Raw genomic sequence first — 54,516 nt, 5'->3', positions numbered from 1 at the left:
GGCAAGGCCAAGGCCTACGAGGAGCGCGAGCGGGCCGAGCAGCAGTAAACGGTCAGCTAGTCGAGCGGGCCCGGTCACTGACCGGGCCCGCTTCGCTGCGTAAACCCTGCTACCGCAACGCGGTTTCCAGCAGGCCCAACCGCTGGTAGGCGTTTTCGATCTGGGCTTTCGCCTCGGCGGGCAGCTCGGCCTGCGGGGGGCGGGAGTGCGGATACGCGCCGATGGGCAGGCCCAGCAGCGATGCGGCGTACTTGAATGCGCCGCCCCAGTGGGTGAAGTAATCCGCGCGGCCGGGGTAGCAGGTCCACCAGGATCCGACGTCGAGGTCGAACTGGTCCAAGCCCGACTCACGGCCGTAGTCCATGGCCTCGACGAGTTTGTCGCTCTGGATGAGATCCCAGTATTCGGAGAACAGTCGCCGGGTGGGCGTCTCGAAAAGGTAGCCGGCGGTACCCAATTGCGCCGGACAGACGATCCCGTCGCGCAGCCAGCCGGCCCGGTAGACGGTCTTGTCGCATTCCCACACCGCGAGGCCGGGCGCCAGCTCGTGCAGCATCCGGCTGCTCGCCGGCCGGAAGGCGCCTTCCTTGCTCGCGCACACCGCGGGAACTTCGTCGTAGATCCGGGCGCTCTCGGCGGGCGTCAAGACGTAACCCGAGGACGGCGAGTTGAACATGCCCAGGGCGATATCCGTCCGCGCCGCCACGTATTTGAAAAAGCGCAGCACGCCGTCACCCCCGTGCGCCTCCATCATCGGCGTTTGGATGTAGGCGATGTCGGCCCCCGCCTCCTGCGCGTGCAGCGTCAGGTCCAGGCAGTCCTTCGCCGACATCGCCGCCGTGCACGCCTGCACCACCACGTCGGGATTGATGCCGCGCGCTTCCTCGACGGCCACCTCCAGCAGGCGTTTGCGTTCCTCGAGGGTCAGCGACCAGAACTCCGCGATCCCGCTGGTACACCACAACATCGGATGCCCCAGATCACCGACGCAATAGCGCACCAGCGTCCGATAGGCCTCCCAGTCGATGTCATCGCCGTCGGTGCCGCAGAACGGCGTGTAAAGGGAGTCACCGATCCCCCGCAATGCGCCCGACGCCCACGCCCGCGCCTCCGCTGCCGTAGCCACAATCGACTCCTTTTGTCTGCCAATCGATTTCTTCGACCCGTCGTCAGGTGAAGTCCGAACCGCCGTCGACGTTGATGTTGGCGCCGGTCATGTAGGAGTTGCGCCGCGAGGCGAGGAACGCGGCGACCGGGCCGATTTCCTCCGGCAAGCCCGCACGCGGCATGTGCGCCGGATGACCGAAATGCTTGCCGATGGCTTCCATCAGGGCGTAAGGGTCATTGCCGTCGACCCCCACCGAATTCGCCCAGCCGATCAGCGATTCCGATGCGATGCTGCCCGGCGACACCACGTTGACCATGATCTCGTCCTTGGCCAGCAGCAGAGACAGGTTTTTCGACACGCTGGTCAGCATCGACTTCGCCGCCGTGTAGGCGGGCAGCATGACGCTTTGCCGCTGCGTCGAGTGTGCGGAGAAGTTCACGATCCGGGCCCATTGCGCCTTGCGCAACAGCGGAAGCGCCGCGCGGACGCAGCGCACCATTCCCAGCACGCCGTCTTCGACGGATTGCCGCCACTGGTCGTCGGTCAGCTGCTCGAACGTGCCGGCCGCGCCCGGTCCCACCGTGATAACCAGCGCGTTGAGTTCGCCGTCCCATCGCCGGGCGAGGTCGCCGAACACCTCGCTCACCGCACCGTCGTCCCCGATGTCCGCCGTCAATCCGATCGCGTCCGGGCTACCGCGCTGCGTGAGATCGGTCACCGCGGCGTCCAGGGCGTCGCGGCTGCGGCCTATCACCGCGACCCGGGCGCCTTCGTCGGCGAAGCAGCGCGCCGTTGCCAATCCCATGCCGCGGCTACCGCCGACTACCACCGCCGTGGCATTCGCCAGCCCTAGATCCATTGCGTAATCCGTAGCCCTAGTCTGGTCATTTTCGCCTGTCCAGCCGCTTTACCAAAAAGCCTACGATAGGTATTACAGTAGCAGAGGGATAATGTGACACGAAGGCGTATACGCAGGTCAAAAGAGAAGTGCCGGTAAATTCAATCGTACCGGCAGCACGGCTGCCAGACCGCATACCCGGAACGGATTTTGATGGAGGTGCCCGTAGTGGCAAAACAGGCAACCGCCGATAAGCGTCAACGACGCGAACGCGGGTCCATCAATCCCGACGACATCATCAGCGGCGCATTCGAACTCGCGGAGCAGGTGTCGATCGACAACCTGAGCATGCCGCTGCTCGGCAAACATCTCGGCGTGGGTGTGACGAGCATCTACTGGTACTTCCGCAAGAAGGACGACCTGCTCAACGCGATGACCGACCGCGCGCTGAGCAAGTACGTGTTCGCCACGCCCTATGTCGAGGCCAGCGACTGGCGTGAGACCTTGGCCAACCACGCGCGCTTGATGCGTAAGACGTTCATGGGCAACCCAATTCTGTGCGACCTGATTTTGATTCGAGCCGCGCTTTCGCCGAAGGCGGCGCGGATGGGCGCTCAGGAGATGGAAAAGGCGGTCGCCAATCTGGTGCAGGCCGGGCTGTCACCGGAGGATGCCTTCGACACCTATTCGGCGATTTCGGTGCACGTGCGCGGTTCAGTGGTGCTGCAACGGCTCTACGAAAAGAACCAGTCCTCGGACGTCGGTCCCCGGGCCATCGAGGACGCGGTTGCGATCGACCCGGAGAAGACGCCGCTGCTCGCTCAGGTGACCGGGATAGGCCACCGCATCGGCGCCCCCGACGAAACGAATTTCGAATACGGACTCACCTGCATCCTCGATCACGCCAGCCGGCTGATCGACGAGAGCAACGGATCCAAGGGCAGCAAGGCGGCGCCGTCGCGGCAGCGCAAGCCGGCCAAGTCGGCGCCGGCCCGGGGCCGGACCAAGGCGACAGCGGCTCGCTAGCGCCCCGAAAAGGCTTGTCAGCCCTCGGGTTCCGGGACGTGGAAGTGCTCGTCGCGTAACCGGAACGCCTCCCTGGCGCCGTGCTGCGCGCGGGTCTTGACGAAGTTGAATTCGCCCGGCCCGAATTGCAGGTTGGTGCCGAGCGCGTGGAACAGATAGCTGGCGACCTCTTCGCCCTGATACGCCTGGCTCTGCTCGACCAGCCGGAATGCCTCCTTGGCGATGACGACCCCGTCGGCGGGCATCTTCGCCGCCTTCTCGGCCCAGTAGCGCGCGCGGGCCGTCACCGCGCCGGGTGCGCAGGTGTCGGTGAAGATTCCCAGGTGCTCGATCTCGCCCGCCTCGATGATGTCGCCGGTCAACAGCAGGCGCCGGGCCAGCACCGGGCCGAGCCGGTGAAAGAACATGTGCAGGCTGCCGAGGGCGGGGCCCAGGAACCGTGTCGCGGGCATGCCGATCTTGGTGTCACGCGCGATGACCGAGATGTCGGTCATCAACGCCATCTCGAAACCGCCGCCGAGCGCGTAACCGGCGATCTCCCCGACCGTCACCTTCGGGAATCCCATGAAATTGTGGTAGAAGCCAAAAGACTTGCGGTCCACCGTAAGTCGTCGCCGCTGGCTGGGGCGACGTTTGGCGGCCCGGTCGGCACCGGCCGCCTGGTCCGGTGGCGCGGACGAGCCGTACCATCCGTAGGCGTTGTTCATGTCCGCACCGGTGGAGAACACCCCCTCCGCCCCGCGCAGTAGCACCACCGTCAGGTCGTCGTCCTCGGCCACCTGATCAAGGCATCGGGCGACGGCCTCACGCATTGCCGCGTCATAGGAGTTGCGTTGTTGGGGATTGTTCAACGTGATGGTCGCGATGCGCCGATCGGGATCGATGTCGAAGAGCACGCGATCGTCAGAGGTGCTCGAGGCGGTCATGTATCGGACTCCTTTCGGCGCCTGCCGAACCGCGATCCGGCAAGCTTTTCCGGCCGTGACGCCAACGTGTTGACCTCGCCGGTACAGAGGACTTCGTCGTGAAGCGACAGCCGCCCGGTCGACGTGATGCCGCGTTCACCCTCCGTGCGGGCTATGTCGAAGCGCAGCTCGGTCAACACCGGGGTCGGCCGGCGGAAGGTTACGACCAGGGATCGTGTCTTGCCGGACAGGCCGGTGACGCAATTGTGGTGCTGGATGACGCAGTCGAAGAAGACGCCCAGGAAGCCGCCGTGCACCAGGCCCGGCGGCCCTTCGTACACCAGGGGGAATTCGACAGTGCCCGTAGCGTTCTCGGCGTCGAGTCCGTCGAACCGGTACTCCGGAAAGCACGGGTTGTATGCACCGATGTCGGTCGCGTGGTTGAGGTAGACGCGGCGCGGATCGTCGGGCAATTCGCCGATGCGCGGTGCGTTGTCCGCGGGCGCCGCGGCGACCAGCTCGCCTTCCCACTCGGCGAATTTCTCCAGCATGGCGTCCACCGCGGGGTGTGGGTGCTCGAGGGACACCAGCAGCGAACTCAGGCGCCGCATGGCGGCAGCGGCGGCCACGGTCTGGGCAAGCGGCGCCTCGCCGAATCTGGCGTCGCCGTTGCCCGTCGACGCGCGCGCGGCATGCCCCTCCGACAAAGTCATCGCGCCACTCCTCCTCATCGCTGTGCTCTGCATCGTCGCCGGCGCGGTCATCGCGCCACTCCTCCTCATCGCGGCGTCCCCCGCAAGCGGGCGGGGTACCTCCCACTTGTGGGGGCGTGCCCCGCCGCATCGTCGCCGGCGCGGCCATGGTTCCCTCTTTCACCCCGGGTTGTTTCGCAGGCAGCGTATCCTTGCTAACTTATACAGCGTATCAATCGTATTGCCTACTGTATGGGTAACCGTATCGGCGGAGAAAGGCCGGATTCGACGGTGAGTCAGGGGGCCGACACGGCCGGTGCCGAGGGTTCGGTGACAGTGCACCGCGAGGGTGCGGTGTTACTGGTGACGCTCGATCGCCCATCGCGGCGTAACTCGTTGACGCAGTTGATGATCGGGGCTTTGGTCGAAGCCCTGACCGATGCCGCTTCCGACGATTCGCTGCGGGCCGTGCACATCCGGGGAGCCGGCGGTGACTTCTGCGCCGGCGCCGACTGGGTCGCCGCCAACGACCCCGGCGCCCCGCGTCCCCGCACCGGTGATCTGGTGCGGCGGATTCCCCACGCCGCTCACCGCGTGATCGAGCTCGTCGCGTCCATCCAGCTGCCGGTGGTGTGCAGCGTGCGGGGCTGGGCGGTGGGATTCGGCTGCAACCTCGCGCTGGCCGCCGACTTCACCGTGGCCGCCGACGACGCCGTGTTCTGGGAGCCCTTCATCGACCGGGGGTTCAGCCCGGATTCGGGCTCCACCTGGCTGGTGCCGCGGCTGATCGGCCTGGCGCGGGCCCGGCGAATGCTGCTGCTGGGCGAGAAGGTGGGCGCGCCGGATGCGGCCGATTGGGGATTGATTCACCAAGCCGTCAGCGGCCCCGAGCTCGACCGCGCCGCCGAAGAGTTGGTGGGCCGACTGGCCGCCGGGCCGACGGCCGCGCTCGGACTGGCCAAACAGGCCCTCAACTTCGGCCAGCAGGCAACGCTGAGCCAGTCGCTGACCCAGGAGTTGTTCAACCTGGAATTATCTTGCCGAACAAGCGATTTCAAGGAGGGCCTGGAGGCCTTCCGGCAGCGACGGGATCCGGATTTTCGTGGACGCTAGTTCGGGGGCGTCGAGTGTGGGCCGTACGCGCGGGAACTGCCTCGAATTCGTCCATATGCCCCACGCTCGACGTGCAAAACAACACGAAGGGATGACCCATGCCCACTGATTCGTTCGACACCATCAAATACGAAGTCGATGGGCACACCGCGACGATCACCCTGAACCGCCCGGACGCCCTCAATGCGCTCAGCCCGCACATGATCACCGAGCTGCGGGCCGCCTACGACGAGGCCGAAAACGACGACGCTGTCTGGTTGACCATCGTCACCGGCACCGGCCGCGCGTTCTGCACCGGTGCTGACGTCAAGGAGATTCCCGAAGACGGCAAGGTGATCTACGAGCGGCCCTACCTGTCGACATACGACCAGTGGGAGGCGCCGCAGGAGGGCACCCCGCCGTTTCGCACCATGGCCAAGCCGGTGCTCACCGCCGTGAACGGGATCTGCTGTGGCGCCGGCATGGATTGGGTCACCACGACCGACATCGTCATCGCGTCCGAGCAGGCCACCTTCTTCGATCCGCACGTCAGCATCGGGTTGGTGGCCGGCCGGGAATTGGTGCGGGTGTCTCGGGTGTTGCCTCGCTCGATCGCGCTGCGAATGGCCCTGATGGGCAAGCACGAGCGGATGAGCGCGCAACGCGCCTACGAGCTTGGGTTGATCAGCGAGATCGTGGAACATGACCGCCTGCTGGAGCGCGCCCACGAGATCGCCGACATCGTCAATTCCAATGCACCGCTGGCCGTCCGGGGCACCCGGCTCGCGATTCTCAAGGGACTCAACGTGCCCCTGCACGAGGCGGAGATACTCGCCGAGACCTTCCGCGAGCGGGTGCTGCGCACCGAGGACGCGGCCGAAGGACCCCGGGCCTTCGTCGAGAAGCGCAAGCCGAATTGGCAGTGCCGATGACGTTCGAAACCATTCTGTTCGAGGTCGACACGCGCGACCACGTCGCCACCATCACACTGAATCGCCCCGAACAGCTCAACGCGTTCAACCGCACCATGTGCGAGGAGATGGCCCGCGCGTGGCGCACCGTCAAACTCGACGATTCGGTGCATGCGGTCGTGTTGCGCGCCGCCGGCGACCGGGCGTTCAGCGCCGGGCTGGACATCAAGACGCCATACGGTCAGCCCGAAAACATCTGGAACCACGAGGATCCCGGCGAAGCGCTGAGTCCCAAGTGGCAGAAGATGTGGAAGCCCGTGGTATGTGCGGTCCAGGGCATATGCACCGCGGGCGCGTTCTACTTCGTCAACGAATCCGACGTGGTGATCTGCTCCGAGAACGCCACCTTCTTCGACTCTCACGTGTCGGCGGGCCTGGTGTGCGCTTTGGAGCCGATCGGCCTGATGCGCCGCATCGGCCTGGGTGAAACGTTGCGAATAGCATTGATGGGCAACGACGAACGGGTCGGCGCCGAGACCGCGCTGCGGATCGGGCTGGTCTCCGAGGTCGTCGCCGCCGACCAGCTTTGGGACCGCGCCCACCAGATCGCGGCGACCATCGCCGCCAAGCCGCCGACCGCGACAGCCGGCACGGTGAAGGCGATCTGGGAATCGCTGGACAAGCCGTACCGCGCGGCGATGGAGCAGAACCTGATCTATACCCGGCTGGGAAACCCGTTGGGCACCGCGGAGCTGGCCGCTGGAAACGATTCCGGGGCGCCAAGCGCGGCCCGAACCCCGAAGATTCGCTGATGTCGCCTCACCCGCTGGCTCAACGCATCGCCGACGTGCTCGACCTGCAGCCGGACTCGCGCGCCATCGAGTATGGCGGCCAATGGATCTCCTGGGCACGAGTCGGGGCGCTGGCGCGGCGTATCGCCGCGATTACCGGCGGGGCCGAAGTCGGGATGCTGTTGCGCAACCGCCCGGGGCACGTGGCCGCCTTTCTGGGCGTGCTGCTGGGCGGCGGAACGGTCGTGGTCATCAACCCTGCCCGAGGTGACGAACGCACCAGGGCCGACATCGCGGGCCTGCGGCTTCCCGTGATCGTCGGCGAGGCAAACGATCTGAGGGCCCTGGTGCCCGCGGGCACGCCGACGGTCGCGATTTCGGGCGGGTTGGACGACGCCGACGTCACCGCGCCGCGCGTCGACCGCCCCGGCCGGCGGTCCGGCACCGCCGTGCGCATGCTGACCAGCGGCACTACCGGGCCGCCCAAGCGTATCGACCTGGGCTACGACATGCTGGCGCGCAGCGTGATCGGTCCGGATCCCGAACATGCGGTCTCGCCCGCAGAGCTGCGCCGCGGCGTCGCGATCGTGAACTCGCCGCTGGTGCACATCGGCGGGGTGTTCCGGGTGCTGCAATGCATCGCCGAGGCGCGGCCGTTCGTGCTGCTGGAACGATTCGAGCTGAACGCCTGGGCCGAGGCGGTGCGCAAGCACCGGCCCCGCGCGGCGTCCCTGGTGCCGGCGGCGCTGCGCACGGTCTTGCACTCCGATATCCCGCGTGCCGACCTGGCGAGTCTGCGGGCCGTTACCTGCGGCACGGCCCCGTTGTCGGCCGAGGACGCCGATGCCTTCACCGAGAAGTATGGCGTTCCGGTGTTGACCTCTTATGCGGCAACCGAATTCGGTGGCGGGGCGGCGGGCTGGACCCTGCCCGACCATCAGCGGTACTGGAAGACCAAACGGGGCAGCGTCGGCCGGGCCAACCCCGGTGCCCGGCTGCGGGTGGTCACCGAGGACGGAACACCGCTGGGCCCGGACGAGGTCGGCCTGCTGGAGGTCAAACCGGGCCAGCTGGGGCCGACCGCACCGTGGATGCGGACCACCGATCTGGCGCGCATCGACGCCGACGGGTTCTTGTGGATCGTCGGCCGTGCCGACCAGGCGATCATCCGCGGTGGTTTCAAGGTGATGCCCGACGACGTCCGCGCCGCGCTGGAGAGCCACCCCGCGGTGGCCGGCGCGGCCGTGATCGCCCGCCCCGACGAGCGGCTGGGCGAGACGCCGGTCGCCGTGGTAGAGCTGCGCGAGGGGGCATCGGCCGACGCCGAAGCCCTGGTCGAGTATCTGCGAGAGCGTTTGGCGCGCTACGAGATTCCGACCGAAATCGCGATTGTCGACAGCATCCCCCGAACACCGTCGGGCAAGGCCGATCTCGGCGCCATCCGGGGCGTCTTCGGCGAGGCCGCAGCGCAGCGCGACCATGCCCGTTGAGCCTTCGACGGTCGCCCAGGTGCTGCGGCATCAGGTCGGCCGACGCGGCGATCACCCCCTGCTGGTGTGTGACGGTGACCGCATCAGCTACGCCGAGGCCGAGCGCCGGTCGGCGGAGCTGGCCCGCGGCCTGATCGCGCTGGGCGCCGGCAAGGGCACCCATGTGGGGCTGCTCTATCCGAACGGAGCCGAGTTCGTCGTCGGGATGCTGGCCGCGGCGCGCATCGGTGCGGTGGTGATCCCGTTCTCCACCTTCGTCACCGCACGCGAGCTGCGCGAGCAGCTCGTCGACAGCGATGTGGAAATCTTGTTGACCGCGGCGCGCTTTCGCTCGCATGACTACGTGCAACGACTCTCCGAGCTTCTGTCGGGCGCCGATCTCGATTCCCGATTGTTCTGTGCCGCAGCACCGCAGCTGCGTCGCGTCGCGGTCACCCACGAGAAGGTGTGCGGGTTAGCCGATTCCGTCGACCCCGCGCTGCTGACGGCGCTGGAGGACGACGTCGCGCAGTGCGACGCGCTGACGATCGTGTACACCTCGGGCTCCACCAGCGCCCCGAAGGGGGTCGTGCACACCCACGGCGCCCTGCTGGCGCACCAACGAAATCTCAACCTGATCCGTGGTTTGACGGTCGACGACAAACTGTTCTGCAATTCGCCGTTCTTCTGGATCGGTGGACTCGCCTTCGGCCTCCTTGCCACGCTGGTGGCCGGGTCCACCTTGGTGTGTTCTAACGCCACCGATGCCGGGGAGACGCTCGACCTGCTGGAAGCCGAAAAGCCCACCATGACCAATGGATTCGCGGCCGGGATCGCCCACCTCGCGGAACACCCGAGCTTCCCGCACCGCGACCTGTCGTCGATGCGGCGCGGCAATCTGTACCCGATCATGGCTCCCGACGCCCGCCCGGCCGACCCGCAGTTGCGGCACAACATGCTGGGCATGACCGAGGCCGGCAGCGTCGTGCTGATCGGCGATGACGAATCCGACCAGCCCGAGCACCGGCGCGGCTCATTCGGCAGGCCGGCACCCGGCTTCGAGATCAAGGTCGTCGATCCCGACACCACGGCCGATGTCGTCGCGGGCGAAGTCGGCGAGCTGTGCCTGCGCGGGCCGCACCTGATGCAGGGCTACTACAAGCGCAGCCGCGAAGAATGTTTCGATGCCGACGGCTGGTTCCACACCGGCGACCTGGTGCGCGTCGACGCGGACGGATTCGTCTATTTTGCCAGCCGGCTCGGCGCGATGATCAAAACGGCGGGCGCCAATGTCTCGGCGGCCGAAGTGGAGAAGGCCATTGGCAGGGTCACCGGCGGAGCGCCGGCTTACGTGTTCGGCCTGCCCGACGCCCGGCGCGGGCAGGTCGTCGCCGCGGTGGTCGTCCGGGCCGACGGTCCAGCGGGGTTCGACGAAGCCGCCCTGGTTTCGCTGCTCGAAACGGAACTGTCCGCCTACAAGATTCCCAAGCGGTTCGTCGCCCTCCGCGGCGACGACGTTCCGGTGCTGTCCAGCGGCAAGGTCGACATGCGACGTCTCAGGGAGCTGTTCGGTGTCTAGCACCATTGACCGGCTGCTGCGGCTTCGGGCCGACCGCGATGGCGACAAGCCGATGGTCGTCGACCCTACCTCCCGGCTGACCTACCGCGAACTCGACCTGGCCACCCGCGATTTGGCCGCGACGTTCGTCGAGGCCGGCGTGGCCAAGGGCACCCGGGTGGGGCTCATCATGCCCAATAGCACCCGGTGGGTACGGGTCGCCGTCGCGCTTACCCGCGTCGGCGCGGTCCTGGTCCCGCTGAGCACCCTGCTGACGGCCGGAGAGCTCGCCGCCCAGCTGCGGGCGGCCTCCGTGCAATTCTTGATCAGCGTCGAGGAGTTCCGCGGCCACCGCTACCTCGATGACCTTCCGGCGGCGGGGCGACCCGAATTGCCGGCGTTGCACCAGGTTTGGTCGGCCGACCAACTCGATGGCGCGTCCGCGAGTGCGGGTGCCCGCAACATCGTCGACGCCATGACGGCAACGGTCACCCCGGCCGACCCGCTGGTCATCATGTTCACCTCCGGCAGCAGCGGGGCGCCCAAGGGAGTCATCCACTCGCACGGCAACGCGCTGGGCGCCGTGCAGGCCGGCCTTGCGGCGCGCTGCATCACCGCCGAGACCCGCCTGTATCTGCCGATGCCTTTCTTCTGGGTGGGCGGTTTCGGCAGCGGAATACTGTCCGCGCTGCTGGCCGGCGCCACCCTGGTGACCGAGGAGATACCGCGGCCGGAAACCACCCTGCGATTGTTGGAAGACGAACGGGTCACGCTGTTTCGGGGCTGGCCGGACCAGGCCGAGACGTTGGCACGGCACGCCGCAAAGGCCGGTGCCGACCTCTCGGCCTTACAGGCGGGAAGCCTGCAGGCCCTGCTGCCGCCCGGGCAACGCGCCCAGCCCGGGGCGCGCGCGACGCTGTTCGGCATGACCGAGGCCTTCGGGCCGTACTGCGGCTATCCCGCCGACACGGACATGCCCGCGTCCGCTTGGGGTAGCTGCGGAAAGCCGTTCGAGGGCATCGAGGTTCGCATCGTCGACACCGACAGCGGCGCGCCGGTGGCGGCCGGCGTCACCGGAATGATTCACATCCGCGGACCGCACACGCTGCGCGGCATCTGCGGGCGCACCCGGGAGGACCTGTTCACCGCCGACGGCTTCTACCCCACCGGCGACCTCGGGCACCTCGACGAAGACGGATTCCTCTTCTATCACGGGCGATCCGACGACATGTTCAAAGTCAGCGGCGCGACCGTCTACCCCAGCGAGGTCGAACGGGCGCTGCGCAGGATCGACGGCGTCGACAACGCCGTCGTCACCAACGTGCCGGGCGGCTCGGGGGAACGGGTCGGCGCGGCGGTCGTGGGCGCACTGACCGCCGAGCAGCTGCGCGCCTGCGCACGAACGGTGTTGAGCGCCTTCAAGGTTCCAACGGTGTGGTTACTGCTGGCCTCCGACGACGATCTGCCGCGCGGCGGTACCGGCAAGGTCGACGTCCGCCGGCTGCGCAAGATGTTGGCCGAAGCGGACCGGTCCTAGGGCACCCGCGTCCATGGTTGGCAGTTCTGCGACTCGAACGCCTTGATCGTGGTGTTGATGTTCGCAAACATCGGACCGACGGACATGTTCGTCTGCACCACATGGTCCTTGTTCGCGTCGGGCGTGCTGTAGGTGAACCACGCGCACATCGAGTCCTGAGTCGGCACATTGTTGATCCACACCCCGAAGGTCGACGCCGAACCGGCCGTTCGGTACAGACCCGGTGCAATATCGGGGCCGACGACGAAGACACCATTGCCGGGGATCGGGTCCACCGGGTCGGCGACGACCCTCGGCGCGACGGCAATCGCCGTCACGGTCGCGACGAGTAGGGCCGATGCGCGAAGCGTTGCGGGCATCTTCGTTTCTCCGTCCGTGGCCCACCCTGCTGGCAGCGTATGCCCAACCTCGCTGCGCGACAAGAGATGGCGGCGACTAGGTCAGGCCATTCTCGTCGGCGACCACCCCGCGGGCCACCAGATGGTCGATCAACGGAACCGCGCCGGCCGCAAGGTGTTCCGACATCGCCACGCGGGCGAGCTTGTCGTCGCGTTTCTTCAGCGCGGACAGGATCCGCCGATGGTCCTGCATCGATTGCTCCGGCCAGCCCTCGATGGCGGGAAACACCGACTCGGGGGCGTAGCGGGTGATCTGCGACATCAGCTGGGCGAGCTTGGGCGAGTCCGCCGCGACATTGATGGCGCGGTGAAACTCGTGGTTCAGCCGGACGGTGCGCTCGTGGTCATCACCGGCGTAGGCGTCTTCCAGCTGCGCCTGGATCTCCTTGAGCTCGTGCAGTTGGCTGTCGGTGATGTTGATCGCCGCCCGCGCGGCCAGTTCGCCCCCGACATGCGCCTGCACGTTCGCGACGTCGGTGACGTCGCGTCCGGTGACCGGCAACACCGCGAAGCCCCGACGGGGCTGCTGGTTGATCAGTCCTTCGGCGCACAGCGCGAACAGCGCCTCGCGCACCGGCGTGACGCTGATACCCAACTCCGCGGCCAGTTGGTCCAGCCGGACGTACGACCCGGCGGCGTACGTGCCGTCGAAGATCCGCCCGCGGATGATCCGCGCGACGTCCTCCGAAAGTTGAGGCCGCGCAGCGAAATCCGGAACGCTCATCCGTCTACACCTGATACTCGGCGAGCAGTCGCTTGCTGATGATGTTCTTCTGGATCTCGCTGGTGCCCTCGCCGATCAGCAGGAACGGCGCGTCGCGCATCAGCCGCTCGATCTCGTATTCCTTGGAATATCCGTAGCCGCCGTGGATCCGGAAACTCTGCTGGGTGACCTCGGCGCAATATTCGCTGCACAAATACTTGGCCATCCCGGCGGCGACGTCGTTGCGCTCGCCCGAATCCTTCAGGCGCGCGGCGTTGACCATCATCAGGTGGGCCGCTTCGACCTTGGTCGCCATCTCGGCCAATTGGAACGCGATGCCCTGGTGCTCTGCGATCGGCTTGCCGAAGGTCTCGCGCTGTTGGGCGTAGCGCACCGCGAGCTCGAAGGCGCGAATCCCCACACCGCACGCCCGCGCCGACACGTTGACGCGGCCGACCTCGATGCCGTCCATCATCTGGAAGAAGCCCTGCCCCGTGGTGCCGCCGAGGACGTCGTCGGCTTCGGCCCGGTAGCCGTCGAAGATCATCTCGGTCGTCTCGATACCCTTGTAGCCCAGCTTTTCGATCTTGCCCGGAATATGCAGGCCCGCAACGACTTCGCCGAACCCGACCGGCTTCTCGACGAGGAACGCGGTGAGGTTGCGGTGCGGCTTGTCCGAGCCCTCGTCGGTGCGCACCAGCACCGCCACCAGCGTGGAGGTGGCGCCGTTGGTCAGCCACATTTTTTGGCCGTCGATGGTGTAGGTGCCGTCGTCGTTGCGCCGGGCGCGGGTGCGAATCGCGGCCACGTCAGAACCCAGCTCCGGCTCCGACATCGAGAAGGCGCCGCGGGTCTCGCCGACCGCCATCCGCGGCAGGAACCGCTGCTTTTGTTCGTCGGTGCCGTGCTGGCGCAGCATGTACGCCACGATGAAGTGGGTGTTGAGCACGCCGGACACGCTCATCCAGCCCCGCGCCAGCTCCTCGACGCACAGCGCGTACGTCAGCAGCGACTCCCCCAGCCCGCCATACTCCTGCGGAATCATCAGGCCGAACAGGCCCATCTCCCGCATCTGATCGACGATCGCCTGCGGGTAGGTGTCAGCGCGCTCCAGCTCGACCGCGTGCGGAATGACCTCCTTCTCGACGAATTTCCTTACCGTGGCGATGATCTCGGTCTGGAACTCCGTCAACCCGAGGGTCTGGGCCAGTTTGGTCATGTGCTGCGTTCCCTTCCGGCTGCTCAGCAGGCGATGGTCTTGGCGTCCGTCAGGCGCGCGATGTCGGCGGCGCTCAACCCCAGCCGCGCAAGGACGTCGGCGGTGTCTTGTCCCAGCGCCGGCGCCGGCGCGCTGGGCGGATGGCTGCCGTCGAACGCGGCCGGCAGGCCGGGCGCGAAGTAATCGCCGAGACCGGGCTGGTGCATTCGGGAAAACAGCGGATTGGCGGTGACTTTCGGGCCCGCGGCGACCTCGGCGAAGGTGCGGTACCGCTCGAAGAGCACCGTGGTGTCGGCCAGCGCGGCGGTGATCTCGTCGGCGGTGTGATCGCCGAACCACGTGGCGAACAGACTCGACAGCACGTCGCGATAGCGGTAGCGATCGCCTTCTGACCCGAAGTCGGCGCCGAGCGCCTCGGCGAGCGCCGACACCGCGGCGCCGGTGCCCGTCACCGCGAGCAGGTCACGGAAGTGCCGACCGGTCAGCGCGACCACCATGAACCTGGCCCCGTCGCTGCTGGTGAAGTCCTGCCCGTACTGACCGTAGATGGCGTTGCCCAGCCGTTCGCGTTGTGTCCCAGTGACTTGCGGCTCGGTCAGCAGGCCCAGGTTGGCCGCGGTGGCCAAAGCGACGTCCTCCAGCGCCAGGCTGATCTGCGCCCCCGCCCCGGACCGCTCGCGGTGGCGGACCGCGGTGACGACGGCCAACGCTGCGTACAGTCCGCAGCACACGTCCCAGGCCGGGAGCACGTGGTTGATCGCGCCGCCATGCTCGGCCGGACCGGTGACGAGCGGATAGCCCAGCCCGGCGTTGACCGTGTAGTCCACCCCGGTGGAACCGTCACCGCGCCCGAGCAACTGCACGTGAATCACGTCGGGGCGCTTGGCCGCCAGCACGCCGTGGCTGAGCCAGGACAAGCCCGCGGCGTTGGTCACCACGACGCCGTCGCCCTCGACGATCAGCCGCTGGACCAGTTCGTGGCCGTCGGGGGACCGCAGGTCGATGGTGGCCGACCGCTTCCCCTTGTTCAGGCCGGTCCAGTAGATCGAGGTGCCGTCCGCCGCCAGCGGCCACCGCTGGACGTCGGACGCGCCGCCGATCGGGTCGACTCGAATGACCTCCGCACCAAGCTGATTCAGCGTCATGCCGCACAGTGGCGCGGCGACGAAGCTCGACACCTCAACGACGGTGAGACCGTCCAGCGGCAATCCCGGCTCGGTCATGTCGATGCGACCCGCTCGAAGACGGCAGCCAAACCCTGGCCGCCGCCGATGCACATGGTTTCCAGACCATAGCGCGCCTCGCGGCGATCGAGTTCGCGCGCCAAGGTGGCCAGCATCCGCCCGCCCGTCGCGCCGACCGGATGTCCGAGCGAGATGCCCGAACCGTGCACGTTGGTGCGCTCATGATCGGCGGCGCCGAAGTTCCATTCCCGCATCACCGCAAGCGCCTGCGCGGCGAAGGCCTCGTTCAGCTCGATGAGGTCGATGTCGGATAGCCGCAGGCCCGCCTTGGCCAGCGCCACCTCGGTCGCGGGCACCGGCCCGATGCCCATGACGTGGGGCGCCACCCCGGCCACACCCCACGACACCAGGCGCACCAACGGCTTCAGGCCGTATTCCTCGGCCTTCTCCGGCGTCGTGACCACGCACATCGAGGCCGCGTCGTTCTGCCCGCTGGCGTTGCCGGCGGTGACCGTGGACTCTGGATCCTCTTTCGCCAGAACGGGTTTGAGCTTGCCCAACGACTCGACCGAGGTGTCCGCGCGTGGATGCTCGTCGGTGTCGATGAGCTCCTCGCCACTGCGGGTGCGGACCGCGACCGGCACGATCTCCTCGGCCAGGATGCCGTCTTTCTGCGCGGCGACGGCACGCTGGTGGGATCGCACCGCGAGCTCGTCTTGCTCCTGGCGCGAAATGCCGTACTGGCGGCGCAGGTTCTCGGCCGTCTCCAGCATTCCGCCCGGCACCGGGTAATTGCGGCCACCGGCGGTCGTGCGTCCCCGGGCCAGCCCGTCGTGCACCTGCACACCGGTGCGGGCCCCGCCCCACCGCATGTCCGTGGAGTAGAAGGCCACGTTGCTCATGCTCTCGCAGCCCCCGGCGACCACGAGGTCGTTGTCGCCGGCGCCCACCTGCAGGCACGCCTGGATGACCGCCTGCAGGCCCGAGCCGCACCGCCGGTCGACCTGCATGCCCGGAACCGTCACCGGCAGGCCGGAATCCAGCGCCACCACGCGTCCGATCGCGGGCGCATCGCTGTTGGGATAGCAGTGGCCGAGGATCACGTCCTGCACGGCGTCGGGCGCCAGCCCGGTTCGCTGCAGCAGGCCCTTGAGGGCGGTGACGCCGAGGTCGACGGCGCTGCACGCCTTGAACATTCCGCCGTAGCGGCCGATCGGGGTCCGAACGGGTTCGCAGATGACGGCCTCGCGCACCGCACTCATAGGTGGCGGCCGCCGGTGATTTCCATGACGGTGCCGGTCATGTACGACGACAGGTCGGAAGCGAGGAACAGCGCGACGCTGGCGACCTCACTGGGCTCACCGGCCCGGCCCAACGGCACCTCGGCGACCTTGGAGTCCCAAATGCGCTGTGGCATAGCCTCTGTCATCGCGGAGCGGATCAGGCCGGGGGCGATCGCGTTCACCCGCACGCCGAGGTAGGCCAGCTCTTTGGCGGCGGCCTTGGTCATGCCGACGATGCCGGCCTTGGCCGCCGAGTAGTTGGTCTGGCCGATCATGCCCACCTTGCCGGACACCGACGACATGTTGATGATGGCGCCGCGCTTGTTCTCCCGCATGACGGCCGCGGCCAGCCTGGTGCCGTTCCAGGTGCCCTTCAGATGCACGTTGATGACCTGATCGAACTGCTCCTCGGTCATCTTGCGCATCGTCGCGTCGCGGGTGATGCCGGCGTTGTTGACCATGATGTCCAGGCCGCCGAAGCGCTCGACCGCGGTCTGGATCAGGGTTTCCACGTCGGACGACTGGGTGACATCGCACCGAACCGCCACCGCCACGTCGTCGCCGCCCAATCGCTTGGCCACGACCTGGGTTTCCTCGAGATTGACGTCGCCGAGCACCACTCGCGCGCCCTCGGCGACGAAGCGCTCCGCGATGGCCAGCCCCAGCCCCTGCGCTCCGCCGGTGATTACCGCGGTCTGCCCTGTCAACATCGCCACTGTCGATCACCCATCCTTCACTGTCGTCGCCTCCACCGGGCACGTCTGAGGCAAATATCATATTTGATATAGGATCCTGCTCTGAACCGGGGTGCCCCGGATCCGGAGAGGAGTGTGGAGCCCATGGCCACCGCCGAAGTCGCGGAAGTCTCCGACGAGGACTTCCGCGAGATCCTCGCTCAGACAAGGCAATTCGTCCGCAGCGTGGTCGTCCCGCGCGAGCAGGAGATCCTCGACACCGATCGCGTGCCCGACGACCTGCGCGACGAAGCCAAGAAGATGGGATTGTTCGGCTACGCGATCCCCCAGGAGTGGGGCGGCCTCGGCCTCAACCTGAGGCAGGACGTCGAGCTGGCGATGGAGCTGGGCTACACGTCGCTGGCGCTGCGGTCGATGTTCGGCACCAACAACGGCATCGCCGGACAAGTCCTGGTCGGCTTCGGCACCGACGAACAGAAATCCCGCTGGCTGGAGTCGATCGCGTCCGGCGACGTCGTCGCCTCCTTCGCGCTGACCGAACCGGGCGCCGGATCGAACCCGGCCGGCCTGCGCACCAAAGCCGTTCGCGACGGTGACGATTGGGTGATCTCCGGGCAGAAGCGCTTCATCACCAACGCGCCCGTCGCCGACCTTTTCGTGGTGTTCGCGCGGACCCGGCCGGCCGACGAGAAGGGACCGGGGATCGCGGTCTTTCTGGTGCCGGCGGACGCCGCGGGCGTCGAGGTGGGCGCCAAGGACGCCAAGATGGGCCAGGAAGGAGCCTGGACCGCCGACGTCAACTTCACCGACGTCCGCGTCGGTCCCGACGCACTCGTCGGCGGCAGCGAAGACCACGGCTACCGAGCGGCGATGACCTCGTTGGCCCGCGGCCGGGTGCACATCGCCGCCCTCGCGGTGGGCGCCGCGCAACGCGCGCTCGACGAATCGGTGTCCTACGCCGCCACCGCGACGCAGGGCGGCACGCCGATCGGCAACTTCCAGTTGGTGCAGGGCATGCTTGCCGATCAGCAGACCGGCGTGATGGCCGGGCGTGCCCTGGTGCGCGAGGCCGCCCGGCTGTGGGTCGCCGACGAGGATCGTCGGATCGCGCCCTCGGCCGCCAAGGTCTTTTGCACCGAGATGGCCGGCAACGTCGCCGATCTCGCGGTGCAGATCCACGGCGGCACCGGTTACATGAGAGGCGTCGCCGTCGAACGGATTTACCGCGACGTGCGCCTGTTGCGGCTGTACGAGGGCACCAGCGAGATCCAGCGGTTGATCATCGGATCGAACCTGGTCAAGGCGGCACAACGATGAGAGTGGCCGGACCCAAACAGAGGAGAACTATGAGCGGCAAGCTTGCCGGAAAAGTGGCATTCATTACCGGCGCGGCCCGCGGTCAGGGCCGGGCGCATGCGGTGCGCCTGGCGTCCGAAGGCGCCGACATCATCGCCGTCGACATCGCCGGCAAGCTCCCGTCCTGCGTGCCCTACGACCCGGCGACTCCCGACGACCTGAGTGAGACGGTGCGGCTGGTCGAGGCCGCCAACCGCCGGATCATCGCCTCAGTCACCGACACCCGCGACTTCGACGGCCTGCGCAAGGTCGTCGCCGACGGCGTGGCCGAGCTGGGCCGGCTGGACGTCATCGTCGCCAACGCCGGGGTCGCCGCCCCGCAGGCGTGGGATGAGATCACCCCGGAGAACTTCCGCGACGTCATGGACATCAACGTGACCGGCACCTGGAACACCGTGATGGCCGGCGCGGACAAGATCATCGAGGGGGGCCGGGGCGGATCGATCATCCTGATCAGTTCGGCGGCCGGCATGAAGATGCAGCCGTTCATGATCCACTACACCGCCAGCAAGCATGCCGTCACCGGGCTGGCGCGGGCATTCGCCGCCGAACTGGGCAAGCATTCGATCCGGGTCAACAGCGTGCACCCGGGACCGGTGAACACCGCCATGGGCTCCGGGGACATGGTCACGGCGGTCGGCAAGACCATGGAGACCAACCCCCAGCTGTCACACGTCCTCACCCCGTTCCTGCCCGACTGGGTCGCCGAGCCGGAGGAGATCGCCGACACCGTGTGCTGGCTGGCCAGTGACGAATCGCGCAAGGTCACCGCGGCCCAGATCCCGGTGGATCAGGGCTCGACGCAGTACTGACCGCCCCCTGGGCGGATCGGGAATAGCTTCACCGCCCGGGCGTTGGCACTCGGCATGAAAGCCTTCAGCGAATCCGAGCGCCAGGAGTTCCTCGCCGACAAGCATGTGGCCGTGCTGTCCGTCGCCGCCACCGAAGGCCGGCCGCCGGCCAGCGTCCCGATCTGGTACGACTACACCCCCGGGGGAAACATCCGGATCATGACCGGGGCGTCGAGCCGCAAGGCTCGCCTCATCGAGCAGACGGGGGCGGTGACGCTGGTGGTGCAGCGCGAGGAGCCGCCCTACCAGTACGTGGTGGTCGAGGGCTCGATCGTCGAGACCACCAAGCCGGCCCCGCTCGACGTGGCCGAGGCGGTCGCCATCCGTTATCTCGGCGAGGAAGGTGGGCGGGCGTTCGTGCGCAGCATGGAAGGCGTCGAGGAGGTGCTGTTCACCATCCGCCCGGACCGCTGGCTCAGCGCCGACTTCACCGGCGACCTGTAGAGCGCTCAGCCGATCAGGTCCAGCGTCCCCAGCTCGCGGATCGCCTGGCAGCCGCGGCTGAGCATGGTCAGCACCATGTCGTCGCCGCGCTCGGTGGCGGCGGCGAACGCGAACCCGAGTGCCGAGATCAGCGGGGCCTGCAGCACCCCGAGCCGGTAATCGCGCCAACAGGTTTCGCGGTCGTAGTCGCTGACCCCGCCGGCCGTCAGCGCGCGATGATAGTCGGTGACCAGGCCCTCTTCGATGCTCGCACGCAGCTGCGGAGCGAGGCTGGTCGCGGTGAAATACGCGAGATCGCGCGCCGGCAGACCCACGCCGAGCGTCTGCCAGTCCACCACGCTGACCCGGGTTCGCTCCGGATCGAACAACAGGTTGTCCAGGCGATAGTCGCCGTGCAGCAGGGCGAACCGGTCATACTCGGACAGCAGCCAGGGCGCGATCAAACCCATTGCGGCACTGAAGGTATCGCGATCCACGGCGCTCATCCGCTCACCCAGCTTCTCCAGCGTGATGTCGGCGCTCAACTTCGCCACCTCGCCCATGCCGCCCGCACCGGCCTCATCCGGCCGGCCGAACGCGATGCCCGGGAAATCGAGCCAGACGGGATCACACCAGCTGGGTGCGTGCAGCCCGGCCAGAGCGGTAACCGCAAGGCGCGCCTCGGTTTCCCCGCAGCCGACGAGCTGATCGCCCTGCACCGCCGGCGCCTGGTCCGCCAGGAGCAGGGCGAAATCCATTGCATCGTCGGTGATCTCGGAATAGAAGCACCGCGGTGTCGGCACCTGCACCCGATCCACCACCGAGGAATAGAACGCGCATTCGCTGCGGTAGCCGATGACCACCCGGTCGCGCACCGTGTCGTCCTGGGCGGGCAGCTTGATGACGAACGTCTGCGGCAGGTCCCCCGGATCCGTCGCATAGCGAGCGGTGACCCGGTAGGTCGCCCCGGTCTGTCCGGTGCCGATCGCGACCACGTCCACGTCGGCGACCTCGACGGGCGGGCCACCGCCGGACAGCGCGGCCGACAACCACTGCGGGGTTACGTCGCCGGGGTATCGCGGTATCGACAGCACAGCACTCATAGCGGCACGCCTCCTCCTGCGCAGACAGCACGGTCCGACTGACAAACTGTAAGGCATACCGCAAGAGTTGCGGTCAACCGCGGTGCGCTAGTCGGCCAGAATGCGCCATTCGGCGGCTTCGTGCTGCTGGCGCCAGAATTCGTCGAATCGGCCGCCCGCAGCGAGCAATTCGTCAACCGTGCCGTCCTCGACCACCCGGCCGTTGTCGAGGAACAGCACGCGGTCGGCGTGACGGATGCTGGCCAGGCGGTGCGCGACGATCACCTGCGTGCGTGACTGCGGGTCGGCCGTCAGCGCGTCGACCACCGCGGCTTCGTTCTCGGTGTCCAACGCGCTGGTCGCCTCGTCTACCAGCAAAATCGGCGCCGGTTTGAGCAACGCGCGGGCGATGCTGACCCGCTGGCGTTCACCGCCGGACAGCGCCGAACCGGCCTCGCCGACGACCGTGTCGACGCCGTCAGGCAGCCGTCCGACCAGCTCGTCGACGCGCGCGAGCGCCACCGCCCGCGCGAAGCGCTCGTCGTCGGCGCCCGGATCTCCGGCGAACACGTTGTCGCGAATCGACCCGTGGAACAGGTAGGGGTGCTGGAAAACGACGCTGGCCGCCGCCCGCCGGGCCTCGCCGTCCAGCGTCGCCGCGTTCACACCGTCGATCAGCACCCGTCCGCCGGTCGGCTCATGCAGCCCGGCGATCAGCGCCAGGATCGTGCTCTTGCCCGAACCGGACGGTCCGACGATCGCCGTCGTGCTGCCCGGATCCAACGCGAAGCTCACGCCGTCGAGCACCGGTGTGCCCGCGCCGTCGTAGCGGAACACGACGTCGGCGAATTCGATTCGCGGCGCCCCGGCGCCGGCCAGCTTGGCGGCGCCGGCAGTCATCAGCGGCGCGGTCAGCACGGCACGGATGTTGCCGAGCGTGGCGCGGGTGCTCTCCAGCGCCGGCGCCAGCTCGCTGATGGTGGTGAACGGCTCGAGGTAGCGCACGATGACGACGATCAGCGCGATGGCCTCGGCCACCGTGAGCGTTCCGTGCACGGTCAGCGCAGTGGTCGCCCCGGCCAGCAGGATCAGCGCGAGCTGACTGGCGAGGCTGAACAGCAGCTGGCCCGGGACCTGCATCGACAGCAGGCGCATGGTGGCGCCGTGTTGTGCCGCCAGTGCATCGCCGACCATGCTGCGCGCCGGCTCGACACGACGTGCGGCCCGCAACGCCTGCTGGGTCCGGGCGAACTCGATGATCCGCTCGGTGAGCGCGGTGTTGGCCTCGGCCGCCGCAGAGTCCGCGCGCCGCGCCAACCGGGCCGATGCCCATAGCGCGCCCAACAGCAGCGGCAGGCCTCCCAGCGCTGCGGCCCCCAGTTGCCAGGAGACCGGCAGCAGTGCCACCGCGATGGCCGCGGGCAGCAGGACGGCGGAGATCAGCGGCGTGAGCAGGTTGACGACGAGGCCGACCAGCTCGGGCCCCGTGGCGGCGATCGCCTGCCGTGCGGTCGCGGTGTGCTCGGCGGTGAACCAATCCAGCCGCACGCCGGGCAGCCGATCCGCGACGTCGTGCTGGCTGTGATCCAGCACGGCGAAGCCCAGGTTGAAACCGATCCGCGCGGTTGCGGTGTCGATGACCCAGCCGGCCACGGTGGCCGCGGTCAGCCAGCCCAGCCAGACCAGCGCGCGCTGCGGGGCGTCGCCGAACAACGCCCCGACCAAGGGGACCAGCAGCACGGTGGCCACCGCGCGCACCAGCACGGAGACCAGTGCGAGCACCGTGTAGGTGATGACCCGGTTGCGGCGGTCCGCCGGAACCAGGCTCAGCCACGTGCGGATCATCGCGCCCCCTCGCCGGTCGTGCCCGCGGTTACCCGGTCGCGACGACCGCCCTCCCAGAGCCGTCGGTACCGGCCGTCGGCGCTGAGCAACTCGTCGTGCGTGCCGCGTTCGACGATGCGGCCGTGGTCGAGCACGACGATCTGGTGGGCCCGGGTGATGGTGTGCAATCGATGCGCGATCACCAGCACCGTGCGGTCCTGCGTCAGCCGGTTGAGCGCTTGCTGCACAAGGTATTCCGATTCGGGGTCGGCAAACGCGGTGGCCTCGTCGAGGATCAGCACCGGGGTGTCGGCCAGGATCGCGCGGGCGATCGTGAGCCGTTGCCGCTCACCGCCGGACAGGCCGCTGGCGGTACCCAGCACGGTGTCGTAGCCGTCGGGCAGCCGCATGATGCGGTCGTGGATCTGCGCGTCGCGCGCGGCCTGTTCGACTTGCGCCGCGGTGGCGTCGGGGACGGCCAGCGCGATATTCTCCGCGACGGTCCCGTGCACCAATTGCGTTTCCTGCAGCACGAATCCGACCTGGGCGTACAGCTGGTCGGCGGTCATCGACCGAATATCTTGTCCCCCAACACGTATCGCGCCCTGTCCGACGTCATGGAACCGGGCCAGTAGGGCGGCCAGCGTCGACTTGCCGGACCCGGAGGGCCCAACCAGCGCGGTGACCGTCCCGGGCCGCAACGTCAGCGAGACGTCGTGGATGACCGGCACGTCGGGCCGGTAGCCGAAACCGACGTGCTCGAACACCACCGTCGACGCGGGATCCCCGTGCGCCTCGTGGTCGTCGTGCACGGCGAGGTCGGCCTCGTCGAGGGTGTTCTGCAGGCGCCGGGCGGCCAACATGCCGGCGCGGATGCCGCCCAGGCCGTAGGCGATGCCGAGCAGTCGCGCTCCGAATGTGGTGCCCAGCAACAAGAACGGCAGCAGGTTCACCGGATTCATCCGGCCGGCGACCACCAGCAACGTGCCGGTGAGCGCGATGAGCCACAGGAACGTCGACGGGCGGGTGACCAGGTCCATGAACGTCTTCTTGCCGGCCAGCGGGCGCTGCCAGGCGACCAGGAAACCGACGTATTCGTCCAGGCGGCGCCGGAAGCTGGAGGCGGCGGCGCCACCGAAGACGCGGATCACCGGCTGGCCCTCCAGGTAGGCCCCGGCCTCGCCGCTCATCGTCTCCGCCCAGCGCTGCGACTGCGGGATGCGCGGACCCGATTGGATCGTCAGCGACGACGTCAGCACCAGATACACCAGGACCGGCAAGAACAACACCAGCGCCACCCGCCAGTCGACGGCGAACAGATAGACCAGCACCGCGACCGGCGCGACGGCGGCGCCGACCGCGTCGCCGATGGCGTGGGTGACCAGATAGTGCAGGGACAGCGTGTCGTCGGTCAGCAACTGCTTGATCGACCCCGACCCGCGTGCCGTGAACCAGCCCAGCGGCAGCCGAGACAGCTTGTGCAACAGCCGTGTTCGCAGATCACGGGCGAACCGCGCGTCGACGACGTGCAGCCACAGCGTGAGGGCGGCACCCAGCAACGCCCCCAAACCGAGCAGCGACACCGCCGCGATGCCGATATCCCACAGTCGGGCGGCGGGCGCACCCGAGACGAGCCGCCGGGCCAGCTCCACGAGCAACACGAACGGCGCCAGTTGCACCAGCGTGATCACCGCCTGCAACACACCCGAGAGGATCAGCGCCGAGCGCAGCGGCGCGAGCAGCCGGCCCGCGCCCTGGGCCCGCCAGCTCCCACGGGCCGCCGGGGCGGGTGGGGCGTCGGACACCTGCGGAGCCGATTCCAACTGCGCCGCAACATCATCCGCAGAGAGGGCGGGTGCGACGCCGTCCGATGCCGCCGGTTCGTCACCGCGCCGGGTGCCCATCGCGCGTCCGGCGCTCCAGTACGCCTGGGCGTGCACCTCGGACTTGGGAAAGCCGAACTCGTCGCGCAGCCGCGTTCGCACCTGCTTGAGCGTTGTGGCCTCCGGCGTCGCCCACGCGTACCAGTTGGACCAGTCCCGGTTCTCGATCGCCGCGGCAAGCGACTTCTCGTCGTGGCGGGCGACCCAGTGCAGTCGCAGCCGGGGGTGCTGGGCGATCGGGATCAGCGGGTCGTTGTCGTCGTGCTGTTCGAGGTACATCTCGATCGGAACGTCGTCGGGGACGACCCCGATGATGCCGTTCATCCCCGGGATGGATGCCGAGTCACCGATCAGCAGATATCCGGCCGGCTGCTCGTCGGGCATGTCGAATCGCGACGAGCCCATCAGCGCCATGACCGCGATGGTGGCGCCGGGCTGGACGGTGCGCGCCCACTGCGACGCCGGACCGGCGGGATCGTGCAGCACGATATCGACCGCGAAGCGCCCGGCGGGAACGTCGGCCTCCGAGATCGTGTACGCGCGCTGGAATTCCGTTTTCGATCCGTCCGGGTCCGGAAACCAGAACCGCAGCCACGCGGCCGGTTCGGCATCCACGTCCTCGAACAGGGTCGGCGACGTCATGCGCACCCGCACGAAGTGCGGTGCGATCCGGACGGTTTCGATCACCGTCGCGGTGTGGTCGCGTGCGCCGAAGCTGCGCAGCATCACACCGGAGAATCCGCGTGCCATTAGCGGTCCTTTCTCGCGGCGCCCCGCGCCGCGACGGCCTCGCCGATCTGACGACCCGGCGGGAGCACCGCCATGAGGCCACGGATCGATGCGGCCGTCAGCGGCCGCAACCCTTCGAGTTCGACACCTGCCACGACCCCGCATGGGCGGCATCCTGCCGCGGATCACCGCCAGCCGGTCGCGACTTGGTACGTACAAACTAAGGGTTGCCTTACCATAGGTCAACCTTGGTCCCGGCCGCCGTCCGAGCCCGTCGGTAGCCTGGGAAACATGAGCGATGAGTCAGCGGCGCCGGTGCTGCTCTACGACGGAGTGTGCGGGGTGTGCAACCGCTCGGTGCGCACCATCCTGCGTCTCGATCCCACCGGCTCCCTGCGCTTTGCGGCCCTGGACAGCGTTTTCGGCAAAGCGATCATCGAGCGGCATCCCGAGATCGGAAACGTCGATTCGGTGGTCTTCGTCGACGACCCCGGCCGGCCCTCGGAACGGGTGGCCGTCCGATCCCGGGCCGTCCTGCGCGTGGTGGACTACCTCGGCGGACCATGGCGGGCGTTCACGATCGCCCGATTTGTCCCCGCTCCGCTGCTCGACCGGCTCTACGACAGGTTCGCCGCGATCCGCTATCGCGTCGGCGGCAAATACGACACTTGCCCGCTGCCGGCCCCGGAGGTACGCGCCCGCTTCGTGGCGGAGTGACCGGTTACTGGCCGACGTCGGAGGCCAGGTCCGCTTCGGATTCTCTGCGCTTCAACTCCGCGAGCTTGCGGTCCTCTTCGGCCGCTTGGCGGTGCTTGATCGCGGACCTGCGGTGCACGTCGGTATGGGGCACGCCCTGTTCGACGGTCCAGTCCTGCGTCCTGGCGACCCGCTCGTGCTGGAGTGCGGACTGCTCGAAGCTTCGCGCTGCGGACAGGCCCGCGCGGGCGGCGCGTTCGCGGGCGGCGGCGGCCCTGCGTTCGGCGCGCTCGACATCCTGTGCAGTGAAAGCTTTTTCGCTTTGTGGCGGTGGTTCGGTTTCGGCGGGCATGGCGTCTCCCTAGTGTCCTGTGAGTTCCAGGTACCCCGCACAACGGGTTTGATGCCTGCACCGCGCAAGATTTCGTCTCGGGTGTCCGGTGCGGGCGGAGGGACTCGAACCCTCAAGCTCTTTCGAGCAATGGCACCTAAAACCATCGCGTCTGCCAATTTCGCCACGCCCGCGGCTTGCCGATCGTATCGCTTGCGACGCCGCCGAGCCGTCGGCACGGGCTCGATGAATTCGTCGGGCCCAAATCGTGAGCGGTACGGTCAAGGGGTGTCCACTACGCATCGTCGCAGGCCCGCGCTCATCGCGCTGGTGATCGTCGCGGCGTGCGGCTGCCTGGCGCTGGGCTGGTGGCAGTGGACCAGGTTCAATTCCGTGTCCGGCTCCTTTCAGAACCTCGGCTATGCGTTGCAGTGGCCGCTGTTCGCGGGATTCTGCGTGTACGCGTACCGCAAATTCGTTCGCTATGAAGAGGAACCACCGCAGCCGCGCGGTACCGACGCGATGACGGAGATACCCGCCGGGCTGCTGCCCGAGCGCCCCAAGCCCGCCCCGCAGGCGCCCGACGATCCCGCGCTGCGGGAGTACAACACCTACCTGGCCGAGCTCGCCGCGCGAGACGCCGAACAACAGAAGAGGACAACCCCATGACCACACCGGAGACGCCCGGAGCGCCAGTTCCCGCGGTGCCCGTCGACAAGGTCCGCACCGCGTTGCTCGGCTACCGGGTCATGGCGTGGACGACCGGTCTGTGGCTGATCGCGCTGTGCTACGAGATCGTCTCGCACCTCGCCTTCGGCCACGAGATCCGGTGGATCGAAGTGGTGCACGGCTGGGTGTATTTCATCTACGTGCTGACCGCGTTCAATCTGGCGGTCAAGGTGCGCTGGCCACTCGGCAAGACGGTGGGCGTGCTGCTGTCCGGGACCATCCCGCTGCTCGGAATCATCGTCGAGCACTTCCAGACCCGGGACGTCAAGGCGCGTTTCGGGCTCTAGGCCAGCGAGCCCCGCGGGCCCGCGGCGCCCTAGCCCCCGGACCGGGCCAGCGTTTCCAGCGCCGGCAACAGCAGTTGCAGCGCCCGACCGCGATGCGAGACCGCGTCCTTCTCCGCCGGGCTCAGCTCTGCGGCCGTGCGGTCGTGTCCGTTGGGAATGAACACCGGGTCGTAGCCGAAGCCGCCGTCGCCGCGCGGTTCGCGGGCGATGCTGCCGGGCCACTCGCCGCGGACGACAACCTCACCGGCGGCCGAGACGAGCGCGCAGGCCGACACGAACGCCGCACCGCGCCGTCCGTCGGGCACGTCGCGCAGTTGCGCCAACAGCAACGCGGTGTTGCCCGCGTCATCGCCGTGCCGACCGGACCACCGCGCCGACAGCACACCGGGCATGCCATTCAAGGCGGCGACCTCCAGCCCGGAATCGTCGGCCACGCTTGCCAACCCGCTCGCGGCGAAGGCATCCCGCGCCTTGGCCAACGCGTTGTCCTCGAACATCGCGCCCGTCTCCGGCGCCTCGTCGAACGGCGCCACATCGTCGAGTGACACCAGCGTCAAGCCGGTCAGACCGGCGGCGTCGAGCACCCGGCGCAACTCGGCCAGCTTCTTGGGATTGCGGCTGGCGACCAGCAGCCGGGTCACCCTGCACTGCCATACGTTTTAGCGCTGATCAACACCCTAGGCAGCGTAGCTGGACCGCACATCTCACCCGGGCCTTGCAGCAGCCCGCTGCCATGTTGTTATATATTTATAACAACTCAACCCTCGAGGGTCGGATGGATTATCGAGTCGAAGAGGCCGTGAACGCCCATCGGATCACCAGGCTGTGTGTCATCCAGTCCGGAGAGACCGTGCTCGCCGTTGGGCCCCAAGACAAGCCGCTTCCGATTCATTCCATTCGCAAATCGATCGTGAGCGCCCTATTTGGTCGGCTGATTGTAAGCGGCGATGTGCAGTTGGATGCAACGCTGGCCGATTTCGGTATTGACGACTCGCCGTGTCTCACCGATCGAGAACGAACCGCGACTCTTCAACACCTTCTGACGTCAACCTCTGGTGTCTACCTGCCGTTGAACTACGGTGCCACCTACGACATTTTCCGCAACAGGCCGTCGGACTGGCCGCAACGCGACTCTGCTGTGCCGGGCGCGGAATTTCACTACAACAACTGGAATTTCAACGTCCTCGGCGAGATTTACCAGCGAGTGTCCGGAGTAGCGTTGTTCACCGCAATCGACGGCCTCCTGGCCCGCCCACTTGGCTTTCGCGATTGGAATCCGCTGCAGCACACGCGGTTGCGCTACGGCTACGACCCGCTGGGCGCGACACCCCGATACCCGAACCACGCCCTCCAACTATCCGCCCGTGACTTGGCCCGATTCGGGCAGCTTTATCTCAACGAAGGAACTTGGGACGGCGACGAAATCGTGCCGCCCGACTGGGTGAGGGTGAGCACCGCGACTCGGGTCGAAACCGGCCTGCCCAGCCCGTTCGCGTCATACGGCTACCTGTGGTGGACTGCCAACGGCGGCGACGCGAATGCGCTGCCGCCCGGCAGCTACTCGGCGGTCGGGTTGTTCGGGCAGACCCTTTCGGTCATTCCCTCGCACCAGATGGTGGTCGTCGCGCAAGGAGAGGATCTTGGCACCAAGATGACACTCCCGGCCGACATCATCAAAGCTCTGCTCCTGCTATGACCGGTCTCGGCGACGCCGAAAACGTTAACGCGACACACTCCACAAGGAATAGACAGGGCGACGAAGCAGCTGCGTCCAGAGTGAGTCACAAACCCGATACCAAGACGCTCAAGGCGCTCAACAACGACATCACCGACGAGTTTCGCGCCAATGCCGGCAAGGTCGGCGGGCGATTCGCGGGCAACGAATTGTTACTGCTCACTACGACGGGCGCGAAGTCCGGCGAGCCGCGCGTCACGCCGCTGGTGGCCTTCCGCATCGAAGCCAGGCTGCTGATAGTCGCGGGTTATGGTGGCGCCGACGTCAACCCGGCGTGGGTGCACAACCTGCGGGCCAACCCGCGGGCGCGCGTTGAAGTCGCCACCGACTCGTTCGACGTCGTCGCGCACGAGCTCGAGGCGTCCGAACGTGAGGCGATCATCCCCAAACTCAACGCGACCGTACCCGCGTTCGCGTTCTCGAACTACCAGTCAAAGACCACCCGCGTAATCCCGATATTCGAGCTGCAGAAGGACGAGGCATGACCGACCGCAAGGAGCCTCGCCGTGGTCGCGCTGTCGGCGGTGGTAAACCGCGCGGCAGTTAGGCCGAGTTCAGGGGACCATCAGGCACGGTCAGCTGCCGAACGCCTTCGGCGTCGGGGCCCCCTCGGGGAGCACACCGGGGTACGGCAGCGCCAGCGCCTCACGCTGCGCGGCGAACAGCTTGTCGCAGGCGGCCAGCGCGACGTCGAGCAACTTGTCCAGCGTCGACCGCGGGAAGGTCGCGCCCTCGCCGGTCCCCTGAACTTCCACCAGGGTCCCGGTGTCGGTGGCGACGACGTTCATGTCGACCTCGGCGCGGGAGTCCTCCTCATACGGCAGGTCGACCCGGATGCGGCCGTCGACGACGCCGACGCTGACCGCGGCGATCGCGCAGGACAGCGGCCGCGGGTCCGACAGCTTCCCCGCCGCGGCGAGATAGGTCACCGCATCGGACAACGCCACGAAGGCGCCCGTGATGGCCGCGGTGCGGGTGCCACCGTCGGCCTGCAAGACGTCGCAGTCGACGGCGATGGTGTTCTCGCCGAGCGCCGCCAGGTCGATGCAGGCGCGCAGCGACCGCCCGATCAGCCGGCTGATCTCCTGGGTGCGCCCGGACAGGCGGCCCTTCACCGCCTCGCGGTCCGAACGGGTGTGGGTGGCCGACGGCAACATCGCGTACTCGGCGGTCAGCCAACCCAGGCCCGACCCCTTGCGCCACCGCGGCACGCCCTCGGTCACGCTCGCCGTGCACATGACCTTGGTGTGGCCGAATTCGATCAATACCGAACCGGCGGGGTGGTCGGTGAAACCGCGGGTGATGACCACGGGCCGAAGCTCGTCGTCAAGGCGGCCGTCTTCTCGTCTCGTCACCCGGCAAGCCTAAGCCAACCCTAACGCGCCGACTCAGACCCTCTCGGAGCGGCGGATATCGAACGTCTCGCCGCAGACCACCGCGTGCACGGGACCGTCGAACTCGGCCTTGGCCTCGCTGATCACATCCTCGCGCGAGGTCCACGGCGGGATGTGCGTCAGCAGCAGTTCGTGAACGCCGGCCTCGGCCGCGGCCCGGCCGGCCTCGGTGCCCGACAGGTGCAGCGCGGGCGGCCGGTCCGGCGCGTGCGTCCACGAGGCCTCGCACAGAAAAACGTCGGCGCCGCGGGCCAGCTCGACAAGCTGATCGCAGCTGCCGGTGTCGCCGCTGTACACGAACGAGGCGCCGGAGGGGTCGGTGATCTTCAGGCCGTAGGACTCCGTCGGATGGGCCACCACCCGCGGCGTCACCGTCAGCGCCCCGATGGTCACCGGCTCGCCGTCGACCCAATGGCGAACGTCGAAAATGTCCGAGCAGTCGTCGATCTCACCGCCATAGGGTGACGACGCCGCGCCCAGCCGCGACCAGGTGTCGCCCGGACCGTAGAGCAACGCCTTGCCGAGCGGGCGCGTCGGGTGATAGCGCCGCCACACGAAAAGGCCGGGCAAATCCAGACAATGGTCGGCGTGCAAATGGGACAACAACACGTGCACGGAACCGGGATCGGCATAGCGCTGCAGCGCGCCAAGAACGCCCCCGCCAAAGTCGATGACCAACGGCGGAGTGTCCGGTGCCCGGAGCAGATAACCCGACGCGGGCGAGTCCGGACCCACCACGCTGCCCGAGCAGCCGAGCACGGTTATTCGCACGGACACTACTGTGCCATGCCCGATAGGACCGTGACGAAAACATGGCCGCATTGGTGTGACGAGAATCTCGTCCGCAGGTCAATCAATGTGCACCTGCGCAACGGGCTGGACGCCGGTGACGGCCGGACCGAGGAAGCGCGCCGCCAAAGCGGTGAATGCTTCGGGGTCGCCGGTGGCTTCGAAGACCCGAGTCGCGGGCGCTGCGTCGTGCGGGCGAAGCAAGTCCCGCTCGGTCAGCACGCGCAGCACTTCCTTGGCCGTCTCCTCGGCGCTGGAGACCAGCGTCACGTTGTCACCCATCGCCAATTGGATTAGTCCGGACAGCAGTGGATAGTGCGTGCAGCCGAGCACCAGCGTGTCGACCTGCGCGCGCTGCAGCGGCTCCAGATAGCCCTCGGCCAAACCGAGCACCTGACGGCCGCTAGTCACCCCGCGCTCCACGAAATCGACGAAGCGCGGGCACGCCACCGCGGTGATCTCGGTGTCACGGGCGGCGGCGAACGCGTCCTGATAAGCGTGCGAGTTGATGGTGGCCTGGGTGCCGATGACGCCGATGCGCCCGCTGCGGGTGGTGGCGACCGCGCGGCGCACCGCGGGCAGGATCACCTCGACAACGGGAACGTCGTAGCGTTCGCGGGCGTCGCGCAGGCACGCGGCCGACGCCGTGTTGCAGGCGATGACCAACGCCTTGACGCCGCGGCCGACGAGGTCGTCCCCGATGGCCAACGCGTGCGCGCGGACCTCGGGGATGGTCAGCGGCCCGTACGGACCGTGACCCGTGTCGCCGACGTAGACGATGTCTTCGTCCGGCAGCTGGTCGATGATCGCGCGCGCGACGGTGAGTCCCCCGACACCGGAGTCGAAGACGCCGATGGGTGCCAGTGCCGAGCTCATGTCTTGGGCCGCGGCACGGTGGTGCCGGCTTTCCTGGACGTCCGGCCCTTACGTTCCGGGGCGGACAACCAATAGGCGGCCAGGATGCCGGCGATCGCTCCGCACAGGTGGCCCTGCCACGACACGCCCCCGCACCTGCCGAGCACCGGCATGGCCCCGAGCAGTACGCCGCCGTAGGCGAACATGACGACCAGCCCGATGATGATGTCGCGCATCCGGCGCACGAAGATCCCGAACACCAATAAGAAGGCCAGCCAGCCGAAGATCAAACCGGAGGCACCGATGTGGTCGGTGGGGCCGCAGCCGCTGCCGACGTCGCCGATGAGCCAGGTGCCGAAGCCACCGAGGATCCACACGATGGCGGTCGCCCAGACGAATCTGGACAGGCCGGCCAGCGTCATCAAAAATCCCAGGACCAGCAGCGGCACGGTGTTGGCCATCAGGTGCTGCCAGCTCGCGTGCAACACCGGGGCGAAGACGATGCCCCACAGGCCGTCGGCCTCCAGTGGGCGAATGCCGTTGGCGTCCAGCGAATGGCGGGTCAACTGGTCGATCAGCTCGACGAGGTAGAGCAGCACCACGAAGGTGAGGATCGTGGCGGCGCCGGCCGTCGCGGTGGACCGCCTCTTCGGCTGGGCTGCAGGCGCGCCGGGGCGTCCGGTGGGAGTCCTCTTACCCATGGCTGCCCTTCCAGCGTGTTCCAGCATCGTCAAGGCTACCGGCGCCGCGGCCGGTCGCCTCTCATCGACCGAAAGCGCCGGGCAGCACGTCGCGATAGCTCGGTATGCCGGCGATCGATTCGGCGGCCAGCACGCCACCCAGCACCGCTTGGGCCAGGCAATCGGCGGCGGCGATGCCGACCTCGGTGGCCAGCCGGGTCTCCGGCGAGAAGGCGGCGGGCGCGTCCGTCGCGGGCGGCACCTCGACCGCCCCGGTGGCCAGTACGAACACGGTGTCACCGTCGACCGGGGTGTGCGCCGGCCGGATGCTGCGGGCCAGGCCGTCGTGCGCGGCGATCGCCACCCGCCGGCACGCCGCCGCGCTCAGGGCGGCGTCGGTGGCCACCACCGCGATGACGGTGTTGAGCGGGTTGTCCACCGGATCCGACGGGGACGCCAAACCGGCGAGCGCGTCGACCTGCTCGGCCGGCGGCGGCCGCAGCCCGAATTCCTGAATCAGGTCCATCATCCACGGCAGGCCGGTGCTCCGGTCGACGACCTCGCCGGCGGAGTTCACCACGGCGACCGCCCCGACGGTCACACCGGACGGCAGCGCCTTCGACGCGGTCCCGACGCCGCCTTTGAGCGCCCCGGCGCGCGCGCCCACCCCGGCGCCGACGGTCCCGACGGTTAACTCTGCGCCGGTGGCGGCAGCACAGGCCGCGTAACCGAACTCCGCCGTAGGGCGGCACCGCCAACCCCCGACCGGCAGATCGAAGATCACCGCTGCCGGCACGATCGGGACCACACCGCCGTCCATCGCCACGCCGCGCTCGTGTTCTTCCAGGAAGCGCATGACGCCGTCGGCGGCGGCCAGGCCGAAGGCGCTGCCCCCGGCGAGCAGCACCGCGTCGACGAACCGCACGGTGTTGGCCGGATCCAGCAGGTCGGTCTCGCGGGTGCCGGGCGCACCGCCGCGGCAGTCGACGGCGCCGACGGTTCCCGGCGGGGTGAGTATGACGGTGACGCCGCAGGCCCAGCCGGCGCCCAGCGACGCGTCGGGGTCCAGTCGTTGGTAGTGGCCGACGCGGATGCCCCCGACGTCGGTGATGGCGTTCACCGGTCGCCCGACGCGGTCATCGGGACCCCATGAGCACCAGGACCAGGTACTCCTGCAGCACGGTCAGCCACTGGTAGACGTCGAAGTGCACGGCCAGCGGATGGTCGGCGGGCAGGCGCTCCGGGCCGTCGGGTCCCACCTCGAGCATGACTCCCAGCGTCAGCCGGATGTCGTTGACCGCCGCGATCCAGCAGTTCGCGTCGTCCTCGGTGAGCTCGAAGCGGCCGCCGTCGTCGGGAACCGTGCTCAGCAACCGCTGTGCGGCAACGCGTTTGGCGTCGACGATGCCGGGCTCGTGCAGGCTGCGCAGGGCGGCGTTCAGGCTGTCCGCGGCCTCGGACGGCTCGGTGTCATCGTCGGGCCGATAGAAATCGGGCAGCAGCCGACGCAACGTGGGATCTTTCGGCGGTTCGGCGTTGCCCGTCTTGATCCCGGTGATCTCCTCGAGTTCGTCTGCCGGCGAAGCGGATTCGCGCTCGTCGAGCAGGCCGATCATCGCCGTGGCCAGATTCTTGAGCAGGGCGGCCTCGTGCGAGGCCAGCGACGACCGAAAACGGGGACCGTCAGCGGTCTCGACCCGCTTCCATTTGCGCACCGGGAATCGCCAGCGCCTCGACCGTCAGCGGTCCTGCTGCATCGTCGCCCACAGACCGGCGGCGTGCAGCTTGGACACATCGACTTCCATGGACTCCCGGCTGCCGGCGGACACCACGGCCTTGCCCTCGTTGTGCACCTGCAGCATCAGCTTGGTGGCGTGCGGCTCGCTGTAGCCGAACAGCTTCTGGAACACATAGGTCACGTAGGTCATCAAATTGACCGGGTCGTCCCAGACGATCGTGACCCACGGGCTCGCCGTGGCCTCTACCGGAGCGGACTCTCGTTGTCCTGTAGTGCCCGGCTTAGTGGGCGCTGACATAACAACCATGGCCTACACGATACCGAGGGTTGGACGACGTTTCCGAGACCCGAGGGCAGCCGATACCGTTATGGGATGAACGACCCGGTCGTTACTGGGCTGCTGACCGACAAGTACGAGTTGACGATGCTGGCGGCGGCGCTGCGCGACGGCAGCGCCGATCGACGGACCACCTTCGAGCTTTTCGCACGCCGGCTTCCCCAAGGACGTCGTTACGGCGTGGTCGCCGGCACCGGCCGGCTGCTCGAGGCGCTGCCCCAGTTCACCTTCGACGACCAGGCGTGCCAGTCGCTGGGGCAGTTCCTCGACCCAGATACGTTGCGCTACTTGCGCGAATTTCGGTTCGGCGGCGACATCGACGGCTACGCCGAGGGCGAGCTGTACTTCCCCGGATCCCCGGTGCTGTCGGTGAGCGGGACGTTCGCCGAATGCGTGGTGCTCGAGACGCTGGCGCTGTCGATTTTCAATCACGACACCGCCGTCGCCTCGGCCGCGGCGCGGATGGTGAGCGCGGCCAGGGGACGCCCGCTCATCGAGATGGGGTCGCGGCGAACCCACGAGCAGGCGGCGGTCGCCGCGGCCCGCGCGGCCTACATCGCCGGCTTCGACGGCTCCTCGAACCTGGAGGCGCAGCGCTGCTACGGAATACCCGCCGAGGGCACCTCCGCGCACGCGTTCACCATGCTGCATGCGCGCGCCGACTCACCCACGGAATCGACCGAACTGGCGGCGTTTCGGGCACAGGTCGACGCGCTCGGCGTGGACACCACCCTGCTGGTGGACACCTATGACGTGACGACCGGGGTGGCCAATGCCGTCGCCGCCGCCGGTACGGGGCTCGGCGCGGTGCGCATCGACTCCGGCGAGCTGGGCGTGCTGGCCCGTCAGGTCCGCCGGCAGCTCGACGAGCTGGGCGCCACCCGGACCCGCATCGTGGTCTCCGGTGACCTCGACGAGTTCTCCATTGCGGCCCTGGCCGCCGAACCGGTGGACAGTTACGGCGTGGGCACGTCGCTGGTGACCGGCTCGGGCGCCCCGACCGCGAACATGGTCTACAAACTCGTCGAGGTGGACGGCATGCCGGTGCAAAAGCGCAGCAGTCACAAGGAATCTCACGGCGGACACAAGGAGGCGCTGCGGCTGTCCCGCGACTCCGGCACCATCATCGAGGAGGTGGTGTATCCGGCCGGACAGCAGCCTGCCGTCTCCGAACCGGCCCGGGTGCTGACCGTCCCGCTGGTGCGCGGTGGCGAGCTGGTGTCCAAACCGAACCTCGCGGCGGCGCGCGAGCTGGTAACTTCCGGGCTGCGCAGTCTGCCGTGGGAGGGATTGAATTTGTCGCACGGCGATCCCGCGGTCACCACGACGCAGATTCCCGACCAGCGAAGAGGGTAGCCACGTCCGACGTGTCCGTGTCCGAGCTGCTGGCCACCGCCGTGGCCGCGCTCGGCGGCAGTGAACGCAGCGGCCAACAGGAGATGGCCGCCGCGGTGGCGCGGGCCTTCGCCACCGAGGAGCACCTGGTGGTGCAGGCCGGCACCGGTACCGGCAAGTCGCTCGCATATCTGGTGCCCGCGCTCGTGCACGCCCTCGAGGACGACTCCCCCGTCGTCGTGTCCACGGCCACGATCGCTCTGCAGCGCCAGCTCGTCGACCGCGATCTACCCCGGCTGGTCGACGCGCTGGCCGATGCGCTGCCGCGCCGCCCAGAGTTCGCGTTGCTCAAGGGGCGGCGAAACTATCTGTGCCTGAACAAGATTCACAACGGCGCGGCCGCCGACGGCGAGGATGCCGACCACCGGCCGCAGGAGGAACTGTTCAACCCGATGGCCGTCAGCGCCCTGGGCCGCGACGTGCAACGGCTCACCGAGTGGGCGTCGAGCACCGAATCCGGTGACCGCGACGACCTCAAGCCCGGCGTGCCGGACCGATCCTGGTCGCAGGTCAGCGTGTCCGCGCGGGAATGCCTCGGCGTGGCGCGCTGCCCGTTCGGTACCGAGTGCTTCTCCGAACGCGCGCGCGGTCGTGCTGGTCAGGCCGATATCGTCGTCACCAACCACGCGCTGCTGGCCATCGACGCGGTGGCCGAATCGGCGGTCCTGCCCGAGCACGCGCTGCTGGTCGTCGACGAGGCGCACGAGTTGGTCGACCGGGTGACGTCGGTGGCCACCGCGGAGCTGACGTCGGCCGCCCTCGGGGTGACCGCCCGGCGGATCGCCCGCCTGGTGGAACCGGAACTGATCCAGCGCCTGGAGGCGGCGACGGCCAACTTCGCCTCGGTCATCCACGACGGCACGCCGGGCCGCATCGATCGCCTCGACGAGGAGTTGGCGACCTATTTGACGGCACTGCGCGACGTGACGACGGCGGCGCGCTCGGCGATCGAGCGCACGAACGACCCGAAGGCGGCGTCGGCGCGCGCCGAAGCCGTTGCGGCGCTGAGCGAGATATCGGACACCGCGTCGCGCGTGCTCACATCCTTCGGCCCGGCCATCCCCGACCGCACCGACGTAGTGTGGCTGGAGCACGAGGAGATCAGGGGCGCGGCGCGCCCGGTGCTGCGGGTGGCCCCGCTGTCGGTCGCGGGGCTGCTGCGGTCCCGGGTGTTCTCGCGTTCGACGGTCGTGCTCACGTCGGCCACGCTGACCATCGGCGGCTCGTTCGACGCCATGGCCACGGCGTGGGGGCTGACCGGTGCGGACGGCGACGCGAGGTGGCGCGGCCTGGATGTGGGTTCGCCGTTCCAGCACGCCAAAGCCGGAATCCTGTATGTGGCCGCGCACCTGCCGCCACCGGGACGCGACGGCACCGGATCGGCCGAGCAGCTGAGCGAAATCGCCGAACTCATCACCGCCGCCGACGGGCGCACCCTGGGCCTGTTCTCGTCGATGCGGGCGGCCCGTGCCGCCGCCGAGGCCATGCGCGGCCGGCTGTCCACGCCGGTGTTGTGTCAGGGCGACGACAGCACCTCGGCGCTCGTCGAGCAGTTCAGCGCCGACCCCCAGACGTCGCTGTTCGGCACCCTGTCGCTGTGGCAGGGCGTCGACGTGCCCGGGCCGTCGCTGTCGCTGGTGCTGATCGACCGCATCCCGTTTCCCCGGCCCGACGACCCGCTGCTGGGCGCGCGGCAGCGCGCGGTCGCGGCGCGCGGCGGCAACGGCTTCATGGCCGTCGCGGCCAGTCATGCGGCGCTGCTGCTGGCGCAGGGGTCGGGGCGGCTGCTGCGCCGCGTCACCGACCGGGGCGTGGTCGCGGTGCTCGACTCGCGCATGGTCACCGCCGGCTACGGCGGCTACCTGCGGGCGTCGCTTCCGCCGTTCTGGCAGACCACCAACGGCGAGCAGGTGCGCCAGGCGCTGCAGCGGCTGCGCACCGCGCCCGCGGCCGAGCAGGGCCTATCGGCCTGACCCGCTTCCGGTTAGCGGGCCAGGGTGACCAGCCCGAGCTCGTTGCTGGCCGCCAGCATCGGATGGCGGGGCAGCACGCGCACGGTGTAGCCGACCGATCCCGCCAGCGGCAGCGGCGTTGTCGTCGAGAACACCTGGTTGCCGCCCTCGGCGGTGCCGGCGTAGGACATCTCGACGGTGACGGGCTCCAGCAGTGCGTCGCTGGCGTCGACGCGGCCGACCAGCGCCTGGACGGTGACCTCGTCAGGCGCGAGCCCGGCCAGCTGGACGGTCGCGGTCAGGGTCAGCTTGGAGCCGAGCACCGGGCTGTCCGGCAGTCCGGTGCTGTCGACGTCGGTGATGACGATCTTGGGCCAGGCCTCCTCGGCGCGCGTGCGGTAGGCGGCCAGCTCACGGGCCGCGCCGAACTCGCCGCCGCTCGCCGCATCCTCGGCGCCCTCGACGGGCGCGATCGTCTTGCGCAGCGACTGCGCCGCGGGCGTGTAGTACTGCTCGACGTAGTCGCGCACCATGCGCGACGCCAACACCTTGGGACCGAGCGTTTGCACCGTGTGACGCACCATTTCGATCCAGCGGGGCGGCACACCGTGTTCGTCGCGTTCGTAGAACTTCGGTGCGACGGTTTCTTCCAGCAGCGTGTAGAGCCCGCTGGACTCCAGGTCGTCGCGCCGCGCCTCGTCGGTCACGCCGTCGGCGGACGGTATCTCCCAACCGTTTTCGCCGTCGTACCACTCGTCCCACCAGCCGTCGCGGATGGACAGGTTCAGCCCGCCGTTGAGCGCGCTCTTCATTCCCGAAGTGCCGCAAGCCTCCAGCGGCCGCAGCGGATTGTTCAGCCACACGTCGCAGCCCCAATACAACAGCCGCGCCATCGACATGTCGTAGTCGGGCAGGAAGGCGATGCGGTGGCGCACCTCGGGCCGGTCGGCGAAGCGCACCACCTGCTGGATCAACGCCTTTCCGCCGTCGTCGGCGGGGTGGGATTTACCGGCCACGATCAGCTGGATCGGTCGTTCGGAGTCGAGCAGCAGCTGTTCCAGCCGAGCCGGATCGCGCAGCATCAGCGTCAGCCGCTTGTAGGTCGGCACCCGTCGCGCGAAGCCGATGGTCAACACCTCCGGATCGAATGCGGTTGCGATCCAACCCAATTCGGCGTCCGAGGCACCCCGTTCCAGCCAGGAGCGACGCAGCCGCTGCCGGACGTCGTCGACCAGCAGGGACCTCAGCTGTGAGCGGATCCACCACAGGTGCCCCGCGTCGACTTGCTTGAGCCGCAGCCAGACCCCCGGATCGCTGAACGAATCCGACCCGACCAGCTCGCGACCCAGCTGCAGCCACTGCGGCGCCGCCCAGGTGCGTGCATGAACTCCGTTGGTGATCGAGCCGATCGGCACCTCGCTGGCGTCGAAGCCGGGCCACAGCTCGTTGAACATGGACCGGCTCACCCGGCCGTGCAACGACGAGACGCCGTTGGCGCGCTGGGCCAGCCGCAAACCCATGTGGGCCATGTTGAATTTGGTGGGGTCGTCCTCGGCGCCGAGCGCCAGGATGCGAGCGGTCGGCACCCCCGGCAGCAACGCGGGCGCACCGGTCGCATCCGATCTCGCGGCCTTGTCACCGGATTTCGCGCCGTCGCCCGCGTGGTCGTCGAAGTACAGCCGCACCATCTCGATGGGAAACCTGTCGATGCCGGCGGGCACCGGGGTGTGGGTGGTGAACACCGTGCTGGAGCGCACCACCGTCAGCGCCGTGTCGAAGTCCAATCCCGAGCCGGTCATCAGTTCACGAATGCGTTCGGCTCCCAGGAAACCCGCGTGGCCCTCGTTCATGTGGAACACCTCCGGCGCGGGCAGGCCGTGAATGCCGGTGAAGGCGCGGATCGCCCGTACCCCACCGATGCCGGCGAGGATCTCCTGGCGCATCCGGTGTTCCTGGTCGCCCCCGTACAGGCGGTCGGTGACGCCGCGCAGGTCGTGCTCGTTCTCGGGGACATCGGAATCGAGTAGCAGCAGCGGAACCCGGCCCACCTGGGCGACCCAGATCCGCGCGTGCAGCTGCGCGGAGTCCGGCAGCATCAGCTCGACCAGCGCCGGCTCGCCGGTCGCGTCGGTCAGCAACCGCAACGGCAGGCCCTGCGGATCCAACGACGGGTAGGTCTCGTTCTGCCAGCCGTCGGCGGTCAAGGACTGCCGGAAATACCCGGACCGGTAGTAGAGGCCCACCGCCACCAGCGGCACGCCCAGATCGGATGCGGACTTCAGGTGGTCGCCGGCCAGGATTCCCAAGCCACCGGAGTAGTTGGGCAGCACCTCGGCGATGCCGAATTCCATCGAGAAGTACGCGATGGCGGCCGGCATCTCGGCGCCCTGCTCCTGCCGCTGCTGGTACCACAGCGGGCGGCTCAGATAGTCGTTGAGATCGGCGGTCAGCTCGTCGAGCCGGCGCAGGAAGGCTTCATCGAGCGCCAACTCATCGAGCCGCGCCGGTTTGACCGCGCCCAGCAACGCCACCGGATCGCTGCCGCACCGCTCCCACAGGTCAGAGTCGATGGTCGCGAAAAGCTCCTGAGTGGGCTTGTCCCACGACCATCGCAGGTTGGTCGACAGTTGGTCCAGCGCGGTCAGACGCTCCGGAAGGTGAGCACGGACGGTAAACCGGCGGAGGGCTTTCACGCGTCCCTACCTTACTGAGGTTCCCGGCCCGTGCACGGCGACCGGACGCACCGCATTTCCCCGGCGGTGTGTGACCGGAGACTAGGGTGGGTATCGGGTAGTAATCGGGGTCGCAACGATGCTTCCCTGCCCAGAAATTTTCCTCACGACAGGAAGTTTCCCGACGAGCGGCATTCCGCACGGAGCACATCGCGGGCATGGCCGCAAACAATCGGAACGGAGTGCTGGTGCCCGGTCGTGTCGAGATCGATAACGTCCAACCGGTCGTTTCCTGTGGCGCGTATCCCGCGAAAGCCGTGGTCGGCGAAGTCGTCCCGGTCAGCGCCGCGGTATGGCGAGAAGGCCACGAGGCAGTCGCGGCGACCTTGGTGGTGCGCTACCTCGGCCCCGGCTACCCGCAGGTGAGCGAGACCCGCCGGATCAAGGCCGCTGCGGCCCCGACCAAGCCGGCGACCCAGCGCGACGGCAAGGTCGACCAGCAACGGATCAAACCGCTACTGCTGCCGATGACGATGGGTCCGGAACCCTACGTGTTCCACGGTCAGTTCACCCCCGATCAGGTCGGGCTGTGGACCTTCCGGGTCGACGGGTGGGGCGACCCGATCCACTCGTGGCGGCACGGGCTGGTCGCCAAGCTGGACGCCGGTCAGGGTGAGACCGAGTTGTCCAACGACCTTCTGGTCGGCGCGGGGCTCTTCGAACGCGCGGCGACGGGCGTGCCGCGGGCACTGCGCGAGCCGCTGCTGGCCGCCGCCGCCGCGCTGCGCGAGCCGGGCGACCCGGTCACCCGCACCGCGCTGGCGCTGGGCCCCGAGATCGAGGAAATCCTGGCCGACTACCCGCTGCGCGATCTGGTCACCCGCGGCGAGCAGTACGGCGTCTGGGTGGACCGGCCGCTGGCCCGGTTCGGCTCCTGGTATGAGATGTTTCCCCGCTCGACCGGTGGGTGGGACGCCGACGGCAACCCCGTGCACGGCACGTTCGCCACGGCGGCCGCCCAGCTTCCCCGCATCGCGGCGATGGGCTTCGACGTCGTCTACCTGCCGCCGATCCACCCGATCGGCAAGGTACATCGCAAGGGGCGCAACAACTCCCCGACCGCGGCGCCCGGAGACGTGGGCTCCCCCTGGGCGATCGGCAGCGACGAGGGCGGACATGACGCCGTGCACCCGGATTTGGGGACCATCGAGGACTTCGACGCCTTCGTCGCCGCCACCCGCGAGTTGGGCATGGAGGTCGCGCTGGACCTGGCGCTGCAGTGCGCACCGGATCATCCGTGGGCGCGCGATCACCGCAACTGGTTCACCGAATTGCCGGACGGCACAATCGCTTACGCGGAGAACCCGCCGAAGAAATACCAGGACATCTATCCGATCAACTTCGACAACGACCCCGCCGGCCTCTACGACGAGGTGTTGCGCGTGGTCCGGCACTGGATGGACCACGGCGTCAAGTTCTTCCGCGTCGACAACCCGCACACCAAGCCGCCAGACTTCTGGGCCTGGCTGATCGCCACGGTCAAGGGCATCGACCCCGACGTGCTGTTCCTGTCGGAGGCCTTCACGCCCCCGGCCCGCCAGTACGGCCTGGCCAAGCTCGGGTTTACCCAGTCCTACAGCTATTTCACCTGGCGCACGGCAAAGCAGGAGCTCACTGAGTTTGGCGAGGCCATCGCCGCCGCGGCAGACTTCCGGCGCCCCAACCTGTTTGTCAACACCCCGGACATCCTGCACGCCATCCTGCAGCACAACGGACCCGGCATGTTCGCGATCCGAGCGGTGCTGGCGGCGACCATGGGTCCGGCGTGGGGGGTGTACTCCGGCTACGAACTGTTCGAACATCGCGCGGTGCGGGAGGGCAGCGAGGAGTACCTGGACTCCGAGAAGTATGAGTTGCGGCCCCGCGATTTCGCCGCCGCGCTGGCCGAGGGGCGATCGCTGGAGCCATTCATCACGCAGCTCAACGCGATTCGCCGACTGCACCCCGCGCTGGAGCAACTGCGCACGATTCATTTCCATGACATCGACAACGATGCGCTGCTCGCCTATTCCAAGTTCGATCCGGTGACCGGCGACTGCGTCCTGGTGGTGGTGACGCTCAACGCGTTCGGCGCCGAGGAGGCGACGCTGTTTTTAGATATGGAGGCTCTGGGTATGGAGCCCTACGAGCGTTTTTGGGTGCGCGACGAGATCACCGGCCAGGAATTCCAGTGGGGCCAAGCCAATTACGTTCGCATCGATCCCGGGCAGGCGGTTGCGCACATCATCAACATGCCGCTCATACCGCACGACGCGCGGGGGATCCTGCTGCGCAGGCCACCAAACGGACCGGAGGGATTGTGACATGAGCAAAACCGACCAACTCGCCGGGGCGCTCCTGGCACCCGACCCTGCCGACCTCTCGCGCCTGATCGGGGGCACGCATTACAACCCGCACAGCATTCTCGGGGCGCACGAGTACGCCGACCACACCGTCATTCGGGCGTACCGGCCGCACGCGACCGAAGTCGTCGCACTCGTCGGCGACGATCGGTTCCCGATGCAGCACATCGAATCCGGGCTTTTCGCGGTCGCGCTGCCGTTCGTCAACCTGATCGACTATCGGTTGCAGATCACCTATGAGGGGGCGGAGCCGTACGTCATCGCCGACGCCTACCGCTTCTTGCCGACCCTGGGCGAGGTCGACCTCCACCTGTTCGGGGAGGGACGCCACGAGCGGCTCTGGGAAGTACTGGGCGCGCATCCGCGCTCGTTCACCACGGCCGACGGCGTGGTCAACGGGGTGTCGTTCGCGGTGTGGGCGCCGAATGCCAAGGGCGTCAATCTGATCGGTGAGTTCAACGGCTGGACCGGTAGCGAAGCCCCGATGCGGGTGTTGGGCTCATCGGGGGTCTGGGAACTGTTCTGGCCCGGCTTTCCCGTCGAGGGGCTGTACAAGTTCCGGGTGCACGGGGCCGACGACGTCGTGACCGAGCGCGCCGACCCGATGGCGTTCGCCACCGAGGTGCCGCCGCACACCGCATCCCGGGTGACGCGCAGCAGCTACACGTGGGAAGACGCCGACTGGATGGCCGAGCGCGCGCGGCGCAACCCGGTGTTCGAACCGATGAGCACCTACGAGGTGCACCTGGGTTCCTGGCGCCCCGGACTGAACTACCGCCAGTTGGCCCGCGAGCTGACGGATTACGTTGTGGAACACGGGTTCACCCACGTCGAGCTGCTGCCGGTCGCCGAGCATCCCTTCGCCGGATCGTGGGGTTACCAGGTGACGTCGTACTACGCGCCGACATCGCGGTTCGGCACCCCCGACGAATTCCGGGCCCTGGTCGACGCCTTACACCAGGCCGGCATCGGCGTGCTGGTGGACTGGGTGCCGGCGCACTTTCCCAAGGACGCCTGGGCGCTGGGCCGCTTCGACGGCACGCCGCTCTACGAGCACTCCGACCCCAAGCGGGGCGAGCAACTCGACTGGGGCACCTACGTATTCGACTTCGGCCGTCGCGAGGTGCGTAACTTCCTGGTGGCCAACGCGCTGTTCTGGCTCGAGGAGTTCCACATCGACGGCCTGCGGGTGGACGCGGTCGCCTCGATGCTCTACCTGGACTACTCCCGCCCCGAAGGGGGCTGGACCCCGAACATCTACGGCGGCCGGGAGAACTTGGAGGCGGTGCAGTTCCTGCAGGAGATGAACGCCACGGTGCACAAGACCGCCCCGGGCATCGTCACCATCGCCGAGGAGTCCACCTCGTGGCCCGGCGTGACGCGGCCGACAAACCTTGGCGGCCTGGGCTTTTCGATGAAGTGGAACATGGGCTGGATGCACGACACGCTCGACTACATCAGCCGCGATCCCATCTACCGCAGCTACCACCACCACGAGATGACGTTCTCGATGCTCTATGCGTTCAGCGAGAATTACGTGCTGCCGATCAGCCATGACGAGGTGGTACACGGCAAGGGCACGCTGTGGGGCCGCATGCCGGGCAACAACCACGTCAAGGCGGCCGGGCTGCGCAGCTTGCTCGCCTACCAGTGGGCGCACCCGGGCAAGCAATTGTTGTTCATGGGACAGGAATTCGGGCAGCGCGCCGAGTGGTCCGAGGAGCGCGGCTTGGATTGGTGGCAGCTCGACGAGCAGGGGTTCTCCAACGGGGTGCTGCGCCTGGTCCGCGACCTCAACGACATCTACCGCACTCACCCGGCGCTGTGGAGCCAGGACACCGTGCCAGACGGCTACTCCTGGATCGACGCCAACGACTCGGGCAACAACGTGCTCAGCTTCCTGCGGTACGGTAAGGACGGCTCGGTGATGGCTTGTGTGTTCAACTTCGCGGGCGCCGAGCACGGCGGATACCGATTGGGCCTGCCCTCGGCCGGCCGGTGGCGCGAGGTGCTCAACACCGACGCGACGGCCTACAACGGTACGGGGATCGGCAACATGGGCGGGGTGGACGCCACGGAAGACCCCTGGCACGGCCGGCCGGCCTCGGCACTGCTGGTGCTGCCGCCCACGTCGGCGCTGTGGCTGGCCCCCGAGTAAACCTCAGTACAGCGCGTTGGCGAGGTTGCGCCGCCCGGCGACGACCTCGGGGTCAGTCGGGTCGAAGAGCTCGAAAAGCTCGACCAACCTGGTGCGCACTCGGGTGCGGTCGTCGCCGGATGTGCTGCGCACCAAAGCAATCAGGCGATCGAAGGCGGGTCCGACCTCCTGGTTGAGGATCTGCACGTCGGCCGCCGCGAGGGCGGCTTCGATGTCACCGGGCGCGGCGTCGGCCACGGCAACGGCGTCCGGGCGTTGCGCGGTTGCGCGCGTGAGGAATTCGATCTGCCGGATCGCGCCCTTGGCTTCGGCGTTGGCCGGATTGGCGTCCAGGATCGACTGATACGACGTCTTAGCCGCCTCGAAGTCGCCGTCTTCCAGCTGCTGGCGGGCCGCGGCCAGCTCCGGGTCGACCGCCTCGGCCTCCGCGGAACCGCTTGGGCCCCTAAGCTTTCCGGCGGTCGCCGAGAGAATCTGATCCAGCCAGCCGCGCAACTGCTCGGTCGGCTGCATCCCCTGAAAACTCGAGATCGGCTGCCCGGCGGCCAATGCCACCACGGTCGGGACGGCATCGACACCGAATATCTGCGCCACCCGGGGCGCGACGTCGACGTTGACCGTGGTCAACGACCACTTGCCATTGTCCTGGGCGGCCAGCCCGGCGAACGTGTCGAGCAGCTGGACACACGCATCGCTGCGCGGCGACCACAGCAACACCACGACGGGCACTTCCTCGGACCGCAGCAGGACTTCGGCCTCGAAATTGGCCTCGGTGACCGCGATGATGCCGGGGTCACCGTCGGCGGCTGACTGTGTGGCCCCTGCGGCTGGGCCGGCCGCGGGCTGGGCCCGTTGCTTGAGACCGGAGAGATCGACCGCACCAGCCAGGGCGGGGCCGATAGGAGGTCGCGGACGAGTCACGCCGTCAAGTTTGTCATGCGGACGGGCTACCCATCCACCCGGTGGCGGCGACGCAGCGGGCCGAAAACGCCCACCGAAAAGCCCCGTGATCGGCAAATATGACGAAGATCACAATCGGCCACCGGCGCGCCGCGCCAGCAACGTCGGCAAACGTCCGATCGGGCGGCTAACCCGCGCGCAGAATCAGCGCGTCGCCCTGTCCGCCGGCCCCACACAGCGCCGCGACGGCGTATCCGGAGCCGCGTCGCGACAATTCCAGGGCGGCGTGCAGAGTGATCCGCGCTCCCGACATCCCGATCGGATGCCCGACGGCGATCGCGCCGCCGTTGACGTTGACCAGGTCGGGATTCACGCCCAGTTCGCGGGTCGAGGCCAGCGCCACCGCGGAGAACGCCTCGTTGATCTCGATGACGTCGAGCTGGTCGACGGAGATGCCCTCACGGGCGATCGCCTTCTTGATCGCGTTGGCCGGCTGCGACTGCAGCGTGGAATCCGGCCCGGCCACCACGCCGTGCGCACCGATCTCTGCCAGCCAGCTCAGCCCCAGCTCCTGTGCCTTGGCCTTGCTCATCACCACCACCGCGGCGGCGCCATCGGAGATCTGGGAGGCCGATCCGGCGGTGATGGTGCCGTCACGGCGGAAGGCCGGCTTGAGGCCGGCCAGCGACTCGGCGGTGGTGTTGGCGCGGATCCCCTCGTCCTCGGTGAACTGCAGCGGATCGCCTTTGCGCTGCGGGATGTTGACCGGCACCACTTCGTCGGTGAAGACGCCGTCCTTCCATGCCGCGGCGGCCTTCTGGTGCGACCGGGCAGCGAACTCGTCCTGCTCCTGCCGGGTGAACTGGTCGACGTCGTTGCGCTGCTCGGTGAGCGCGCCCATCGGCTGGTCGGTGAACACGTCGTGCAGGCCGTCGTAGGCCATGTGGTCCAGCACCGTCACATCGCCGTACTTGTAGCCCGAGCGGCTGTCCATCAGCAGGTGCGGCGCCTTGGTCATGGACTCTTGGCCGCCGGCCACCACGACGTCGAACTCCCCGGCGCGAATGAGCTGGTCAGCCAGCGCGATGGAGTCGATGCCGGACAGACACATCTTGTTGATGGTCAACGCCGGAACGTCCCAGCCGATCCCGGCCGCCACGGCCGCCTGGCGTGCCGGCATCTGGCCGGCCCCGGCCGTCAACACCTGGCCCATGATCACGTAGTCGACCAGCGAACCCGGCTCTTGAACATTTGGGAAGGCCTTTTCCAGCGCCCCGGCGATCGCGATCGCCCCCAGATCGCTGGCCGAAAAGTCCTTCAGCGAACCCATCAGCTTGCCGATGGGTGTCCGTGCTCCAGCAACGATCACCGACGTCGTCATGACACTCTCCTAATCCTGCGCCGACGGCCGGTTCGGCCTCCCGGGGAAGCGCAATCTTTGCCGCCAGGTTACCGTTATGTGATGACGACCGATCAAGTTGACGCCCGTCAGATCCTGGCCACCTCACTGGTGACGGCGATCGATCACGTCGGCATCGCAGTCGCCGACCTGAACGCCGCCATCGACTGGTACCACGACACCCTCGGGATGATCCTGGTGCACGAGGAAGTCAACGAGGAGCAGGGAATCCGCGAAGCCATGCTGGCTGTGCGCGGCGCTCCGGCGGGCACCGCACAGATCCAGTTGATGGCCCCGATCGACGAGTCCTCGACGATCGCCAAGTTCCTCGACAAGCGCGGGCCGGGCATCCAGCAGATGGCCGTTCGGGTCAGCGACCTCGACGCCTTGGTCGCCCAGCTGCGCGAGCAGGGTGTGCGGCTGATCTACGACGCGCCCCGGCGCGGCACGGCAAACTCGCGGATCAACTTCATCCACCCCAAGGACGGTGGCGGAGTCCTGATCGAGCTCGTCGAGCCGGCCGCCTGAGACGCCGACCCTCACGACCACTTCCTGGTCGGACCGCGGGTAGCGCGGTGCGTCCAGCACGGCGTGTGCCAATGCCGGCGGTCCTCCACCTGTCCGGGGCCGCCTGCGAGCGTCGAATCGGTGGGCCATACCACCAGATGTGCTGAGCCGGAACGTATTTCGTGGTCGCAGCCGGGACACCGATAGGTCTTGGCCGCCCGGGCCGCCGGTACGGGCCGGACCTCGTACTCGTGGCCGTCCGGGCCGACCTCCACCCGCCGCAGGGCCGGGGGCGGCGCCAACGGCCGCTGCCGACGTGGCGGGGGGCGGCGCCGAGCCATCCGGTCAGTGTAGTGGCGAACCGTCAGAAGAGCCGGTACTCGTCACTGTCCATGCCGCGCATCTTGTCGTAATCCAATGTCAGACAACGGATACCGCGATCGGTGGCGAGCGTGCGGGCCTGCGGTTTGATCTGCTGGGCGGCGAACACTCCCCGGACCGGCGCGAGCACGGTGTCGCGGTTGAGCAATTCCAGGTATCGGGTGAGTTGTTCGACGCCGTCGATCTCGCCGCGCCGCTTGATCTCCACCGCCACCGAGCCCCCGTGTTCGTCGCGGCACAGCAGATCGACCGGACCGATGGCCGTCATGTACTCGCGGCGAACCAGCGTGTATCCCTCGCCGAGCAGTTGCACGTGCTCGGCGAGCAGCGCCTGCAGGTGCGCTTCGACGCCGTCCTTGACCAGGCCGGGGTCGACGCCGAGTTCGTGGCTGGAGTCGTGTTCGATCTCCTCGACGGTGATGCGCAGTTGCTCGCCCGCCTTGTTCTCGACCACCCACACCGGCGATTGATCACCGGGCTCCTCGGTCAGCCAGCACGGCGGGCTCATCCAGTTCAGCGGCTTGTAGGCGCGGTCGTCGGCGTGCACGCTGACCGATCCGTCGGCCTTGAACAACAACAACCTGCGTGCGGAGGGCAGATGCGCGGTGAGCCGGCCGACATAGTCCACGGTGCATTGAGCGATCACTAGACGCACCCGACTCACCTTAGAGCGTCGCCGACAAATTAGGCTGACGCCACCATGTCGGCCAACCAGTCCGTGGCGCAGCGAATAGGCCGGGTGCTCGAGCGGGTCACCCGTCAGAGCGGCCGTCTGCCGGCCACGCCCGCGTACGGCTCCCTGCTGCTGGGGCGGGTGTCGGAAAGCCAGGGCCGTCGCCGGGTACGCATCCAGATCATCATGACCGTCCTGGTGCTGGGGGCGAACCTGGTCGGGATCGTCGCGGGGCTGATCTTGGTCACCGTCGCCATCCCGGTACCGAGCATCTTCGACGACGCACCGGCGTGGCTCACGTTCGGGGTGTCACCGGCCTACATCCTGCTGGCGCTGACGCTGGGCACGTTTTGGATCACCCGCAGGACCGTCCTGGCGTTGCGGTGGGCCATCGAGGAGCGCGCGCCGACGCCCGAGGACGAACGCAACACGTTCATCGCCCCGTGGCGGATCGCGTTGGTCGACCTCGTCCTGTGGGGAACCGGGGCGGTGCTGTATTCGGTCCTCTACGGCCTGGTCAACACGATGTTCATCCCCCGCTTCCTGGTCGGGGTGAGTTTCTGCGGTGTGCTGGTGGCCACCGGCAGTTATCTGCTCGCCGAGTTCGCGTTGCGTCCGGTGGCGGCTCAGGCGCTCGAGGCCGGTCCGCCGCCCCGTCGGCTGGCGGCCGGGATCATGGGGCGGACCATGACGGTGTGGTTCCTCGGTTCAGGTGTTCCGGTCATCGGCATCGCGCTCTTGACGCTGTTCGAGATCTGGCTGAACAATCTCACCCAGACCCAGTTCGCTGTCGGTGTCCTGATCGTGTCGTCGGCGGCGCTGATCTTCGGCTGCATCCTGATGTGGATCCTGGCGTGGCTGACCGCGACACCGGTGCGCGTGGTGCGGGCCGCGCTTCAGCGCGTCGAAAAGGGTGATCTGCGCGGCGAATTGGTGGTATTCGACGGCACCGAACTCGGCGAGCTGCAGCGCGGCTTCAACGCGATGGTCAACGGACTGCGCGAGCGCGAACGCGTTCGCGACCTCTTCGGCCGCCACGTGGGGCGCGAAGTGGCCCTGGCCGCCGAACGCGAGAAGCCGAAGCTGGGCGGCGAAGAACGCCATGTCGCAGTCGTATTCATCGACATCATCGGCTCCACCCAGTTGGTGACCAGCCGCCCGCCGGCCGAGGTGGTGGCCGTGCTCAACCAATTTTTCGGGATCGTCGTCGAAGAGGTGGACCGTTATTGCGGGCTGGTCAACAAGTTCGAGGGCGATGCGACGCTGGCGATCTTCGGGGCTCCCAACCGCCTTGATTCACCGGAAGACGCGGCCCTTGCCGCCGGGCGCAGCATCTCCGAACGGCTGGCCAACGAAATGTCTGAGCTGTCGGCGGGCATCGGCGTGGCGGCCGGCCAAGCCGTGGCCGGAAACGTCGGTGCCAGGGAGCGCTTCGAATACACCGTGATCGGTGAGCCGGTCAACGAGGCGGCCCGGCTGTGCGAGCTGGCCAAGGCGCACGCGAGCCGGCTGCTCGCGACGGCCGACGCGATCGAGCGCGCCAGCGAAACCGAGCGGGCGCGTTGGTCTCTGGGCGACAGCGTGACCCTGCGCGGCCATGAGCGTCCCACCCGACTGGCGGTGCCCGTCGCGGTGGACGACCCGTCGGCCGGACACGGTTGATATCAGACCGAAATGGGTAGAGGGACACAAGAACTGACCCCTCAGAGATTGGTTTGCGCATGACCGGTAGTGGAGTCACCCGTGTTTCGGTCGCCGCGGGAATCGCCGCGGCGATCGCCTTGAGTTCGTTGACCGCGGGTTGCAGCTCGGGCAAGGACAACAAGAACCCCAGCACGTCGACCGTCACCACCACCGTCACGACGCCGGCGAGCGTCACGACAACCGCTCCGACGGCGCCGGGGACCGGCGGACCGGGCGGCGGTGGACCGGGCGTCGGGCCGGGCGGTGCGACCACCGCCGGACCGGGCGGTTCGGGGGCCGGCGCCGGACCCGGCGGGGCCAGCGCGGGCGTCCCGGGTGCCGGGGCGTCGGCGGGACCGGGCGGTGCGGGTGCCTGCGCCGGTGGCGTGTGCGTCGGAACGCCTCCCGGCTGAGGCGCAGGCCTAGCGGTTCATCGGGCGACGGCGACGGCCAGGCGCGCATCGGGCCGAGTTGCCGTCTGCCGCACTAACATTGCGACGAGCAAGGTACCGGCCGCCAGCAGCCCGCCCACGAACAACACGGTCGCCGGCCAGCCGCCGCTGCCGTACACGACGCCGCCCAAGGCGCCGGCCACCGATCCGCCCAGGTAGTAGCTGAACAGGTACAGCGCCGAGGCCTCCGCGCGGTCGCGCTGCGCCACCGCACCCACCCAGCCGCTGGCGACGGTGTGCGCGGCGAAGAAGCCGCCGGTGAACACGCCGACACCGATGACGATGACGGCCAGCGCGTGCGGGACGGTGAGCAGCAGGCCGGCCACGGTGATCGGCAATGCCGAGCCGAGCACGAGCCGGCGGCCCCTGCGGTCCGCGAGCCGCCCGGCCACCACCGACGTCCAGGTGCCCACCAGGTACAGCACGAACAACAGCCCGACCACCGAGGATGCCAATCCGAAGGGCCGGTCCGTCAGCCGGTATCCGAGGTAGTTGTACACCGTGACGAACGCCCCCATCACCACCGAACCCAAGGCAAACAGCTTCAGCAGCACGGGGTTTCGCACATGTGCGGCAAGGTTGCGCACAGTGTCGCGCACGCTCGCCGCCTTCGGGCTGAAGAACTGCGACCGGGGCACCAACAGGGCGAACACGACCGTGCCGGCAAGCGTCATCACCGAGCACACCAACAGCGCGACCCGCCAATTGCTGACGTCGACGACCAGGGACGGCACGATCCGCCCGACCAGCCCTCCCACCGTGGTGCCCGCGACGTAGCGGCCCATCGCCGAACCGAGCGACGAGGCGTGCACCTCCTCGGCCAGGAATGCCATGGCGACCGCCGGTATACCGGCCAGCGCGACGCCATGCAGCGCGCGGCCGGCCAGTAGCACGCCGAGGGTGGGACTCAGCGGCAGCAACAGCCCGATAACGCTGGACGCTATGCCCGACGTCAGCATCACGGTGATGCGTCCGTAGCGCTCGGACAGCACGCTCGCCGGAATGATCGACAGCGCCAACATGCCCGTCGTCAGCGAAACCGTCAACGCCGCGGTCGCCGGCGTGATCCGGTAGGACGCCGACAATGCCGGGAGCAGCGCCTGCGTGCAGTACATGGCGGCGAAACTGGACAGGCCGGCACCGTACAGCGCGATCGTCATGCGCCGATATCCCCTGGATCCGGCCCGATGCGCGACGACGTGAGGCATGCCAACAATGCTTCGGGCCGTGCAGCTGAAAAGGAAATGAATTATTTCGGTGCTTATGATGCGTGAAACACATAAGCAGAGGTGGTTGCATGTCGGACGGCGACTACGAGTGGTTCATCACACTCGCCGAATTGCAGCACGTCACGGCGGCGGCACAGCAGCTCCATGTCGCCCAGCCGACGCTGACCCGGATGCTGGCGCGCCTGGAACAGCAGGTGGGGACGCCGCTGTTCGACCGGCACGGCAGGCGCCTTGCCCTCAACACGTACGGCCGGATCTTCTATGAGCACGCGCGGCGGGCCCAACTCGAGCTCGACTCGGCCCGGCGCGAGATCGATGACCTGACAAACCCGGCCGTCAGCGAGATCCGGTTGGCCTTTCTGAGCTCGTTCGGATCGACGGTGGTTCCGAGGTTGATCGCGAAGTTCGGGGAATCGTCACCGCGGGTGACGTTCGCGCTGGAGGAAGGGCCCGCCGAGTCGATCGGCGATCGCGTGCGGTCCGGAGTCGTCGACATCGGCGTGGTATCGCCACGGCCGCGCAAACGAACGCTGGCCTGGCGCAGCCTGTTTCGTCAACGGCTGGGCATCGCCGTGCCCCAGGACCACCGCTTTTCGCACGGTGCGGCGGTGTCCATGATCGATCTGGCCGACGAGCGCTTCGTGACGATGCACCGCGGATTCGGCATGCGGGGACTGCTCGACGAGCTCTGTGCGGCAGCGCAGTTTCGGCCCCGCATCGGATTGGAGGCCCCGACCCTCACGACGGTCGCCGGCCTAGTCGCCGCGGGACTGGGCGTCAGTCTGGTGCCCATCGACGGCAGCGAGTACGCGCCGGGGGTGCGGGTGCTGCGGCTGGCCGACGCCGACGCCTATCGCGATGTCGGCATGATCTGGAATTCCGATCGACCGCTGTCTCGCTCGGCACGCGACTTCATCGCGGCCGCCGCGGCGGTAGAACACCACTCGCCGAAGGATCCGATCAGCTGAACGCAACGCGCCCCGCGGGTACCGCTCAGACCGCGATCTGGTGGTGACGGGTCTGATTACCGCCACACCGCTTGGCCTCGTACATCGCGGTGTCGGCATGGGCGACCAACTGGTGAAACGCGTGCTCGGCGTTATCGGTCACCGGCGGCTACATCGCGTTCTTCCACACGGTCCGGCTCATGGCGCTGAATTTCGTTCTGGCCAGCGCGATCGGGGCCTGGCAGGCGGTGCGGCTGGCCGCCAGCGGACAGACCCTGCTGGCCTTCACCGGTTACTTTCTGGTCCTGGAACTCAACGTGGTCGTGCCGCTCGCCATCCAGGTCGTGGTGCGCGCGCTGTGGATGGACCTCTTGCGCGCGAACCGTGACCCGCTGACCGGTCTGCTGAACCGGAGAGCCTGCGACCGGGCCATTGTCGGCCGAATGCTGGCCGGCGCCCATCACATGTTTCTGGCGGTCGCCATGGTCGATCTCGACCGCTTCAAAGAGCTCAACGACAGTCGCGGACACGCCGCCGGCGACGAGGCGCTGATCGCTGTGGCGGGCACCTTGACCAACGAGGACGCCACCACGGCGAGAACCCTGCGGGTGCTCGTGCTGAGCCCGTGGGCCTGCAAA

51 protein-coding genes, 1 tRNA gene and 1 pseudogene are annotated in these 54,516 nt (G+C 68.2%); 24 read left to right on the top strand and 29 right to left on the bottom strand.

Annotated features, from left to right (window positions below; genetic code table 11):
• Positions 1-109: 109 nt before the first annotated feature.
• Positions 110-1,126, bottom strand: coding sequence for a dihydrodipicolinate synthase family protein (locus A5622_RS13870; RefSeq protein ID WP_066879112.1), 1,017 nt, complete (start codon positions 1,124-1,126; stop codon positions 110-112).
• A 43-nt stretch (positions 1,127-1,169) separates the two neighbouring features.
• Positions 1,170-1,967 (bottom strand): SDR family NAD(P)-dependent oxidoreductase, encoded by a 798-nt coding sequence (locus A5622_RS13865; protein WP_066879110.1) that lies wholly within the window; start codon positions 1,965-1,967, stop codon positions 1,170-1,172.
• A gap of 192 nt (positions 1,968-2,159) precedes the next feature.
• On the opposite strand from A5622_RS13865, the gene A5622_RS13860 reads away from it, so the two are divergent.
• The gene (locus tag A5622_RS13860) at positions 2,160-2,972 is read left to right on the top strand and encodes a TetR/AcrR family transcriptional regulator (RefSeq protein ID WP_066879107.1); all 813 of its coding nucleotides are present in this window, start codon (positions 2,160-2,162) and stop codon (positions 2,970-2,972) included.
• A gap of 17 nt (positions 2,973-2,989) precedes the next feature.
• Here A5622_RS13860 and A5622_RS13855 read toward each other — a convergent pair whose 3' ends face one another.
• Positions 2,990-3,898 carry an enoyl-CoA hydratase/isomerase family protein gene (locus tag A5622_RS13855; protein WP_066866540.1) on the bottom strand — a complete coding sequence of 303 codons (909 nt, stop codon included), beginning with the start codon at positions 3,896-3,898 and terminating at the stop codon, positions 2,990-2,992.
• Positions 3,895-4,590 carry a hypothetical protein gene (locus A5622_RS13850; RefSeq protein ID WP_197505165.1) on the bottom strand — a complete coding sequence of 232 codons (696 nt, stop codon included), beginning with the start codon at positions 4,588-4,590 and terminating at the stop codon, positions 3,895-3,897. The genes A5622_RS13855 and A5622_RS13850 overlap by 4 nt, the downstream gene beginning before the upstream one ends.
• 270 nt (positions 4,591-4,860) lie before the next feature.
• On the opposite strand from A5622_RS13850, the gene A5622_RS13845 reads away from it, so the two are divergent.
• From A5622_RS13845 to A5622_RS13820, 6 genes are all read left to right on the top strand, one after another.
• On the top strand, positions 4,861-5,682 hold the full coding sequence (locus A5622_RS13845; protein ID WP_066879105.1) for an enoyl-CoA hydratase/isomerase family protein: 822 nt from the start codon (positions 4,861-4,863) through the stop codon (positions 5,680-5,682).
• Between the two features lie 98 nt (positions 5,683-5,780).
• Positions 5,781-6,593 carry an enoyl-CoA hydratase/isomerase family protein gene (locus A5622_RS13840; protein WP_066862536.1) on the top strand — a complete coding sequence of 271 codons (813 nt, stop codon included), beginning with the start codon at positions 5,781-5,783 and terminating at the stop codon, positions 6,591-6,593.
• Positions 6,590-7,384 (top strand): enoyl-CoA hydratase/isomerase family protein, encoded by a 795-nt coding sequence (locus A5622_RS13835; RefSeq protein WP_066862539.1) that lies wholly within the window; start codon positions 6,590-6,592, stop codon positions 7,382-7,384. The genes A5622_RS13840 and A5622_RS13835 overlap by 4 nt, the downstream gene beginning before the upstream one ends.
• The gene (locus A5622_RS13830; protein WP_066879102.1) at positions 7,384-8,853 is read left to right on the top strand and encodes a class I adenylate-forming enzyme family protein; all 1,470 of its coding nucleotides are present in this window, start codon (positions 7,384-7,386) and stop codon (positions 8,851-8,853) included. The genes A5622_RS13835 and A5622_RS13830 overlap by 1 nt, the downstream gene beginning before the upstream one ends.
• Positions 8,843-10,411, top strand: a complete 1,569-nt coding sequence (locus A5622_RS13825) for a class I adenylate-forming enzyme family protein (RefSeq protein ID WP_066879100.1) — start codon at positions 8,843-8,845, stop codon at positions 10,409-10,411. The genes A5622_RS13830 and A5622_RS13825 overlap by 11 nt, the downstream gene beginning before the upstream one ends.
• The gene (locus A5622_RS13820) at positions 10,404-11,927 is read left to right on the top strand and encodes a class I adenylate-forming enzyme family protein (protein ID WP_066879098.1); all 1,524 of its coding nucleotides are present in this window, start codon (positions 10,404-10,406) and stop codon (positions 11,925-11,927) included. The genes A5622_RS13825 and A5622_RS13820 overlap by 8 nt, the downstream gene beginning before the upstream one ends.
• Here the strand turns inward: A5622_RS13820 and A5622_RS13815 are convergent.
• From A5622_RS13815 to fabG, 6 genes are all read right to left on the bottom strand, one after another.
• Entirely contained in the window at positions 11,924-12,286 is a 363-nt protein-coding gene (locus A5622_RS13815) for a hypothetical protein (RefSeq protein ID WP_066867303.1), read from the bottom strand. The genes A5622_RS13820 and A5622_RS13815 overlap by 4 nt on opposite strands.
• Positions 12,287-12,362: 76 nt before the next feature.
• The gene (locus A5622_RS13810; RefSeq protein ID WP_066867305.1) at positions 12,363-13,049 is read right to left on the bottom strand and encodes a GntR family transcriptional regulator; all 687 of its coding nucleotides are present in this window, start codon (positions 13,047-13,049) and stop codon (positions 12,363-12,365) included.
• A gap of 4 nt (positions 13,050-13,053) precedes the next feature.
• Entirely contained in the window at positions 13,054-14,247 is a 1,194-nt protein-coding gene (locus A5622_RS13805; protein WP_066879095.1) for an acyl-CoA dehydrogenase family protein, read from the bottom strand.
• Positions 14,248-14,270: 23 nt separating this feature from the next.
• On the bottom strand, positions 14,271-15,470 hold the full coding sequence (locus A5622_RS13800) for a CoA transferase (RefSeq protein ID WP_066879093.1): 1,200 nt from the start codon (positions 15,468-15,470) through the stop codon (positions 14,271-14,273).
• Positions 15,467-16,693 (bottom strand): acetyl-CoA C-acetyltransferase, encoded by a 1,227-nt coding sequence (locus A5622_RS13795; RefSeq protein WP_066867311.1) that lies wholly within the window; start codon positions 16,691-16,693, stop codon positions 15,467-15,469. The genes A5622_RS13800 and A5622_RS13795 overlap by 4 nt, the downstream gene beginning before the upstream one ends.
• A complete protein-coding gene (fabG, locus tag A5622_RS13790) occupies positions 16,690-17,424 on the bottom strand; it encodes a 3-oxoacyl-ACP reductase FabG (RefSeq protein ID WP_066867358.1) in 735 nt (244 codons plus the stop codon). The genes A5622_RS13795 and fabG overlap by 4 nt, the downstream gene beginning before the upstream one ends.
• Before the next feature lie 129 nt (positions 17,425-17,553).
• Between fabG and A5622_RS13785 the strand changes: the two genes are divergently transcribed.
• From A5622_RS13785 to A5622_RS13775, 3 genes are read left to right on the top strand one after another with little or no spacing between them, the layout of a single operon-like run.
• Positions 17,554-18,726 (top strand): acyl-CoA dehydrogenase family protein, encoded by a 1,173-nt coding sequence (locus A5622_RS13785; protein WP_066867313.1) that lies wholly within the window; start codon positions 17,554-17,556, stop codon positions 18,724-18,726.
• Between the two features lie 29 nt (positions 18,727-18,755).
• Positions 18,756-19,577 (top strand): mycofactocin-coupled SDR family oxidoreductase, encoded by an 822-nt coding sequence (locus A5622_RS13780; protein ID WP_066867315.1) that lies wholly within the window; start codon positions 18,756-18,758, stop codon positions 19,575-19,577.
• Between the two features lie 54 nt (positions 19,578-19,631).
• Positions 19,632-20,060 carry a pyridoxamine 5'-phosphate oxidase family protein gene (locus A5622_RS13775; protein ID WP_066867316.1) on the top strand — a complete coding sequence of 143 codons (429 nt, stop codon included), beginning with the start codon at positions 19,632-19,634 and terminating at the stop codon, positions 20,058-20,060.
• Positions 20,061-20,065: 5 nt separating this feature from the next.
• Here A5622_RS13775 and A5622_RS13770 read toward each other — a convergent pair whose 3' ends face one another.
• The 3 genes from A5622_RS13770 to A5622_RS13760 form a co-directional block, all read right to left on the bottom strand.
• A complete protein-coding gene (locus A5622_RS13770) occupies positions 20,066-21,142 on the bottom strand; it encodes a phosphotransferase family protein (RefSeq protein ID WP_066867318.1) in 1,077 nt (358 codons plus the stop codon).
• Between the two features lie 87 nt (positions 21,143-21,229).
• Positions 21,230-22,966, bottom strand: a complete 1,737-nt coding sequence (locus A5622_RS13765; protein ID WP_066867320.1) for an ABC transporter ATP-binding protein — start codon at positions 22,964-22,966, stop codon at positions 21,230-21,232.
• Positions 22,963-25,578, bottom strand: a complete 2,616-nt coding sequence (locus tag A5622_RS13760; RefSeq protein WP_066879090.1) for an ABC transporter ATP-binding protein/permease — start codon at positions 25,576-25,578, stop codon at positions 22,963-22,965. Before A5622_RS13760 ends, A5622_RS13765 begins: the two co-directional genes overlap by 4 nt.
• A gap of 270 nt (positions 25,579-25,848) precedes the next feature.
• Between A5622_RS13760 and A5622_RS13755 the strand changes: the two genes are divergently transcribed.
• Positions 25,849-26,274 (top strand): thiol-disulfide oxidoreductase DCC family protein, encoded by a 426-nt coding sequence (locus A5622_RS13755; protein ID WP_066879087.1) that lies wholly within the window; start codon positions 25,849-25,851, stop codon positions 26,272-26,274.
• Between the two features lie 4 nt (positions 26,275-26,278).
• On the opposite strand, the gene A5622_RS13750 is transcribed toward A5622_RS13755, so the two are convergent.
• Entirely contained in the window at positions 26,279-26,605 is a 327-nt protein-coding gene (locus A5622_RS13750) for a hypothetical protein (RefSeq protein ID WP_066879084.1), read from the bottom strand.
• Positions 26,606-26,694: 89 nt separating this feature from the next.
• Positions 26,695-26,778: transfer RNA gene (locus A5622_RS13745), tRNA-Leu, on the bottom strand.
• A 94-nt stretch (positions 26,779-26,872) separates the two neighbouring features.
• On the opposite strand from A5622_RS13745, the gene A5622_RS13740 reads away from it, so the two are divergent.
• The gene (locus A5622_RS13740) at positions 26,873-27,253 is read left to right on the top strand and encodes a hypothetical protein (protein WP_066867330.1); all 381 of its coding nucleotides are present in this window, start codon (positions 26,873-26,875) and stop codon (positions 27,251-27,253) included.
• A complete protein-coding gene (locus tag A5622_RS13735; RefSeq protein ID WP_066867332.1) occupies positions 27,250-27,600 on the top strand; it encodes a DUF3817 domain-containing protein in 351 nt (116 codons plus the stop codon). Before A5622_RS13740 ends, A5622_RS13735 begins: the two co-directional genes overlap by 4 nt.
• 29 nt (positions 27,601-27,629) lie before the next feature.
• Here the strand turns inward: A5622_RS13735 and rdgB are convergent, their stop codons facing one another.
• A complete protein-coding gene (gene rdgB, locus A5622_RS13730) occupies positions 27,630-28,241 on the bottom strand; it encodes an RdgB/HAM1 family non-canonical purine NTP pyrophosphatase (RefSeq protein ID WP_066879081.1) in 612 nt (203 codons plus the stop codon).
• A 134-nt stretch (positions 28,242-28,375) separates the two neighbouring features.
• Between rdgB and A5622_RS13725 the strand changes: the two genes are divergently transcribed.
• Positions 28,376-29,296: a serine hydrolase gene (locus A5622_RS13725; protein ID WP_066879078.1), complete on the top strand. Its 921-nt coding sequence runs from the start codon at positions 28,376-28,378 to the stop codon at positions 29,294-29,296.
• 80 nt (positions 29,297-29,376) lie between these two features.
• Positions 29,377-29,820, top strand: a complete 444-nt coding sequence (locus A5622_RS13720) for a nitroreductase family deazaflavin-dependent oxidoreductase (protein ID WP_066879075.1) — start codon at positions 29,377-29,379, stop codon at positions 29,818-29,820.
• A 90-nt stretch (positions 29,821-29,910) separates the two neighbouring features.
• Here the strand turns inward: A5622_RS13720 and rph are convergent, their stop codons facing one another.
• From rph to clpS, 7 genes are all read right to left on the bottom strand, one after another.
• Positions 29,911-30,690: a ribonuclease PH gene (rph, locus tag A5622_RS13715; protein WP_066867340.1), complete on the bottom strand. Its 780-nt coding sequence runs from the start codon at positions 30,688-30,690 to the stop codon at positions 29,911-29,913.
• 33 nt (positions 30,691-30,723) lie between these two features.
• On the bottom strand, positions 30,724-31,506 hold the full coding sequence (locus tag A5622_RS13710) for a cyclic nucleotide-degrading phosphodiesterase (protein ID WP_066867342.1): 783 nt from the start codon (positions 31,504-31,506) through the stop codon (positions 30,724-30,726).
• A gap of 72 nt (positions 31,507-31,578) precedes the next feature.
• Positions 31,579-32,394 (bottom strand): glutamate racemase, encoded by an 816-nt coding sequence (gene murI / locus A5622_RS13705; protein ID WP_066867344.1) that lies wholly within the window; start codon positions 32,392-32,394, stop codon positions 31,579-31,581.
• Positions 32,391-33,074 carry a rhomboid family intramembrane serine protease gene (locus A5622_RS13700; RefSeq protein WP_066879072.1) on the bottom strand — a complete coding sequence of 228 codons (684 nt, stop codon included), beginning with the start codon at positions 33,072-33,074 and terminating at the stop codon, positions 32,391-32,393. The genes murI and A5622_RS13700 overlap by 4 nt, the downstream gene beginning before the upstream one ends.
• A 61-nt stretch (positions 33,075-33,135) precedes the next feature.
• Positions 33,136-34,173 carry a P1 family peptidase gene (locus A5622_RS13695; RefSeq protein WP_066879069.1) on the bottom strand — a complete coding sequence of 346 codons (1,038 nt, stop codon included), beginning with the start codon at positions 34,171-34,173 and terminating at the stop codon, positions 33,136-33,138.
• Between the two features lie 16 nt (positions 34,174-34,189).
• Positions 34,190-34,768 (bottom strand): DUF2017 domain-containing protein, encoded by a 579-nt coding sequence (locus A5622_RS13690; RefSeq protein ID WP_066867350.1) that lies wholly within the window; start codon positions 34,766-34,768, stop codon positions 34,190-34,192.
• A gap of 24 nt (positions 34,769-34,792) precedes the next feature.
• Positions 34,793-35,098, bottom strand: a complete 306-nt coding sequence (gene clpS, locus A5622_RS13685) for an ATP-dependent Clp protease adapter ClpS (RefSeq protein WP_066867352.1) — start codon at positions 35,096-35,098, stop codon at positions 34,793-34,795.
• 66 nt (positions 35,099-35,164) lie between these two features.
• Here clpS and A5622_RS13680 point away from each other — a divergent pair, with 66 nt between their 5' ends.
• Positions 35,165-36,484, top strand: coding sequence for a nicotinate phosphoribosyltransferase (locus A5622_RS13680; protein WP_066879066.1), 1,320 nt, complete (start codon positions 35,165-35,167; stop codon positions 36,482-36,484).
• 11 nt (positions 36,485-36,495) lie between these two features.
• A complete protein-coding gene (locus A5622_RS13675) occupies positions 36,496-38,496 on the top strand; it encodes an ATP-dependent DNA helicase (RefSeq protein ID WP_156752949.1) in 2,001 nt (666 codons plus the stop codon).
• A gap of 11 nt (positions 38,497-38,507) precedes the next feature.
• On the opposite strand, the gene glgP is transcribed toward A5622_RS13675, so the two are convergent.
• Positions 38,508-41,168, bottom strand: a complete 2,661-nt coding sequence (gene glgP / locus A5622_RS13670; protein ID WP_066879063.1) for an alpha-glucan family phosphorylase — start codon at positions 41,166-41,168, stop codon at positions 38,508-38,510.
• A gap of 227 nt (positions 41,169-41,395) precedes the next feature.
• Here glgP and A5622_RS13665 point away from each other — a divergent pair, with 227 nt between their 5' ends.
• Positions 41,396-43,510 carry an alpha-1,4-glucan--maltose-1-phosphate maltosyltransferase gene (locus A5622_RS13665; protein ID WP_231997762.1) on the top strand — a complete coding sequence of 705 codons (2,115 nt, stop codon included), beginning with the start codon at positions 41,396-41,398 and terminating at the stop codon, positions 43,508-43,510.
• Between the two features lies 1 nt (position 43,511).
• Positions 43,512-45,707 carry a 1,4-alpha-glucan branching protein GlgB gene (gene glgB, locus A5622_RS13660; RefSeq protein WP_066864637.1) on the top strand — a complete coding sequence of 732 codons (2,196 nt, stop codon included), beginning with the start codon at positions 43,512-43,514 and terminating at the stop codon, positions 45,705-45,707.
• A 3-nt stretch (positions 45,708-45,710) separates the two neighbouring features.
• Here the strand turns inward: glgB and A5622_RS13655 are convergent, their stop codons facing one another.
• Complete coding sequence (locus tag A5622_RS13655; RefSeq protein ID WP_066864634.1) at positions 45,711-46,628, bottom strand: tetratricopeptide repeat protein; 918 nt, start codon at positions 46,626-46,628, stop codon at positions 45,711-45,713.
• 166 nt (positions 46,629-46,794) lie between these two features.
• Positions 46,795-47,988, bottom strand: coding sequence for an acetyl-CoA C-acetyltransferase (locus A5622_RS13650; protein WP_066879060.1), 1,194 nt, complete (start codon positions 47,986-47,988; stop codon positions 46,795-46,797).
• A 78-nt stretch (positions 47,989-48,066) separates the two neighbouring features.
• Here A5622_RS13650 and mce point away from each other — a divergent pair, with 78 nt between their 5' ends.
• Positions 48,067-48,534: a methylmalonyl-CoA epimerase gene (gene mce / locus A5622_RS13645; protein WP_082994587.1), complete on the top strand. Its 468-nt coding sequence runs from the start codon at positions 48,067-48,069 to the stop codon at positions 48,532-48,534.
• A gap of 11 nt (positions 48,535-48,545) precedes the next feature.
• On the opposite strand, the gene A5622_RS28270 is transcribed toward mce, so the two are convergent.
• Positions 48,546-48,854, bottom strand: a complete 309-nt coding sequence (locus A5622_RS28270) for a hypothetical protein (protein ID WP_082975945.1) — start codon at positions 48,852-48,854, stop codon at positions 48,546-48,548.
• A 23-nt stretch (positions 48,855-48,877) separates the two neighbouring features.
• Positions 48,878-49,549, bottom strand: coding sequence for an endonuclease NucS (gene nucS / locus A5622_RS13640; RefSeq protein ID WP_066864626.1), 672 nt, complete (start codon positions 49,547-49,549; stop codon positions 48,878-48,880).
• A gap of 45 nt (positions 49,550-49,594) precedes the next feature.
• Here nucS and A5622_RS13635 point away from each other — a divergent pair, with 45 nt between their 5' ends.
• Together A5622_RS13635 and A5622_RS13630 are read left to right on the top strand one after the other, a co-directional pair.
• A complete protein-coding gene (locus A5622_RS13635) occupies positions 49,595-51,229 on the top strand; it encodes an adenylate/guanylate cyclase domain-containing protein (protein WP_066864623.1) in 1,635 nt (544 codons plus the stop codon).
• A 59-nt stretch (positions 51,230-51,288) separates the two neighbouring features.
• Positions 51,289-51,663, top strand: coding sequence for a hypothetical protein (locus tag A5622_RS13630; RefSeq protein WP_066879055.1), 375 nt, complete (start codon positions 51,289-51,291; stop codon positions 51,661-51,663).
• 17 nt (positions 51,664-51,680) lie between these two features.
• On the opposite strand, the gene A5622_RS13625 is transcribed toward A5622_RS13630, so the two are convergent.
• The gene (locus A5622_RS13625) at positions 51,681-52,910 is read right to left on the bottom strand and encodes an MFS transporter (protein WP_197499383.1); all 1,230 of its coding nucleotides are present in this window, start codon (positions 52,908-52,910) and stop codon (positions 51,681-51,683) included.
• A gap of 89 nt (positions 52,911-52,999) precedes the next feature.
• Here A5622_RS13625 and A5622_RS13620 point away from each other — a divergent pair, with 89 nt between their 5' ends.
• Both A5622_RS13620 and A5622_RS13615 read left to right on the top strand, forming a co-directional pair.
• Positions 53,000-53,899, top strand: coding sequence for a LysR family transcriptional regulator (locus tag A5622_RS13620; protein ID WP_066864610.1), 900 nt, complete (start codon positions 53,000-53,002; stop codon positions 53,897-53,899).
• A gap of 119 nt (positions 53,900-54,018) precedes the next feature.
• Positions 54,019-54,516: pseudogene (locus A5622_RS13615) on the top strand (GGDEF domain-containing protein); the annotation flags it as partial.

Origin of the sequence: Mycobacterium sp. 1245801.1 (assembly GCF_001673055.1) — a bacterium.
Taxonomy (GTDB): domain Bacteria; phylum Actinomycetota; class Actinomycetes; order Mycobacteriales; family Mycobacteriaceae; genus Mycobacterium; species Mycobacterium europaeum_A.
Note: the sequence above shows the minus strand (reverse complement) of the source record. Positions and strands in the feature narration are given on the sequence as shown.

Bases quoted from the DNA above. Each gene is read 5' to 3' on its own strand.
- A5622_RS13760 (WP_066879090.1), bottom strand. From the start codon at position 25,578: ATGGCACGCGGATTCTCCGGTGTGATGCTGCGCAGCTTCGGCGCACGC.
- A5622_RS13775 (WP_066867316.1), top strand. From the start codon at position 19,632: ATGAAAGCCTTCAGCGAATCCGAGCGCCAGGAGTTCCTCGCCGACAAG.
- A5622_RS13805 (WP_066879095.1), bottom strand. From the start codon at position 14,247: ATGACCAAACTGGCCCAGACCCTCGGGTTGACGGAGTTCCAGACCGAG.
- A5622_RS13830 (WP_066879102.1), top strand. From the start codon at position 7,384: ATGTCGCCTCACCCGCTGGCTCAACGCATCGCCGACGTGCTCGACCTG.
- A5622_RS13865 (WP_066879110.1), bottom strand. From the start codon at position 1,967: ATGGATCTAGGGCTGGCGAATGCCACGGCGGTGGTAGTCGGCGGTAGC.
- A5622_RS13835 (WP_066862539.1), top strand. From the start codon at position 6,590: ATGACGTTCGAAACCATTCTGTTCGAGGTCGACACGCGCGACCACGTC.
- A5622_RS13735 (WP_066867332.1), top strand. From the start codon at position 27,250: ATGACCACACCGGAGACGCCCGGAGCGCCAGTTCCCGCGGTGCCCGTC.
- A5622_RS13680 (WP_066879066.1), top strand. From the start codon at position 35,165: ATGAACGACCCGGTCGTTACTGGGCTGCTGACCGACAAGTACGAGTTG.
- clpS (WP_066867352.1), bottom strand. From the start codon at position 35,098: ATGGTTGTTATGTCAGCGCCCACTAAGCCGGGCACTACAGGACAACGA.
- A5622_RS13650 (WP_066879060.1), bottom strand. From the start codon at position 47,988: ATGACGACGTCGGTGATCGTTGCTGGAGCACGGACACCCATCGGCAAG.
- A5622_RS13725 (WP_066879078.1), top strand. From the start codon at position 28,376: ATGGATTATCGAGTCGAAGAGGCCGTGAACGCCCATCGGATCACCAGG.
- A5622_RS13850 (WP_197505165.1), bottom strand. From the start codon at position 4,590: ATGACTTTGTCGGAGGGGCATGCCGCGCGCGCGTCGACGGGCAACGGC.
- A5622_RS13785 (WP_066867313.1), top strand. From the start codon at position 17,554: ATGGCCACCGCCGAAGTCGCGGAAGTCTCCGACGAGGACTTCCGCGAG.
- A5622_RS13815 (WP_066867303.1), bottom strand. From the start codon at position 12,286: ATGCCCGCAACGCTTCGCGCATCGGCCCTACTCGTCGCGACCGTGACG.
- A5622_RS13810 (WP_066867305.1), bottom strand. From the start codon at position 13,049: ATGAGCGTTCCGGATTTCGCTGCGCGGCCTCAACTTTCGGAGGACGTC.
- A5622_RS13860 (WP_066879107.1), top strand. From the start codon at position 2,160: ATGGAGGTGCCCGTAGTGGCAAAACAGGCAACCGCCGATAAGCGTCAA.
- A5622_RS13780 (WP_066867315.1), top strand. From the start codon at position 18,756: ATGAGCGGCAAGCTTGCCGGAAAAGTGGCATTCATTACCGGCGCGGCC.
- A5622_RS13630 (WP_066879055.1), top strand. From the start codon at position 51,289: ATGACCGGTAGTGGAGTCACCCGTGTTTCGGTCGCCGCGGGAATCGCC.
- A5622_RS13855 (WP_066866540.1), bottom strand. From the start codon at position 3,898: ATGACCGCCTCGAGCACCTCTGACGATCGCGTGCTCTTCGACATCGAT.
- A5622_RS13750 (WP_066879084.1), bottom strand. From the start codon at position 26,605: ATGCCCGCCGAAACCGAACCACCGCCACAAAGCGAAAAAGCTTTCACT.
- A5622_RS13825 (WP_066879100.1), top strand. From the start codon at position 8,843: ATGCCCGTTGAGCCTTCGACGGTCGCCCAGGTGCTGCGGCATCAGGTC.
- A5622_RS13800 (WP_066879093.1), bottom strand. From the start codon at position 15,470: ATGACCGAGCCGGGATTGCCGCTGGACGGTCTCACCGTCGTTGAGGTG.
- A5622_RS28270 (WP_082975945.1), bottom strand. From the start codon at position 48,854: ATGGCTCGGCGCCGCCCCCCGCCACGTCGGCAGCGGCCGTTGGCGCCG.
- A5622_RS13700 (WP_066879072.1), bottom strand. From the start codon at position 33,074: ATGGGTAAGAGGACTCCCACCGGACGCCCCGGCGCGCCTGCAGCCCAG.
- A5622_RS13635 (WP_066864623.1), top strand. From the start codon at position 49,595: ATGTCGGCCAACCAGTCCGTGGCGCAGCGAATAGGCCGGGTGCTCGAG.
- A5622_RS13755 (WP_066879087.1), top strand. From the start codon at position 25,849: ATGAGCGATGAGTCAGCGGCGCCGGTGCTGCTCTACGACGGAGTGTGC.
- murI (WP_066867344.1), bottom strand. From the start codon at position 32,394: ATGAGCTCGGCACTGGCACCCATCGGCGTCTTCGACTCCGGTGTCGGG.
- A5622_RS13620 (WP_066864610.1), top strand. From the start codon at position 53,000: ATGTCGGACGGCGACTACGAGTGGTTCATCACACTCGCCGAATTGCAG.
- glgB (WP_066864637.1), top strand. From the start codon at position 43,512: ATGAGCAAAACCGACCAACTCGCCGGGGCGCTCCTGGCACCCGACCCT.
- fabG (WP_066867358.1), bottom strand. From the start codon at position 17,424: ATGTTGACAGGGCAGACCGCGGTAATCACCGGCGGAGCGCAGGGGCTG.
- A5622_RS13795 (WP_066867311.1), bottom strand. From the start codon at position 16,693: ATGAGTGCGGTGCGCGAGGCCGTCATCTGCGAACCCGTTCGGACCCCG.
- A5622_RS13840 (WP_066862536.1), top strand. From the start codon at position 5,781: ATGCCCACTGATTCGTTCGACACCATCAAATACGAAGTCGATGGGCAC.
- A5622_RS13625 (WP_197499383.1), bottom strand. From the start codon at position 52,910: ATGCCTCACGTCGTCGCGCATCGGGCCGGATCCAGGGGATATCGGCGC.
- A5622_RS13765 (WP_066867320.1), bottom strand. From the start codon at position 22,966: ATGATCCGCACGTGGCTGAGCCTGGTTCCGGCGGACCGCCGCAACCGG.
- A5622_RS13770 (WP_066867318.1), bottom strand. From the start codon at position 21,142: ATGAGTGCTGTGCTGTCGATACCGCGATACCCCGGCGACGTAACCCCG.